We start from the raw sequence: 56,147 nt of genomic DNA, 5'->3' as shown, positions 1-56,147 counted from the left end.
TCTTCACGCCGTCGCCGCGCACCGTCGGCAGGTCGATCACCTCGACCACGACGGGTTCGGCGTCCCAGAACCACGCCTTCAGCATCTTCCCGGGAACGAACTGCTCCCAGTACTCGTCCTCGACCAGCGCCGGCGCGTGTCCCGCCGGATACGGTCCGCGCAGACCACGACCGAGCGTCGATTTCCGCCGCTTCACGATGTAGGGCCCGCGGATCCCCGTCGCATCGAGTCCCGCCATCGGCACCCGCAGCCCCGCGTCCCGCGCGAACTGCTTGAAGACCAGCTTGTCCTGCGAGATCGGCCACGCCTTCCCGCCGTAAGGGAACCAGCCGACGAAGCCCGCGACGCCCGTATCGAGCATCGGCACGAAACCGATCTGCCCCGGCACCGGCTCCACGACGAACTGCGGACGGAATCGCACCTGCTTCCCGCCCAGCGCCAGGTCCATCGACATGCTGAACGGATCGATGCCGCCACTCGCGCCGTGGCGCTCGCACCAGCGCCGCACGGCCAGCGCGTGCTGCAGGAAATTGCGCTTGAAGGCGCGGCTCATCAGTTCGCTCCGAAGGTCGTCACAGCCGGCGCCGTGCGCGGCGGCGGGGTCGGCACGCGCGAGAGCTTCTGCAGCCCATCCTTGCCCAGCTGCAGCACCTCGTCGATCTGCAGCGCCTTGGGCATCGCATGGGTGATGAACAGCATCGTCACCTTGCCCTTGAGCCCATTGACCGTCTTCGCGAATCCCTCCGCCGTGTCCTGGTCCAACGCCGACGTCGCCTCGTCGAAGATCAGCACGCGCGGCCGCTTGAGCAGCGCCCGCGCAATCGCGAGCCGCTGCTTCTGTCCGCCCGACAGGCCCACGCCGCGCTCACCGACCTCGGTCTGATACCCCTGCGGCAGACCCTCGATCACCGCGTGGATCCCGGCCATCTTGCAGGCCTGCACCGCCTGCTCCATCGACGCCGCCGGATTGCCCGCCACCAGGTTCGCGTAGATCGTCCCGCTGAACAGCATCGTCTCCTGCGGCACCACGCCGAAGTAGCTGCGCAGCTCATTCGCCGCCATGTGCCGCACGTCCACCCCGTCGACGCGGATGCTGCCCGCCGTCGGCTGGTAGAAGCCCAGCATCAGCTTGGCCAGCGTGCTCTTGCCCGTCCCCGACGCGCCCATGATCGCCACCGCCTTGCCGGGCTCAATCGTCAGCGCGAGGTTCTGGTACAGCAGCGGCCGGTCCTCCGCATAACGGAAGCCCAGCCCCTCGACCTCGATGCGGCCCTTGCCGTCGGTCATCCGCTTGGGGATCAGGCTGTACGGCTCCACCGGCGCGTTCATCAGGTCGCCGAGCCGCTTCACCGACAGGCTCGCCTGCTGGAACTGGCTCCACAGCCCGACGATGCGCAGCACCGGCTGGCTCAGCTTGCCGGCGAACATCTGGAACGCCACCAGCATGCCGATGGTGAACGAGGGCTCGTTCATCACCGTGTACGCGCCGACCATCAGCACCAGCAGCGTCTGCGCCTGGTCCATCGTGTTGGCGAAGACGTTGTAGGTGTTGCCGATCTGCTTGGTCTGGAACCCCGACTGCAGGAAGGCCGCGAGGTAGTCGGCGTAGCGCCGCTTGAGCTGCGGTTCCATCTGCAGCGCCTTCACCGTCTCGAAACCGGCGATGTGCTCCGTCACGAAAGCCTGGTTGCGCGCGCTCATCAGGAACTGCTCGTTGAGCTGCTTCTGGAAGATCGGCGCCACGACCGCGCTGACGATGCCCACCACCAGCAGCATCGCGAGCACGATCGCCGTCAGCGTCACGCTGTACCAGAACATCACGCCCAGGCAGATCAGCAGGAACGGGAAGTCCAGGATCAGCGAGACCGCCGCGCCGGAGATGAATTCGCGGATGCTTTCCACGCCGTGCATGCGCGCCGCGACGACGCCCGTCGGGCGGCTTTCGAAGTAACGCAGCGGCAGCTTGAGCAGGTGGTCCCAGACCGCGGCGCCCAGCACCGCGTCGACACGGTTGCCGGTGTGCAGCACGAGGTACTGCCGCACCCAGGTGAGCAGGCTGGTGAAGATGGTGAAGATCAGCATCGCGATGCCCACGGCGATCAGCGTGCTCTGCGTCCGGTGGACGACGACCTTGTCGATGATGGCCTGCGTGAACAGCGGCGTGGCCAGTGCGATCAGCTGCAACGCGAGCGAGGCCAGCAGCACGTCGCGCCAGACCTTGCCGTGCTTCATCAGCTCCGGCGCGAACCAGCCGAATCCGAAGCGGCGACCGGCCGCCGGCGTGTCGGGATCGTCGACGGCATCGCCCTGCGGCGCCAGCATCCAGCCGGTGCCTTCGGCCACCGCGGCGAACTCGTCGACGGTGGCAGTCCGGGGGCGTTCTGGCCTGCGGCGAAGAAGACGACCTGCCCGTCCTGCGCCGCCGTCACGATGGCCAGCAGCGGTGGCCGGGGCTGGCCCTCCTCAGGTTCGACCGACTTCAGCGCGACGACCAGCGGCAGCGCCATGCGCTCGACCTTGGCGGGCTTGACCTTGAACGGCTTGATGCGGAACGACAGCGCCCGGGCCGCGGCCACCAGCGTCTGCGTCGTGCAGGGTGGCGGGAAGTCCTTCGCCACCAGTTCAGCTGAAAACGGACGGCGGTGCAGTGCACACATCGACCCCAACGCCCACAGGATCTCCTCCTGAGGCACCTCCCAACGCCCGTCCATCACATCGACCCCGCTTGTTATGGGCGCGCAATTTACAGAATGGAAAAAATTAGTCGTCCCCTCTTTTGTGGGGTGCAACACATTCGCGACAACCCTGCACGTTGGTTGCGGTATCACCAATCAGAGGACTTGACACACGGCGAAGCAGGACGGTGTACAGAACGCCTGAAAGCCCCATGGCAAGGGCATTTCGTGAGGAAATCGTTAAGACCGAAGGAAGCCCACGCATTCCCGGGGAGTCCTGTTTCCGAGGGACACAAACCGGAGAGAATCCGCACCCAATCGAAGGGCGGGCCGGTTGCGGCAAGGGACAAGGAACACAAGATGGATTGGCGATTGAAAGTGGGCCGGCAGGCCGTCCTGGCCCGGCTGCCGTTCGGCCACGGACTGCGCCGCGCGAAGCGCAAGCTCTTCGGCTATCAGCCCGACCTGGGCAACCTCCGCAGCACCCTGGACTGCTGGGCGCAGATGCGCCAGGGGCTGGAACGCACCGGCGGCACGATCGAAGGCGCCACGGTGCTGGAGATCGGCACCGGCTGGTTCCCGACCATTCCCATCCTGCAATGCCTGCAGGGCGCCAAGCGCGTCTACATGTCCGACCTCAACGTCCACCTGGACGACGTCAGCTTCGCCGCGACGCTGGACTTCCTGCGCCAGTCCTATCCCGACGATGCACGGCTGCGCGCGATCCAGTCCCGCGCCGACCTGCCGCTGACCTACCTCGCGCCGTTCGACGTGAGCGCCCTCCCGGACGGCTCGATCGACCTGGTGACCTCGCGCACGGTGCTCGAGCACATCCCGCCGGACGTGCTGCTCGGCCTGTTCAAGGCCTTGCGCCCGAAGCTCTCGGCGCGCGGCCGCATGGTGCATCTGGTGGACCATTCGGACCACCTGGAGCATTCGGACAAGGCGATCAGCAAGATCAACTTCCTGACCTGGCCCGAGCGCAAGCACGCGTGGGTCAACCAGCTGACGCGCGAAGGCGAGAACCGCCTGCGCCACCACGAGTACCCGGACCTGTTCGCCAAGGCCGGCTATCGGGTGACGCTCGAAGAGGCCGAGGTCCACGAGCCGACGCGGCAGCTCGCGAAGTCGCTGCCGCTGCAGCCGCACTACGCGGCGATGACCGCGGAGCAGCTGGCGACGATGTCGTCGCTGTACGTGCTGGCGCCCTGAGCGCCGACGACCGCGGCGGCGTCAGGCGGCCGGCGCCGCCTTCTCCTGATGGCGCCGGCCGGCGGTGAGCCACAGCAGCACCGCGAAGACCGCGCCGCCGACGCTGGCCAGGCCGAAGAACAGCATCATCGACTCGTACCCCGCCGGGTTCTGCGCGCTCGCGCCGGCGCGGTCGTTGAGCCAGCCGGCCACGAGGTTGGCACCGGCGATGCCGGCGTTCTGCGCGACCCACATCAGGCCGAGGGCCGTGCCGAAGCGCGACGGCGACACCAGCTTGCTGGCCAGCGGCCACATCACCGCGGGCACCAGCGAGAAGCTCACGCCGATCAGCGCGGTCGAGATCCACAGGCTGGCCGAGGTCAGCGCCATCGTGGCCATCGCGACGGGCAGCAGCACCGCGCCGAAGGCCAGGAACGGCGCGTAGCGGCCGAAGCGGTCGCACAGCCAGCCGAAGGCCGGCGTCGCGAAGACGGCGGCGAGGAACACGTAGCTGTTCATCGCGCCCGCCGCGGCCAGGTCCAGGCCGTGCGCGTGCTGGAAGTACTTGATCGAGAAGGTGCTGCGGAACGCGAGGATCACCGAGTACCAGAGCACGCACAGTGTCAGCAGGTACCAGTAGGCCTTGCCGAAGTGCAGCAGGTCGCGCCACACGAAGGGCTGCGCCTGCTTCTCGATCTCGCCCTTGGCGGAGCCGGCGATGCGGCGGTCCATCGCCCAGTAGGCCAGCCCTGCGGCGAACGAGGCGGCGGCCATCGCGGCGGCGATCATCAGCGGGGGTTGCCAGCCCTGTGCATAGGCCGCGGGGAACCAGGTCGGCGACATGTCCGAGGAGAACGATCCCAGGCGGCCGATGGACAGCGCCAGACCCATCGACAGCGCGACGTTGCCGCCGACGAAGTACTGGGCCAACGCGGCCAGCGTGGCGATGCCGAAGGTCTCGGCGCCGATGCCGAACAGCAGCCGGCCCGCGGCCATGCCGGCGAAGTTGGGGCTGAGCGCGGTCAGCATCGCGCCGAGCAGGCAGATCGCGGCGGTCCACACGGTCATGCGCGCGGCGCCGAAGCGGTCGACGAGCACGCCGCCGACGAGGATCAGCACGACGTTGGGCAGGCTGTAGATCGCGTTGAGCAGGCCGATCTGCTGGTCGCTGAAGCCGCGCTGGCTCTGCAGCGCATCGGCGACCGGGCCGATGGAATCGTAGACGTAGTAGTTGCCGTACAGCGACGCGGCGATCAGGGCGCACACCAGCCACGCGACGGCGCGGCTCGGGGACTTGTCGTTCATGAAGGGAGCCTGGGAAATCCTGGGCGGTCGTGAGGACCGAAGGGGCGGATTCTGGATCAAGTCCGGCGGCGGGTCGGTCCGCCACGACTCGTCGTTTCCCCGGATCGCCCTGGGCATGGGGTCGCCGGCGTGAGGGCCACGTGAGCAATCGGTCGGGCGGGGCTGGAAGTCGGTTCCAATCGACGTTCCACGGTGACCCCGTGACGACCTCGACGACGAGCGATGCAGATGTTGAACGAACTTGAACTCACAGGCCGCGCCAGGACTCATGTGGTCCAGCACGACGCGCCCCGCTTCGCCGCCCAGCCGGAAGCGGTGGCCGCGTTTCTCGCACTGCGCGAGGCCGCGCGCCGCGACGGCATCGACCTCGTGCCCTACAGCAGCTTCCGGGACTTCCGGACGCAGCTGCGGATCTGGAACGGCAAGTTCAGCGGCAGCAAGCCGCTCTACGACGAACAGGGCCGGCCGCGCGACTTCAGCCGGCTGACGCCGCCGGAGATCGTTCGCCACATCCTGAACTGGTCGGCACTGCCGGGCGCGAGCCGACATCAGTGGGGCACGGAGATCGATGTCTTCGATGGCGCCGCGGTGCCCGTGGACTACGTGCCCAAGCTGCTCCCCGAGGAGGTGGCGCCGGGCGGCGTGTTCTTCGAGCTCCACCGGTGGCTCGACGCGCACATCGGCACCTACGGGTTCGTCCGGCCGTACCGCCGCTTCAACGGCGGCATGTTCCCGGAGCCCTGGCATCTGAGCTATCGGCCGCTCTCGACATTGGCGCTGCAGCAGGTCACCGTGGACCTGCTCGCCCGCGTGATCGCGGAGGCCGACATCCTCGGCAAGGCACTGGTGCTGGAGATGCTGCCGGAGATCCATCGGGATCACATCCTGAATGTCGACGTGGACTGACGCCGCCACAGGAGTGGAGTAAGGAGTGGAGTAACCACCCGTAAGCCGCGCGGTCACGACGCGACATTCAGCGACGCAGCCACCCATCGGTGGGGGCTGGCGCCGCCCGCATTTGGGATAAGGTCCGGCCCGTTCCTGCCCCCTTTTTTGGCTGTCGCCGCTGTTGCGCTCAGGAGATCCCCATGGCATTCGCGCGTTCCTCCGTCTCCTTCGGCCCGTCCCTGTCCCGCGTGGGCGGCGTGCTCGCCGTGGGCCTCGCCGTGGCGATGCTCGCCGGCTGCGGCAAGCAGGGCGCGACGCTGGGCGACGGCAGCTCGGAGATCACCGGTTCCGCGGGCCCCGCCGGGGCGAACAAGGCCAACCGCGAACTGATGAAGTGCGACGCGCCGGTCGCCACGCTCTCGCTGATGGAGAACCCCAACGGCTACACGATCAGCGCGCCCAACGGCCTGCCGAATTCGCCGCTGCCGCTGGTGCGCCTGCTCGCGCAGCAGAGCGGCTGCTTCCGCGTCGTCGATCGCAACTCGGGCCTGAAGGCCACGATCCGGGAGCAGGAGCTGAAGGACTCCGGCATCCTGCGCAAGGAAGGCAGCACCGTGCAGAAGGGCAAGGGCTACGAGGCCCAGTACACGCTGATCCCCAGCCTGACCTTCAGCGAGCAGGACGCCGGCCGCCAGGTCGGCGGCATCCTCGGCATGATCCCGGTGCTCAACAAGTTCGTCGGCGCGGCCGAGCACATCAAGCTCAAGGAAGCGCAGGTCGCGCTGCTGCTGACCGACAACGAGACGACCGAACAGGTCGCCGCCGCGACGGGCTCGGTGCGCGTCACCGACCTCGGCATGGGCGGCCTGGTGCTGGGCAAGCTCGGCGGCGCCGCGGGCGCGGGCTGGGCCAACAGCAATGAAGGCAAGGTCATCGCCGCGGCGTTCCTCGACGCGCACAACCAGCTCGTCGTCCAGGCCCGCATGCTGCAGGCCAAGGACCTGCCGGATCCGGTGCCGATGAAGAAGGCCGGCGACCTCGCCAAGAAGGCGGCCGCCGGCGCCTGACGCCTGACCTGATGCCTTCCCGCAGGGGACGCGGTCCCTGGCTGGGTGCGCCTGCGCACACCCGGGAGAGGTAGTTGTCCCTCGGCGCTTACGGCTGATTGCAGCTCTTGCGTCTACCCGTTGGAACCGCTTTCAAGGCGCGGGAAGAATGGCCGTCGACTCACAACGAGAGACGCGCATGCCCCCTTCTTCCCGCCCGGACTTCGGAAAGCTCCAGGCCGCGCCGACCACGATCGCGCTGGCCATCAGCCTGTTGTTGAGCGCCTGCGGCGGTGCCGACTCCCCGGACTCGACGGCCTCCCCCGCGGGCACGACGGGCACGGCAGCCTCCGATCGCGCGAGCGCCCAGGCGCTGGCCGCCGATCCGTCCCCGGTGGTGGCCGCGGGCCGCTACGTGCTGATGAACGCGCTGACCGGCAAGTGCGTCGAGGCCGTGCCCAGTGCGGCGGACGGCGGGCGCGTCCAGCAGAACGCCTGCGGTGACGGCCTGAACCAGGCCTTCGACCTGAGCGTCCAGGGGAACGGCTTCTACAAGCTGGTCAACGCCGGGACCTCGAAGGTGCTGGAACTGGCCGGGGCCTCGCGCGCCGACGGCGCGGCGATCCAGCAGGCCAGCAGCAACGACGGCGACGCGCAGCGCTTCCGCCTGTGGCGCGCCAACGGCAACCGGGTCCGCGTCGTCAACGTGTCCAGCGGCAAGTGCCTCACCCTGCCCGGCCGGTCCGCCGCCAACGGCGTGCAGATCCAGCAGGCCAGCTGCCTGACCGCGGAGGCGGTGCACCAGTTCTTCTTGTATCCGCGTGAGACGGCGCCGCGCGGTCCGGTGCCGGTGGGCCAGTACAGCGTGCGCGGCGTCCAGTCCGGCCTGTGTGTGGACATCGAGGGTTCGGGAACCGCCGACGGCACGTTGACGCTTCAGGCCGCCTGCAACAGCGCAGCGAGCCAGCGCTTCGAAGTCCGCGCCGCGGCCGACGGCAGCTACGCCTTCCTCAACGTCAACAGCGGCAAGGCGCTCGATGTCAGCGAGATCTCCACGGCGAACGGCGCGCTGATCCATCAGTGGGGCTACGTCGGCGGCGCGAACCAGCGCTTCGCCGTCACGGCCAAGGGCGATGCCTTCAACATCGCCGCCAAGCACTCTGGCAAGTGCCTGGACGTGAAGGAGTTCAGCGTCGCCGTCGGCGGCCGCCTCCAGCAATGGGACTGCGGCAACAACGACAACCAGCGCTTCCAGCTGCTGGCCACGGACGCGCAAGGCCCGGCACCGACACCGTCCCCTTCGCCCGCACCGGCCCCGTCACCGACGCCGCCACCTGCACCGGCGCCCTCTCCCACACCGCCGCCGGCTCCCGCACCGTCGCCCACGCCACCACCGCCGCCGCCTCCCCCGGCGCCACCGCCCGCTCCGGCGCCAGGGCCCGCCCCTGCCCCGGGTCCCGCACCGGCCCCGGCGCCGGTCCCCGGCCGCGGCGCCAACGTGCCGTGGGTCGAGTACCAGGCCGAAGGCGGCCAGACCAACGCGCAGATCCTCGGCCCCAGCCGCCAGAAGTGGGACGCGAACCACATCGAGGCCGAGGCCATCGGCCGCAAGGCGGTGCGCCTGAACCGGACGGGCGACTACGTGTCCTTCAAGACCACCCAGGCCGGCAACGGCGTGGTGGTGCGCTTCTCGATCCCCGACGCGCCGAACGGCGGCGGCATCGATGCCACGCTGGGCCTCTACGTCAACGGCGTGCGCGTGAAGTCGCTGCCGCTGACCTCGCGCTACAGCTGGTCCTACCAGGGCGGCCTGATCGGCGATCCGATCGTCGACAAGCCGGCCGGCCAGCCGCACACCTTCTTCGATGAAGTGCGCACGCTGCTGCCGGACGACATCCCGGCCGGCGCGACCGTCATGCTGCGCCGCGACGCGCAGGACACCGCCGCCTTCTACGTGATCGACCTCGTCGACATCGAGCCGGTGCCGAAGCCGCTGACGATGCCGGCGGGCTTCACCTCGGTGACGGCCTTCGGCATCCAGCCCAACGACGGCAAGGACCACGCGGACGACGTGCTGCGCGCCATGCGCTCGACCAGCAAGCTGTGGTTCCCGCCGGGCGACTACCTGCTGCAGAAGATCAACGGCGGCAACGTCGGCCTGGACAACCCCGGCATCGAGGTGCGCGGCGCCGGCATGTGGCACACCAACCTGCGCGGTCCGAAGTCGATGTTCTTCTGCTACGGCGCGAGCGCGCGATGCGTGTTCGGCGACTTCTCGATCCTGGGCGAGTCCAAGGCCCGCGCCGAGGAGACCGACGGCGTGCAGAAGGCCTTCGCCGGCCCGATGGGTGCCAACAGCCTGATCGAGAACGTCTGGATCGAGCACGTGGTCGGCGCGATCTGGGTCGGCAACGATCCCCCGTACCAGGCCCAGCCGACGCAGAACCTGACGATCCGCAACTGCCGCATCCGCAACACCTATGCGGACGGGATCAACCTCGACAACGGCACGTCCAACTCGCTGGTGGAGAACTGCCACGTGCGCAACACCGGCGACGACGCGCTGGTGGTGTGGTCCATCAAGTGGACCGACTGGGTGAAGGACAAGACCTTCCAGCTGGGCGACGGCTTCATCCCGCCCGCCGGGAAGAACGCGCCGGACCAGGGACAGGGCGTCAACAACGTGTTCCGCAACAACACGGTGCAGATGCCGTGGCGCGCCAACTGCTTCGCGGCCTACGGCGGCGCGGGCAACGTGTTCAAGGACAGCCTCTGCGAGGACGTGCTGACCTACCCCGGCATCCTGATCGACAACGAGTTCAGCCCCTATCCGTTCGGACCGGGGACCACGACCTTCAGCAACATCTCGCTGATCCGCGCGGGCGGGCCGATGTTCAACGAGAACACGGGCAACCCGTGGCAGCACGGCGCGCTGAAGTTCTACCTGCGCGAGGGCGACGTGAACGACATCCTGGTGGAGAACGTCGACATCATCGATCCGACCTACTCCGGCATCGAGTTCCGCGGCTTCGGCACGGCCTTCGTCTCGCCGGGCGAGAAGTTCCATCCGGACCTGCTGCGCGATGCCGACAACGCGAAGTTCCGCAACGTGAGGTTGAAGAACATCCGGATCACCAACCCCGGGCGCTATGGCATCGAGGTGCTCGACAACGGCGGTCGCGGCGCGGTCAACTTCGACGGCGTCACCGTGACCAACCCGGCGCTCGGGGGTTGAAACAGGACAACGCGCCGGCCAGCTTCTTCATTCGAGGGAGCGGCAACGCCGGCTGGTGACGTCGGTTCTCATGCCTCGTTCCGCGCACGGGGCAGGCAGGAGCACTGTCGTACTTCCACCGCCGCTGGCCCTCACCCCTGCCCTCTCCCGCAAGCGGGAGAGGGCGCGGGTCAGGCTTCGAGTCGCAGTTGCCCGAACGCGTCGGGCACATGGAAGTTGGGCTTCTCGCTGCCGGTGGGATTCCAGGCGCTGAACTGCCGCGACTCCTTGTTCCCTTCGATGCGGAACAGGTTGATCCGCCAGCCGTCGAGCGACTGCGCGTTGCGCGGCATCGGCACGACAAGCTCCGCCGTCCACATCCGGTGGTAGTCGTCCACCGACGTGCGCGCCCTGCTCTCACCGACGAAGCGCTTCCGGCCCTTCCCCTGCACCTCGAGGTCCATGACCAGCCCGTTCGGCGAGACTTCGACTTCGCGGTAGCGATCCGTCCCCGCATCCTGCGGGGCCTGCAGGAAGACCTCGACGACATCGCGCTCCCACAGCGGCCAGACATCCGTCGCGGAGGCTTCGCGCTCATAGGTCGTCAGCGCGTTGTAGCGGCTGCTGAAGCGCAGGTGCAGCGCGCCGTCCGCATGCAGCAGCTGCACGCGCGTCGACTGCGTGCCGGTCAACGGACGGCCGCGCCAGTCGTGCGCGAAGAACAGCGCCGGCGCCTCTTCCCACGCAGAGGCGAGCGCGAAGCCGTCGCGTCCGATCAGCCGTGACGGCAGCCGCGCGGCGCGCGCCAGCGGGCGCTCGATCGCGGAACTCAGCACCGCCTCGATCAGCAGGTTGTCCTTGAAGCTCACCTTCAGCGTCGGCTTCGCCGCGTCGATCGCGCCGAGGTCCACGCCGTTCACGTAATCGCGGACCTTCCAGACGCCCGGGCCGAGCCCGCGCAACGTCACCGTGCCGTCGAACGTCGGCGCGTAGAAAGCGTAGTGCATCACCCCGTTCTTCTCGACGACGTGCGTCTCCGGCTTGTCGAACGCGATGTCGTAGAGCTCGCCGCGATAGGCGCCGTCGGACAGCCCCTTCGCGTTGTGCGCCGTGATCCACTTGCGCCAGTGCGTCTCGCGCTCCGGCGTCAGCAGGAACGAGTCCTTGGGCTTCGGATCCTCGGGCCAGGTGAACTTCGTCGACACCACCGCGCCGACACCGACTGACGACGCGAAGTCCTGCCCGCCGGTCGACAGCTCGACGTGGTCGCCGGCGTACGCCGACCAGCGCCCCATCTGCGCCTTCAGCGCCTTGCCCTTGTGGCGCACCTGCCAGCTCGACAGCGGATCGGATGCCGGCGCCTGGTCGATCCACGGCATGTTGTGGAACGCATAGCTCGTGCCGCAGGGGCAGACCTCGACCACGGCTTCCGGATTCACCGCATGGCAGGCCTCGAACATCACGCGGTAGAAGTCCGCCATGTGCTCGTACGAGTCCTCGGGCTTCTTGTGCTCGTGCTTCGGGTTGAAGCACGGCGCCACGCCGTTCAGGTGCTGGCCGTCGACCTTCACGCCGTCGAAGCCCCAGTCCTTGATGATCTTGCGGAACATCGCCGCCGTGCGCTCCTGCGTGCCCTTCGCGCCGGGGCACAGGTAGAGGCAGTTCCACCACGTGATCATCTGCGGCGCGCCGTTCTGGTCGAGCAGCAGCAGATCCGAGTGTCCGTGCAGCTCGTCGCTGCCCGGCGCCACCGCCAGCGGCGCGATCCACAGCCGTGCCTTCATGCCTCGCGCATGGATGTCGGCGACCAGCGCCTTCATGTCCTCCTCGCCGCGCGGGAACTTCTTGAGATCGATGTCGAACCAGTCGCCGGTCTGGCGCTGCCAGCCGTCGTCGAGCACCGCCCACTTCAGGCCCAGTTCCTGCGCCTTCGGCAGCGTGGCGCGCACGCGCTCCAGCGAGAAATCGCGCTCGTAGCCCCACGCGCACCAGACCGCATCGTGCGCGCTGCGCGGCGGCTCCGGCGCGATCAGGCCCTGCGCGTTCATCAAGCGGCGGTAGCGGTCCAGCGGGACGAAGCAATCGCCCTCGTGCACCGCGACGAAGGCCAGCGGCAACGCCAGCGTCTCGCCCGGTGCGAGCGTGCGCGGCTCGTCACCGCGCAGCGCGATGTCGACCTGCTCGCCCACCGCCTTCACCGGCAGCGAGACCAGGCGCGGCAGCTTGTCCAGGTGGCCGACCGCGACCCCCAGGTCGCGCCGCCACACGTCCACGAGCGGCGTGCCGCCGCCGTAGTCGGACGAATCCATGCCGAGGAAATTGCGCTGCTCGAAGCCGCGCTTGACCGGCTGCATCCAGTCGCGCCGGTCCGTGTGCGTCGAGCCCGAATACGTCCACCACCCGCCCGCATGCCGCGGCGCCGCCAGCAGGCGGTGCGCCGCGACGGTCCAGCCCTGGACCATCAGCGGCTTGTCCGAGCGGTTGATGAAGGCGACCTCGATCAGCGCGACGCCAGGATGCTCGTCGAGCAGCGTCACCGTCATCGTCTTCTCGACGGCCGCGCCTTCGGCCTTGCCGGTCAGCGTCAGGCGCTGGCCCGCGCCGAACGGCGTGGCGCCGCTGCTCGGGACCGCGCCCGTCAGCGCAAAGCGCTCGAGTGTCCGGGACGTCGTCGGCGGCGGTGCGCCGGCCGATTCCGCGCCGAGTGCCGCGGCACCGGCCGCCACAGGCTTCAATTCCGCGATGACGAGCTGCTCGCCCGCGTCGAAGCCGGTCAGCGCCAGCGGCCGCGCGCCGCCCAGCCGGACGATCCGGCTGCGCATGCGCTCATCGAATTGCAGCGACAGCCGCTCGTCCTGCAGCCGCACGTGGCCGCGTCCGAGGTCAGCCGCCCGCGCCGACGCTGCACCACCGGCCGTCGCGGCCAACGCCAGCGTCGGGGTGATCGTCGCGACCGGCGCGGCACCCAGCCACTGGAGGAACGCGCGGCGCCCGGTCATTGAGCCGCCGCCTTCCAGGCGGTGGGAAAGCTCTTCTCGGCGTTGAGGTGGTACAGCTTGTCGACCACCGCCTTCGGCAGGCCCAGGCCCTTCACCGGCTTCTTGAGATCAGACACCTTGAACGTCTCCTCCGTGTTGAAGTAGCGCCAGTGCATGCGCCACACCGGCTCGACTTCCTTCAGCAGCTCGGCCCCCGATTGTTGCGGCGGTTGCGAGACGTCGGTGCCGTACATCAGACGGTCCTGATACTTGATCATGAAGGCCCGCACCTTGGCGCGGTCCAGCTGGCTCTGGTACTGCAGCTGGCCGATGCGCGCGGCCAGGTCGACCTTGGCCAGCGGGAAGCGGTCCAGGAAGGCGGCCAACTCGTCGACGTTGCGCTCCAGCGAAGCCATGTGCATGCCGATGAACTTCAGCTTCGGATGCGCCGCGACCATGCGGTCGCGCGCGGCCATCTGGTCTTCCCAGCTCGGCATCTCCGGATGCAGCGCCATGTGGTACTGCGGATGGTGCGCGAAATACTCGCGGTCGTTGATGACCGTCATCTTGTCCAGCGGCAGCCAGCAGTTGTGCGGCTCGCCCTGGTGGCCCAGCATCGTGATGCCCTGGTCCTCGAAATACGTGAACAGCGGCGTGAAGCGCGCGTCGTCGATCATGACGAGCTGGCCCTGCTTGTCGCGCAGGCTCATGCCGATGTTCTTCCACACCTTCACGCCGACCGCGCCGGCGCGCAGGCCGGCATCGACGCGCTGTTTCGTCGCGGCGAGCCAGCCTGGTTGATCCGAGGTGTCCGACGAGAAACTCACCGCCCAGGCCACGTCCGCCGGACGCGCCTTGCGCAGCTCGATCGCCGCCTGCTGCTGCTCGTCCAGCGGCGGGAAGTCCGGGTAGTCGACGTTGATCGTCAGCACCTTGAAGCCGAGCTGGCGCGCGGCGTCGATGAACGCCGGATCGGCGTTGTGCAGATGCACGTGCGAATCGATCTTCGGGACCTTCGCGAAGTCCGCCATCGTGTAGCGGGCTCCGTCGTTGTCCTTGGACTTCGGTGCCGCCAGGACGCCAGAAGAGGCGGCCATCGCGACGGCCGTCAGTGCGGCGCTCAGCAGGGCCGGCAGCGCGGCGCGGACGGGAGTTCTCGTCATGTGGGTCATTGGATCAACAACAGTGGAATCAGTGGAACCATCGGCAATGGAACCACTGAAGACAGGAGAGGAAGGTCAGTTGCAGCTGTAGCGGTAGGCGTCGTCCAGGTCCAGCGGCAGCACCAGCGTGCGGATCTTCGCGGCGGTCATCTTCGTGCAGAGCTTGTCGCGCGCGCCGTTGGTGTTCTTCTTGTACTTGGACGCGTATTCGGCGTTGAACACGGGCTTGTTCTTGCTCGTGAACACCGAGTAGCCGCCGCACTCGTCGTACTGGTTGCACTGCTCGTTGACGGCCATGTCGAAATACGGCTCCAGCTGCGCCAGCTGGTCGACGTCGTTCTTCAGCGCGATGGCCAGGCCGCGGCCGTGGGCGGCGTTGGCGAGGTACTTGTTGTAGTCGAGCTGCGTGGCCGAGGTCAGCGGGAAACCGGTCGAGTTGGTGTAGCCGTCGACGTTGTCCGGCTCGACGCCGTCACAGCCCTTGGACACCGCCAGGTCCAGGCGGCTGAGCATGACCGCGCGCACGTTGGCCGAGCGGGTGTCCAGCCACTTCTCGCCGGCCCAGCCGTCCAGCGCCTTGCCCATGTCGGCGGCGTTGAAGCTGCCGAAGTCGGCGCGCCAGTTCTCCGAGCTGCCGGCGGAGAAGTAGCAGACGACCTTGCGGCCCTGCGCCTTCAGCCCGGCGATGGTCTGCGCGGTCGTGTCGAACAGGTCGATGTCGTACACGGCCACGTTGTAGCCGGTGTTGAGCGTGCCCGTCAGCTGCCACTGCCAGGTCGTGTTCACGCCGGGCTTCCACCAGGACTGCGCTTGCGCGCCGGTCGCGGCGGTGAGGCCCAGCGCAAGGGCGGCGGCGGTGGCGAGGCCGGTGGCCATCGAACGGATCAGCGATCGTTTCATGAGTTCTCCTGGGATGCGGCCGGCAACGCGGCCTGCTTGTTGTGGAACGCCCAACGTCCTCTCAAGAACATCCCGATTCGAATACGGCGACCGGATGACGCCGGCTGGATGGCCCAGTCCGGCGTCTCCTGTCTGTCCTGCGTGCTTGTCTTGCTCGTCTGTTTTTCTTCTTCGATCAGCGCGGCATCAGAACTTGATGCTCGCGCCGAGCGTGAACGCACGGCCCCAGCGGTTGTAGCCCTGCGGCAAGGTGATGTTCCCGTCGCCCAGCGTGTACTCCTGCTTGGCGTCGGTCAGGTTGCGGCCCTCGATGGAGACGCGCAGCCACTTGTTGACGTCGTACGCGGCCTGCGCGGTCAGCCAGGTGATGGCCTTGGCGCGCTCGTTGAAACCGGGGCCGATCACGTTGATCGCCGAGACGAACTCGTCCGTGTGGTCGGCCGTGGCGCTGAGGCTCCACGGGCCCTTCTCGTACAGCAGGCCCAGCGACGAGGTCGCCGGCGCGATGCCTTCCAGCGGACGCTTCTCGCCGCCGACCCAGCTGTCGGAGCGGTTGCGCGTGTACTGCGCGCGCACGCCGAAGCCGTTGTCCCACAGGTGCTGGAAGCCGATCTCCATGCCGCGGACCTTGGCCTTGTCGCCGTTGATCGGCCGCATCACGTTGAACAGGTGGCCCGGCACGCCGATGTCGACGCCGGTGGTCCAGCTGGTGGTGATCTGGTTCTTGATGTCCTTCTGGAACACCGCGAAGGTCAGCGCCGAGTTGCGCGCGTAGTACCACTCCAGCGAGGCGTCGTACTGCTTGGCGCTGTAGGGCTTCAGGTCGGCGTTGCCGCCGAAGACCTGCGTGAAGTCGCCCCAGGAGACGCTGCCCGTCGTGCTGGTCGGCGCGAGCTGCTCGACCGACGGACGCGCCATCGTCTTCGCGGCGCCCAGGCGCAGCTGCAGCTTGTCGGTGAAGTGCCAGACGAAGTTGGCCGACGGCAGGCCGTAGGTGTACTCGGCGTCCTGGCTGACCTCGGTCGGGGCGGCGTAGTGCGGCGTGTAGTTGAAGGGGCCGTTCTCGACCAGGCCGTCGATCTTGGCATCCCAGGCCTTCGCGCTCGTCTTGGTCTTGACCAGACGCACGCCGACATCGGCGTTCCACTGGTCGCCGGACAGGTCCGCCTCGACGAAGAACGAGGTCGTCTTCTCGCGCACGCGGTAGCTCTGGAGCGGGTTCCAGACCGGCTGCGCCTTGCTGAAGTCGTAGGTGCCGCCGCCGGGACGCGGCTGGCCGTTGTAGGCCTGCAGCGCGGCGAGGTAGCTGGGCACGTCGAAGCCCAGGAAGCTGCGCGGGAAGTTGCCGCTGACGCCGCTCATGAAGTTCGGCGGGCTCAGGTGCTGGTTGAGCACGTTGCCGCCGAGCTGGCCGACGTTGATCGCGTAGTCGCCGGCGTAGTAGTCCTGGCCGCTGTTGATCGCGTTGTCGACCAGGTCGCGGTTCTTGTCGCGCCGCGTGGCCTGCACGCCGAACTGGATCTGGTCGACGTTGAAGCGGTCCACCGACCACGCGCCGTTCAGCGTCAGGCCGCGGATCTTGTCGTCGATGTTGTCGCCGCTCAGGCCCAGGAAGTGGGTGTTGAAGTCGCTGGCGCCGAACTGCCCGGCCGCGAGGCCCGAGACCAGGTCCCGGCCGTCGTTGAAGGTGGTGCTGATGTTGGGCACCTGACCGCCGGTGAGTTGCACCGTCGTCACGTTGGGCTGGTTCATGCGCAGCACCGTGTAGGTGTCCTGCCCGCCCGAATGCCGCTTCGACGTCGACTGGTAGACGTCGCCGTTGAACTTCAGCGTCTCGGTGGCCTTCCACTCGGCGTTGACGCCGTAGACGGCGCTGTCGACGACGCGGTGCGTGGTCAGGTTCAGCAGCTCGGGATTGAGCTGCTTGCTCGGATCCGCGTTGTTCATCGTGAAGCCGGTGACCACGCCGTTCTGGATCTGCATGTTGGACCAGCGGCCCGGCTCGAACAACGTGTAGTACGACTGCTGGTAACCGACCTGCGGCGAGTTCAGCCGCGTCTTGATGCCGTCGACGGTGACCTTGAGGGAGTCGCTCGGACGCCACTCGACCTTGCCGGACAGCGCGGTGCGCTTCTTCTGTTCCTGGATGGTGCCGACGCGGAACTGGCCCGGGCCGATCAGGCCTTCCTCGTCCTTGTCCAGCACGCCGTTGCCGTTCGGGTCGATGTTGCCGCCCCAGGCGTTGCCGGTCCAGTTCGCGGCCGGATCGGAGATCGGGTTGCGCGTCCAGCCGCCGTCGTTGCCGGCAGTGTCGGTGCGGACCTTGCGGTCGGCGTAGACCACGCCGAACAGCACGCCCAGTTCCTTGCCGAAGGTGTTGCTGTAGGTGGCCGAGAGCTTGCCGCCGTTGAGCTTGGACATCGTGTTGCGGTCGCCCTCGACGCGCAGGATGCCGTGCTGGCCGGGCTGGTCGAAGGGGCTGGCCGAACGCAGGTTCACCAGGCCGCCGATCGCGCCTTCCATCACCGAGGCCTGCGCGGACTTGACGACGTCGGCGCCGCTGATGATGTCCGAGGGCAGCACGTCGAACGCGAAGTCGCGGCCTTCGCCGTCGGTGGCCAGGATGCGGTTGTTGAAGGTCGTCAGCGTGTATTCGGGACCCAGGCCGCGGACGCTGACCTTCTGGCCTTCGCCGCCGGCGGTGCGCGAGATCGACACGCCGGTGATGTGGCTCAGCGAGTCGGCCACGTTGTCGTCGGGGAAGCGGCCCAGCTCGGTCGCGCTGATGCTGTCCTGAACGCCCGACGCGCTGCGCTTGAGGTTCAGCGAACGCTGCAGGCTGGCGCGGGTGCCGGTGATCTCGACGCGGTCGAGCGTCTGGTCGGCGTCCTTGGCCTTCGCGTCGGCCTTGGCTTCGGCAGGCGCCGACGCGGCGGCGGCCGGCGGCTGGACCTGCGCCTGGGCCGCACCCATGGCGGTCAGCGCGGCGATCGCGGCAGCGGCGGCGACGGGCCGCGGCGCAAAACCGGCGATCAGGAGGGAGGACAGGGGAGCTCGCATCTCAGGTTCCTTTTGTTGGCTTGTCCGCTGCCAGTCCTGGACCTCGACCGGCTTGCCGCAAGTCTAAGCAGTCTTTCGAATAATTTCGCATATCGTTTTTACCGACGTTTATTCTTTCGAATTGATGACTATCGAAAGAATTCGAGCTACATATTTTCACGAACGCGCCTCGATGGTGCCTGACGGGTCCGGGTTTTCCCGCGAAATACGCCTGTTAAGGGCTCGTCGCCATTTCTTCCGTTGTGTTTCCGGTTTCCTTGCCCTATTCTTTCGTTCGAAAGCTCTCGACAGAGATCGAGGCTCCCCCAAGAAAGAAAGCGATCCCATGCAACGACATTGGCTGACCTACGCGCTCGTCACGACCCTGTTCTGGGGCGCGTGGGGGGCGCTGACGGGCTTGTCTTCCGAACGCGGCTTCCCGGACACGCTGGTCTACGTCGTGTGGGCGCTGACGATGATCCCGCCGGCCGTGTTCGTGCTCGCCCGTGCCGGCTGGAAGCTGCAACGCGACCGCCGCGCCGTGATCCAGGGCCTGACGGTCGGACTGCTGGGCGCGGGCGGGCAGATGCTGCTGTTCCGCGCGGTCGAGTCCGGCCCCGCCTACCTGATCTTCCCGATCGTGTCGCTGTCGCCGGGGGTCACGATCGCGCTGTCCTACGGACTGCTGCGCGAGCGTACCGGCAAGCTCGGCGTCGCCGGCATCGTGCTGGCGCTCTTCGCCCTGCCGCTGTTCGACTACCAGCCCGGCCAGCAGAGCCAGGCGCTGGGACTGTGGTTCGCGCTGGCCGTCGTCGTGATGGCCGCGTGGGGCCTGCAGGCCTACTTCCTGAAGACCGCCAACAACGCCGCCAGCGCGGAGAGCGTCTTCTTCTACATGACGGTCAGTGCGCTGCTGTGCATCCCGGCCGCGCTGTGGATGACGGACTTCTCCAAGCCCATCCCCTGGGGCTGGGACGGCCCGGGCCTGGCCGCCTGCATCCAGGTGCTCAACGCGATCGGCGCGCTCACGCTGGTCTACGCCTTCCGCTACGGCAAGGCGCTGGTCGTCTCGCCGCTGGTCAACGCCGGCGCCCCGCTGCTGACGGCGCTCGCGTCGATGGCGATGAGCGGCGCCACCCCCGGCGGTTTCAAGCTGGCCGGCGTCGCGCTCGCGCTGCTCGCCGCGCTGCTGCTGGCCCTCCAACCCGAAGGCGACGCCAACAAGGCCTGACCCCAAGGTCCCGCGCCCGCCCCACCCTCATTCGACAGGAAGGATTCCCCTTGAAGCTCATGCTCGATCTCGTGCGGCGCCACAAGCAGTCGGCGCCCGGCGCCGGCGCTCCGGCCATCGGCATTCCCTCGATGTGCTCGGCCCATCCCGTCGTCATCGCCGCGACGCTGCGCGAGTGCGGCGCGCTCGGCCGCCCCGCGCTGATCGAGGCGACCTCCAACCAGGTCAACCAGGACGGCGGCTACACCGGCATGACGCCGGTCGACTTCCGCCGCTTCGTCGAGGCGATCGCCAAGGCCGAGGGCGTCGATCCCGGCCTGCTGATCCTCGGCGGCGACCACCTCGGCCCCAACGCCTGGCGCAAGCAGCCGGCCGCGCAGGCGATGGCCAAGGCGGAGGTGATGGTGGCGCAGTACGTCGCGGCCGGCTTCCGCAAGATCCACCTGGACTGCTCGATGTCCTGCGCGGACGATCCGGTGCCGCTGTCCGAGGCCGAGATCGCCGCCCGCGCGGTGCGCCTGTGCCTGGCCGCCGAAGCCGCCTGGCGCGACACGCCCGACCGCGGCGAGCCGCCGGTCTACGTCATCGGCACCGAGGTGCCGGTGCCGGGCGGCGCGCATGAGGACCTGGAAGACCTCGCCGTGACCTCGCCGGAAGCGGCCGGCGCGACGCTGTCGCTGCATCGCGACGCCTTCGCGAAGGCCGGCCTCGACGCCGCCTGGGAACGCGTGATCGCGATGGTGGTGCAGCCGGGCGTCGAGTTCGACCACCACAAGGTCATCGACTACCAGCCCGAGAAGGCGCGCGCGCTGAGTGCCTTCATCGAATCGCAGCCGGGGCTCGTCTTCGAGGCCCACTCGACCGACTACCAGACTCCCGACCGCCTGGCGCAACTGGCGCGCGACCACTTCGCGATCCTGAAGGTCGGCCCGGGCGCGACCTTCGCGCTGCGCGAGACGCTGTGGGCGCTGGCCGCCGTCGAGCGCGAATGGCTGGGCCCGCAGGCCGGCCACGACAACCTCATCGACACGGTGCTCGGCGTGATGCGCGCGGAGCCCGGCCATTGGGCGCCCTACTACCAGGACCCGGCACGCGTGCAGGTCGACCTGGCCTACAGCCTGAGCGACCGCATCCGCTACTACTGGGCGCATCCGAAGGTGCAGACCGCCTGCGCGGCGCTGCTGGACCGGCTGGAGCACTCGCCGCCGCCGCTGACGCTGCTGAGCCAGTTCCTGCCGCGCCAGTACGACGCGATCCGCGACGGCCGCCTGCGCAACCGCCCCGCGGAACTGCTCCGCGACGGCGCCGCGCAGTCGCTGCGGCCCTACCTCGCGGCCTGCGCCGCTTGAACCACAGAACGCCTGAACGTCCGGATGCCTGAACGCGTGATCCCCGGAACCGCTTCGACAGCCGGCCCTTTCCCATAAAACAAGACCTGTCACGATGAGCCTGCTCAACTTCGAAACCGCCGAACTCGCCCGCCGCGGCGCGCCGCACACCGCGCGCGAGATCGCCCAGCAACCCGAGGTCTGGCGCACGGTGCACGCGCTGGTGCAATCGCAGCGCGCGGCGATCGACGCCTTCCTGAAGCCGCTGCTCGCGCTGCCGGACCTGCGCATCGTGCTGACGGGCGCGGGCAGCTCCGCCTTCATCGGGCAATGCCTGGCCCCGGCGCTGCTGCAGCAGCTGGGCGCCAAGCCCGGGATCCGCGTCGAGGCGATCGCCACCACTGACATCGTCTCCAACCCCGCGCAATGCCTGCAGCCGGGCGTGCCGACGCTGCTGGTGTCGTTCGCCCGCTCGGGCAACAGCCCGGAGAGCCTGGCGGCGGTGGAGCTCGCCGACGCGACCGTCCGCGACTGCCACCACCTCGCGGTGACCTGCGCGGCGGAAGGCACGCTGGCGCGCCGGCTGGGCGACCGCGAGCGCGCCCACGTGCTGCTGCTGCCCGACGAGACGCATGACCGCGCCTTCGCGATGACCTCGAGCTTCACCGGCATGCTGCTGGCCGCGGCCTGGGCCTTCGACATGGCGCTGCCGTCGCCGCAAGCGCTCGGCGACGCCGCGCGCCAGCTGCTCGCCACCGAGGCCGCGCGCCTGGACGCACTGAACGCGCAGCCGTTCGAGCGGGTCGTCGTGCTCGGCAGCAACGGCCTGCAAGGCCTGGCCAAGGAAGCCGCGCTGAAGGTGCTGGAGCTGAGCGACGGCCGCCTGGTCGCGCTGGCCGATTCGCCGCTGGGCTTCCGCCATGGTCCGAAGACGGTGCTGAACGACCGCACGCTGGTGCTCATCGTGCTGTCCAACGACAGCTACACCCGCCGCTACGACCTGGACCTGCTGCGCGAACTGCGCCGCCAGGGCCGCGGCCGGGTCGTCGCGCTCAGCACCTCCGCGCTGAACGCCGAGGACGCGCTGGCCGAAGACGACGTGCTGCTCGACCTGCCGGTCAACGCGCCCGACCTGGCGCTGGCGCCGGTGGCGCTGGTCTTCGCGCAGTGCCTGGCGCTGCTGGCCTCGCTCAAGCTCGGCATCACGCCGGACAATCCCAGTGCCTCGGGCACCGTGACGCGCGTCGTCAGCGGCGTCATCATCCATCCGCTGGCCGCTCCGGCACCCTGACCCGCAGCCACCGACCTTGCTCATGACCCTCGGCACCCACAGCATCCGCGACAGCGGCGACCGCCCGATCTTCCTCGGCATCGACGGCGGCGGCACCAAGACCTCCTTCCTGCTGCTGGACGGCGACGGCCGGCTGCTGGCCCGCCACGCCACGACCACCAGCTACTACCTGGAGATCGGTTTCGGCGCGCTGCGCGCGCTGCTGCGCGACGGCGTCGCCGAGACCCTGAAGCTGGCCGGCGTGGCGCCGACCCAGGTCACGTCCGCCTTCGCGGGCCTGCCGGCCCACGGCGAGGACAGCGCGTTGTCCGCCGACTTCGACAGCCTGCTCGCCGGCGCCCTGCCGCGTGCCGTCATCGGCAACGACATGGTCTGCAGCTGGGCCGGCTCGCTCGGCGGCGACGACGGCATCAGCCTGGTCGCGGGCACCGGCTCCATCGCCTACGGCGAATGGCAGGGCCGCGGCGCGCGCTCCGGCGGCTGGGGCGAAGTCTTCGGCGACGAGGGCTCGGCCTACTGGCTCGCGCGCGAAGGCCTCGCCCTGTTCTCGCGCATGGCCGACGGCCGTGCCGCGCCGGGCCCGCTGCTCGGACTCGTGCGGGAGCATTTCAAGCTGGCGCACGACCTGGACCTCTGTGCGGCCATCAACGGCGACGCGGCGCGCAGCCGGCTCGCCCAGTTCGCGCGGCTCGTGTCCGCGGCGGCCGCCGATGGCGACGCACAGGCGACCGCCCTCCTCGGCCGGGCCGGCGACGAACTCGCGGCGCTCGCGGGCGCCATCGCCCGCCAGCTCGCGCTGCCGGCGGACGCGCAAGTGCTGGTCTCGTACACCGGCGGCGTCTTCGAAGCCGGCGCCACGGTCACCGACGCACTGCGCCGCGCGCTCGCCCGAGACGTGCCGGGCGCGACGCTGATCGCGCCGCGCTTCGGTCCGGAGCTCGGTGCGGCGATGTACGCCGCGCGACTGGCGGGTTTTCGCCTACGCCCCGCTACCTGATTCGGGGCCTTCCGAACGCGTCCGCCTCGATATCATTCGAAAGTTCTCGACTTCCGGATCGTCATGACCACCTCTACCCCCACCATCGCTGAAAAGCCTGACGCTGCGCTGCTGATCGACGAGCGCCGGCGGCTGATCCGCGAGCAGGTGCAGGCGCAGGGCAAGGTGACGGTGGAGGAACTGGCGGAGCGCTTCGGCATCTCGGTGGTGACCATCCGCAGCGACCTCAACGCGCTGGCCTCGACCGGTGCGCTGCTGCGCACGCACGGCGGCGCGCTGGCGCATCGCGACACCGAGGAGGTGCCGATCAGCGTCAAGCAGAAGCTGCACCACGAGCAGAAGGTGCGCATCGCCGTCGAGGCGGCGAAGCTGATCCGCGATGGCGACACCATCCTGCTGGATTCCGGCTCGACGACCGAGGAGATCGCCAAGCAGATCCGCGGCCTGCGGCTGCAGTCGCTGAACGTGATCACCAACGCGCTGAACATCGCGGTGCTGCTGGCCACGGTGCCGGGCGTCAACGTCATCATGCCGGGCGGCCTGCTGCGGCAGAACTCGTACTCGCTGTCCGGTCCGCAGGCGGTCACGGCGCTGCAGAGCCTCTACGCGGACCGCCTGTTCCTCGGCGTCGACAGCCTGGACCCGGAGATCGGCCTGATGACGCCGCACCTGCTCGAGGCACAGCTCAACGCGCAGATGATGAAGATCGCGCGCCAGATCGTCGCGGTCGCGGACGCGTCCAAGCTGATGAAGCGCAACCTCTCGGTGATCGCGCCGGTCGAGCAGATCGACATGCTGATCACGGACAAGGAGGCGGACGAAAGCATCGTCGGCGAACTGCGACGCCGGGGTGTCGAGGTCGTGCTGGCATAGCGCCAGCTTCCCTCAGCCCCTCTCCATCCCCTGCTCCGCAGTCCTCGGTCGCAAAACCGTGAGAGGACGACAATGATGGGGGACGGCATGGCTTGGGGTTCAGCCGCTTGCCGGCTGCGGCCCCATGCCATGGCGGCCAACGCCCGGACCTTGGCAGGTGGGCGGTCTCAACGGCGCGTCACTTCTTGAACTGCGCGCAGGGATCCTCGCGCGACGGCGCGGGCGCGCGCTCCACGCGGTCGTAGCCGCCGGCGGTCGCCGCACTGCCCGGTTCCAGATAAGCGATCGCGTCGATGTCCGACGCCGGCACGCCGGCCGCCTGCAAGTAGACGGGCACCGCAACATCGCGCCGCACGTGGCCGTTCCCTGCGATCAGCACGACGCGCTTCGCGCCCGATTTCTTCGCGTCGAGCATCGCCTGCGCCATCGCCGCGTCTCGCGCGCGCTGCGCCTGGACCATGCCGGGCAGCATCGCCTCGGGCATGGCGCCGCAATGGCCGTCCTGGATGTCCTTGCTGAGCACGTCCTGCTGCGTGCCGTTCCACGCGGTGCGATCGCGCAGCGCCAGCAGATCGGCGGGCCAGGCGGCGTCGCCCTCGCGGACGATCTTGCGGACCTGGTCCCGATCGATGTTGCCGCCGCGAACCTCCGCGCCCGACTGCAACGCGGCATCGAACAGCGGCTGATGCAGCGGCCAGCGCCAGCCCTTGCGATCGAACTTCGCCGCGTCGATGACCGCGTTCACATCGCCAGGCGCCGTCTTGCGCGCCTGCGCCACGGCCGCGTCCTCGCTGCGCGAGAACTGCTCGAACACGACCACCGTTGTCGGCTCCTGCGCGATCAGGCGTCGCAGCTGCTCCGCGCGGGCGCGGTGGTGATCGGGGTTGTCGTGCAGCTCGCCGAGCAGGACGAACTCGGGTTCCACCTTGGAGGACGGCAGCGTCGTGCTTGTCTTGTCCGTCGCGTCCGTCGCCTCAGTGGGAGGCGAGGCGCAGGCCGCGAGCAGCATCGGAAGGAGCGCCAGCGCGGCGCCACGGAAGGCAGTGTTCATGGGTTCAGTCCTGGGGAGAACGGGAAACGGAACAGGCCTACCGAGCGATGGCTGGGTCGGGCGGAAGGATCAGCGGTCGATTGTCGTCGCTGATCCGTCGCGGGGAACGACGCTCAGCGGATCGACATCGTCGATCTCATCGCCTTCACGGCGCCCTCGCCCATCGCCGCGCCGAAGCGCTTGGCGATGCGTTCGGCGACGTTGTCGCGCGGCGTGTAGTCGACGACGTCCTCGGCCTTCACGACCTCGCGCGCGACGTAGTCCAGGTTGCCGGTGCCGTCGGCCAGACCGAGCTGGATCGCCTGCTCGCCGTTCCAGAACAGGCCCGAGAACATCTCCGGCGTCTCCTTCAGCCGCGTGCCGCGGCCCTCGCGCACGACCGCGATGAACTGCTGGTGGATCTGGTCCAGCATCGCCTGCGCATAGGCCTGCTGCTTCGGCGTGACCGGCGAGAAGGGATCCAGCATCCCCTTGTTCTCGCCCGCCGTCATCAGGCGGCGCTCGACGCCGACCTTCTTCATCACCTCGGTGAAGCCGAAGCCGTCCATCAGCACGCCGATCGAGCCCACCACCGACGCCTTGTCGACGTAGATCTCGTCCGCGCCCGCGGCGATGTAGTAAGCGCCGGACGCGCAGATCTCCTCGACCACCGCGTAGACCTTCTTCTTGTGCAGCGCCTTCAGGCGCTTGAGCTCGTCGTTGACGATGCCCGACTGCACCGGGCTGCCGCCCGGCGAGTTGATGCGCAGCACCACCGCCTGCGAGCCCGGATCCTCGAACGCGGCCTTCAGCGCGGCGTTGATCAGCTCGGCGCTGGCCTCGGTGTCGGGCGCGATCTCGCCGCGCACCTCGACGAGCGCCGTGTGCGGCCCCGTCGTCGCGCCGCCGTGGTGCTTCGCCGAGAACATCGACCAGATGAACAGCAGCAGCACCGATATCCAGATCAGGCGGAAGAAGGTCTTCCAGCGGCGGTCGCTGCGGCGGTCGCGCAGGTAGTCATGGGCGAACTGCTCGATCACGTGTTCGTAGCGGCCGGGCACGCCCGCTGCGGCGGGCGCGGCGGGAGCTGCCTGGGCCGGCGCGGCAGGTGCCGTGGCCTTCAGGATGTCCTCCGGACGCGCTGTCGCGTCGGGGATGGGGCGCGGCAGGTCGCTGCCGGCGCCGGAGTCGTCGTTGGGGTTCATTCAATCCTCGAAAACGGGTCGCGTGTCGCGCGAGGGATACCAGAAGACCTGGCCGTCCTGCTCGCGCACGTCGAGCTTGGTCAGGCCGAAACGGCCGCACATGCCGGTCACGCAGCGTCCGTCCCGCGGGTGGTACACGGCGCCGTGGATGCTGCAGATGATGTATTCCTTCTTGCTGTCCAGGAACTCGCCTTCCTGCCAGTCCATCTCGGTCGGCACATGCGCGCAACGGTTGAGATAACCGACGACCTCGCCGTCGAAGCGCAGCACGAAGGCCGAGGCCGGCTGCCGGAACTGCAGCACGTCGAAGGTGTGCGCACGCCCGCGTTCCTCCAGCTCGGAGGAGGCGCACAGCGGCACCGGGGGCAGGTCTTGCTCGGACGTCATTGGCAGGGGATCCAGGAAACCATCACGCGTTGGCCAGCAGCCACTCGCGCAGCGTAGTCACGTCGTGAGCGACCAGCAGCGGCTCGAAGCCGCGCAGCGATTCGTGTTCGTGCGCGCCGTAGGTGACCGCCACCGCCGGGCAGCCGGCATTGCGCGCCAGCTGCAGGTCGTGCGTCGTGTCGCCGATCATCAGCGTGCGCTCCGGCTCGGCGCCGAACTCGCGCATCAGCTCCAGCAGCATCTGCGGGTTGGGCTTGCCGGCGGTCTCGTCCGCGGTGCGGGTGCCGTCGAACAGCGTCTTCATGTCGACGGCGGCCAGCGCCTCGTCCAGGCCGCGCCGGCTCTTGCCGGTCGCCACCGCCAGCCAGTGGTGCCGCGCCTTCAGGTCACGCAGCAGGTCCGGCACGCCGTCGAACAGCGTGACCTCGTGCGCCGACGCGAAGTAGTGATGGCGGTAGCGCTGGCCGAGTTCCGGGTACCGCGACGGGTCCAGGCCCGGCAGCGCGTACTGCAGCGCCTCGATCAGGCCCATGCCGATGACGTAGGCGGCGCGATCGCGCGACGGCGGCTCCAGTCCGAGGTCCTCGGCCGCGTGCTGCATGCAGCGCACGATCAGGGCGGTGGAATCGAACAGGGTGCCGTCCCAGTCGAACACGATCAGGTCGAAGCGTTGAGGCATGGCGGTCCGGAAAAGGTCGTCAGGGCGGGTCGTCAGGGCGCCGGGCGGCGCAGCGCGGCCAGGAGTTTCTCGCACTCCGGCGGCAAGGGCGCCTCCAGGGTCAAGGTCTCGCCGGTGGCCGGGTGCACCACGCGCAACAAGCGCGCATGCAGGAACATGCGGTCGAAACGCAGCGCCCCGCGCGCGATCAGGCGATTGGCCTCGAAGTCGCCGTACTTCGGGTCCCCGACGATCGCGTGCCCTTCGTGGGCCAGATGGACCCGGATCTGGTGGGTGCGACCCGTCTTGATGGTGACGTCGAGGAGGCTGAAGCCCGCCGGGTCGCCCGCCTTGCCGCCCTTGGCCCCACTGTCGCCTGAATAGGCTTCGACCACCTTCACCAGGCTGATCGACCGCTTGGCGTGTTCCGCCTGCGGGTCCTTGGGGTCGGGCACCGCCCTCACCCAGCGCTCGCCGTCGCTGCCGACGAACTTCAGCAGCGGGACGTCGACGACCTTCTTGCCCTTCGCCCACGCGCCGCTCACCAGCGCCGCGTAGGTCTTGCCGGTCTCGCGGTCGCGCAACTGGTCCTGCAGGTGCGTCAGCGCGCTACGCTTCTTGGCGATCATCAGCAGGCCGGACGTCTCCTTGTCCAGCCGGTGCACCAGCTCCAGGAACTTCGCCTGCGGACGCGCGCGCCGCAGCTGCTCGATCACGCCGAAGCTCACGCCCGAACCGCCATGCACCGCCACGCCGGCGGGCTTGTCGACGACGATCAGGTGCTCGTCCTCGAAGACGATGGGGAATTCGCGGGCGGGAACGGCGGCGGCCTGGTCGTCGGACTTCTCCGCCAGACGGATCGGCGGCACGCGCACGACATCGCCGACCTCCAGTCGCGAGTCGGCGCTGCAGCGGCCCTTGTTGATGCGCACCTCGCCGGACCGGATGATCCGGTAGACCAGCGTCTTGGGCGCGCCCTTCAGTTCACGGATCAGGAAGTTGTCCAGCCGCTGTCCTGCGGAGCCTTCGTCGACGGTCAACTGGCGCACCTGGGCCGGCGCGGCTGGTTCAACCGGCGCCGCCGGCTTGACCGAAGCCGGTGTCGATGCTGGTTCAGATCTCGGCTTCAGTCCCTGCTGGGGGAGCGGCCTGGGGCCGGGTGTTGACCCCGGTTTCGGAGACGCAGCCTTCCTCGCGGCACTGCGGGCAGTCCCTGGGGCGGCCTTGCGGGCTTTAGCCCCTATAATGCTGCTTGCCACGTTTCCGTTCTAAGTATTTGATTTTTCTCATTTTACTCGGACGCGCGCGTCCGGGGTCGGCGAGAACGTGGCAGTGAGCAGCGATTGTGAGTAGGCTGCTCATCACTTTTGGTGATGCAACGTCAGGTCATCGATGTCGGGCCCGCTTCCCAAAGCGAGCGGGCAGGTACCGAGGCCGGACGGCAGAGCAACATCGTCAGAACCATGCCCACGCGGCCGGTCGCATTCCAGGATGTCGGCAGACGGCGCGGGCAGTACAACAAGGTTTCACGACGTCAGAAGACGGGCCGCAAGGCCCAGACGCTGACGTCAGCACCCAGGCTCCGTTTCCGGATGTTTTCTTCGGTCCATTCCACCCCCGCCGCCTGCGAGCGCGTGTTGGCTTCGTCCACACGCCAGGCTCCGGCCGTGGTCGGGTCGCGCCTCAGTCGGCGCGCTTGAGGACCCAAACAGCCGATCCGGGGCCTGCGGCGCACGCGCCAACGCTGCATCGCTGAACGGTCGAACGAGCCGTTCAATTTGCAGTCCAGGGCGATCCTTTCATTGGTTCTTTCGTGTTTCTCGTGCATCGGTCGAATCGCCCGCCGGTGACCCACCGGCGGCGGTTCTGAAGCACGCGCGTCAGCGGCAAGGCCCTGGCGCGGAGGAGAACTGATGAAACGCATGCTGATCAACGCGACGCAGCAGGAAGAGCGTCGCCTGGCCATCGTCGATGGACAGAAGCTGTTGGACTTCGAGACCGAGATCGAAGGCCGCGAACAGCGCAAGGGCAACATCTACAAGGCGGTCGTGACGCGCGTCGAGCCGTCGCTGGAGGCCTGCTTCGTCGATTACGGCGAGGACCGCCACGGCTTCCTGCCGTTCAAGGAGATCTCGCGCCAGTACTTCCGCGAAGGCGCCGACGTGCGCTCCGCCAAGATCCAGGACGTGATCAAGGAAGGCCAGGAACTGCTGGTCCAGGTCGAGAAGGAAGAGCGCGGCAACAAGGGCGCGGCCCTGACGACCTTCGTGTCGCTGGCCGGCCGCTACCTGGTGCTGATGCCCAACAACCCGCGCGGCGGCGGCGTCTCGCGCCGCATCGAGGGCGAGGACCGGGAAGAGCTGAAGGACGCGCTCGACCAGCTCGAGTACCCCAAGGGCATGTCGCTGATCGCCCGCACCGCCGGCATCGGCCGTTCCGCCGCCGAGCTGCAGTGGGACCTGAACTACATGCTCAAGCTCTGGACCGCCATCGACGAAGCGTCGGGCGGCAAGGGCGCCTTCCTGATCTATCAGGAGTCGTCGCTGGTGATCCGCGCGATCCGCGACTACTTCACCGCCGACATCGGCGAGATCCTGATCGACACGGACGACATCTTCGAACAGGCCCACCAGTTCATGTCGCACGTGATGCCGGAGACGGCACACAAGGTCAAGCGCTACCGCGATGACGCGCCGCTGTTCAGCCGCTTCCAGATCGAGCACCAGATCGAGACGGCCTTCAGCCGCACGGTGAACCTGCCGTCGGGCGGCGCCATCGTGATCGACCACACCGAGGCGCTGGTCTCGGTCGACGTCAACTCGGCGCGCGCCACCCGTGGCGGCGACATCGAGGAAACCGCCACCCGCACCAACCTGGAAGCCGCCGACGAGATCGCGCGCCAGATGCGTCTGCGGGATCTGGGCGGCCTGATCGTCGTGGACTTCATCGACATGGAGGAGTCCAAGAACCGCCGCGAGGTCGAACAGCGCCTGCGCGACGCGCTGCGCCAGGACCGGGCCCGCGTGCAGTTCAGCTCGATCAGCAAGTTCGGCCTGCTGGAACTGAGCCGCCAGCGCCTGCGCCCGGCGCTGAGCGAAGGCAGCCACATCACCTGCCCGCGCTGCAACGGCACCGGCCACATCCGCGACACGGAGTCCTCCGCGCTGCAGATCCTGCGCATGGTCCAGGAAGAGTCCATGAAGGACAACACCGCCGCCGTGCACGTGCAGGTGCCGGTGGAAGTGACCTCGTTCCTGCTGAACGAGAAGCGCACCGAGATCACCAAGATCGAACTGAAGCAGCGCGTGACCGTGCTGCTGGTGCCCAACCGTCACCTCGACACGCCGAACTACAAGCTCGAGCGCCTGCGCCACGACGATCCCCGCCTGGAGAACCTGCAGGCGAGCTACACGATGATCGAGGAGCAGCAGGAAGAGGAAAGCATCACCCGCCGCGGCGCCGAGAAGAAGAACAAGCAGGAGCCGCTGATCAAGGGCATCCTGCCGGAGCAGCCGGCCCCGATGCCGGTCGCTGCCGCGCCCAAGGCCGTCGAGCCGGTGGCCGCGGCCCCGGTGGCGGCACCTGCCGCGCCGGCCGCGCCCGTGGCCGCCGGGGGTGGCTTCTTCGGCTGGATCAAGAACCTGTTCGGTGGAGAACCGGCGCCCGCGCCGGCACCGGCCCCGGCCCCCGCGGCCAAGTCGGCCGAGCCCGCCAAGAAGGAACGTGGCGAGCGCGGTGAACGTGCCGGTGAGCGCGGCGAACGGAGTGGCGATCGTGGCCGTGGCGGCGATCGCAACCGCCGTGGCGAACGCGGTGAGCGTGGTGAACGCGCCGGCGGTGAACGCGGCGAGCGCGGTGAACAGAAGGCCCGCGACGGCAAGCCGCGCGGCGAAGGCAAGCCGCAGCAGGAAGGTCGCGGCGAGCGTCCGGACCGCGGCGATCGCGCCGAGCGCGGCGACCGTGCCGAACGCGGTGACCGCGGCGGCGAACGGGGTGGTGAACGTGGCGAGCGTGGCGGTGACCGTCCGCGTCGCAACGAGCGCGCCGACAAGCCGGAACAGGCCGTCGACGGCGCGCCGCGTCAGGAACGCACCGAGCGCGGTGACCGTCCGGAACGTGGCGAGCGTGGCGAACGCGGTGAAGGCCGCCGTCGTCGCGAGGAACGTCCGGCTGATGGTTCGCAAGAGCAACTGAGCGCACCGGCCGGCACCGAAGCCGCCAACGTCGAATCGCCGATCGCGTTCGCCGACACGCAGCCGCTGGAGACGCCGCTGGGCGACGCTGGCGACGAGCGTCAAGGCCGCCGTCGCCGTCGTCGCGGCAACCGCGATCGCGGTGAAGGCGTCGAGGGTGCGGAGCAGGTCGAAGGCACGCTGGTCGAAGGCCAGGCCCCAGCCGGCGAGACCTCGTTCACTGAAGGCGCCGGTTCCGCCGCCGCCGCGGTGGTCGACGGTGAAGCCCCGGCCGGCGAAGAAGGCTCGGATGGCCAAGGCCGCCGTCGTGGCCGTGGTCGCGACCGCTATCGCCGTGACCGCCGTGATGGCGAAGGCGCACCGGCCGACGGCGTGACCGCCGAAGGCGAGGTCGCCGCCACGCCGGCCGTCGCCGCGCTGGACGGCATCGTGCTGGACGCCGGCGCTGCCCCGCGTCAGCTGGAACTGGGCGACGAGCCGAAGCAGGCCCCGGTGGCTGCTGCTCCGACGCCGGCTCCGGTCCAGGCCCCTGCCCCGGCTCCCGTGGCCGCCGCTGCGGCGCCTGTGGCTGCTCCGGCCCCCGTGGCTGCTCCGGTGGCGCCGGTCGCCCGCTTCGAGCTGCCGATGACCGAGCTCAGCGCTGTCGCCGAAGGCGCCGGCCTGGTCTGGGTCAACAGCGACGCCGACAAGATTGCCGCCGCCAAGGCCGCGATCGCTGCCGAGCCGGCCGCCGCGCCGCTGGGCCGCGAACCCGCGCCGGTGGTGGTGGTCGACGAAGGCCCGCTGGTGCTGGTCGAGACCCGCAAGGATCTGAACCAGATCAAGCTCCCCTTCGAAGCCTGACGACCGCAACCCCGCTTTGGGCGCCCCGCGTCGTTGCAAATCCTCGCCATAGCGCTGCTATGGCTCCGGTTTGCGCCTAGCGGTGCATCCCAAATCGGGGTCGCGGAAGCGGGTGGGAGTCTTGAAGGCTTCCCAAGATCGCGGCGGACACCTACCGGTGTTCGCCGCCAAGCCGCCGAGGCCTTGAGCCCGGCGGCTTTCCTTTGGGGCGTCACGAGCGCCCCGCGACATGACGGAGACAGACACGTGAACACGTCCACCATCGCCGCCCGGCCGGGCGACGCGGCCGGCGCCAAGGCCGCGCCGAAGATGCCGCCGCAGATCCCGTACATCATCGCCAACGAGGGCTGCGAGCGCTTCAGCTTCTACGGGATGCGCAACATCCTGACCGTGTTCCTGATGACCAGCCTGCTGCTGGCCATTCCCGAGGAACACCGCAAGGGCGAGGCCAAGGAGGTGTTCCACACCTTCGTCATCGGCGTCTATTTCTTCCCGCTGCTGGGCGGCTGGCTGTCGGACCGCTTCTTCGGCAAGTACAACACCATCTTCTGGCTGAGCCTGGTGTACTGCGCGGGGCATGCGTGCCTGGCGATCTTCGAGAACAACCTGCGCGGCTTCTACTTCGGGCTGTTCCTGATCGCGCTGGGCTCGGGCGGCATCAAGCCGCTGGTGAGTTCCTTCATCGGCGACCAGTTCGACAAGAGCAACCGCACGCTGGCGCAGAAGGTCTTCGACGCCTTCTACTGGATCATCAACTTCGGCTCGTTCTTCGCGTCGCTGCTGATGCCGATCTTCCTGGACAAGCTCGGCGCGAGCATCGCCTTCGGCATCCCGGGCGCGCTGATGTTCCTGGCGACGGTGATCTTCTGGAGCGGCCGCCGCAAGTACACGCACGTGCCGGCCGGCACGTCGCACCGCGATCCGCACGGCTTCCTGAAGGTGGTGCGCACGGCGCTGCTGTCGCAGGCCCCCGGTCAGGGCCGCGGCGGGTTGATGGTCGCGGGCCTGGGCGTGGTGCTGGCCATCGGTGCGCTGGCGCTGACGCCCAACCTCGGCTTCGTGATCGCCTTCTGCTCGGCGCTGGTGCTCGTGATGGGCTTCGGTGGCGTCGGCGCCTGGATGCAGCTGGAACGCGCCCGCGCGGTGCATCCGGATGAAGCCGTCGAAGGCGTGCGCACGGTGCTGCGTCTGCTGGTGCTGTTCGCGCTGGTCACGCCGTTCTGGTCCCTGTTCGACCAGAAGGCCTCGACCTGGGTGCTGCAGGCCGACCAGATGGCCAAGCCCGAGTGGTTCAAGTCCTCGATGATGCAGGCGCTGAATCCGGCGCTGGTCATGATCCTGATCCCGTTCAACAACCTGGTGCTGTACCCGCTGCTGTCGAAGATGGGCCTGAAGGTCACCGCGCTGCGCCGCATGGGCGCGGGCATCGCGTTCGCGGGCATCGCCTGGATCGTGGTCGGCGGACTGCAGCTATGGATCGACGGCGGCCACGCGGTCGACATCACCTGGCAGGTGCTGCCCTACGCGCTGCTGACCCTGGGCGAGGTGCTGGTGTCGGCGACCGGCCTCGAGTTCGCCTACAGTCAGGCGCCGCTGGCGATGAAGGGCGTGATCACGAGCTTCTGGAACCTGTCGGTGACGATCGGCAACCTGTGGGTGCTGCTGGCCAACTCCAGCGTCAAGGGCGCGGCGGTGACGGCCTACATCCAATCGACGGGCACCAGCGTCACGGCCTTCCAGATGTTCTTCTTCGCCGGCTTCGCGCTGCTCGCGGCGCTGCTCTTCGCGCTGTATGCGCGCGGATACCGGATGCAGGACAACTACCGGAGCTGACGGCCCGCCAGCCGATTCAATCGATTTCCGTCGATTCCAGCCGATTCACACAGAGACCACGGAGACATCCACATGGCCCGATTCCTCTCACTCGTCGCCGCGCTGGCGGTGCAGGCCGCGGTGGCGGTGCCCGCCGCCATGGCGCAGGACAGCGTCAAGCTCAACATGGTGCCGCTGCCGTCGACGCGGCAGCAGATCGACCTTGCGATGGACATGAAGATGAACATGTCCATGCAGCTGCCGCCCAGCCCGACCGAGCAGCAGCGCGCGCAGGCGGCGCAGCTGCAGGCCTCGATGCCGCTCAAGATGACGGCCAGCATGCGCCAGGCCCTGTCGACGACGGCGAAGGCGGCGGACGGCGCCTACACGCTCGACGCCGAGGTCACGACGCTCAAGAGCGAGATGCGCGACGGCACGGGCCAGACGCGGCCCTTGCCGCCGCAGGGACCAATCCGCTTCAGCGCGCGGCTCAAGGACGACCAGTTCGAGAAGATCGATCTGCAGCTGCCCAATGCCGCCCAGGCGCAGGCGCTGAGCAAGGAGATGCAGGACCAGATCTTCAACCAGAGCTTCGACTGGATGCGCAAGTTCAACGGCAAGACGCTGAAGGTCGGCGAGACGCTGGAGATGCCGATCGAGATGAACCTGCCGATGGCCGGGGCGAAGCCCGGCAAGGTGCTGGGCCGGTACACGCTGACGTCGGTGAACAAGGGCATCGCGTCCTTCGACGTGGACGTGCGCATGGACATGAGCTTCTCCACGCCGGCGACGGCAGCGTCCGGAGCGTCGGCACCGGCGGCGGCCGCCTCGGCGGCGGGACCGGTCGAGGGCGCGATGACGGGCTCGGGCCGCGGCAAGATGGACCTGCGGATGGCGGACCGGCTGATGGTGCGCAGCACGATGGCGATGACCATGGGCGTGGACATCGCGGCGCCGCAGGGCAACAAGATGCGCATGGACATGGCGATGTCCATGACCGCGAACGGCAAGACGCTGCCCCCGGCGGCGAAGAAGCCGGCCGCGCCGGCCAAGCCCGCGCCCAAGGGCTGAATGTGGCGTTGGCCATCGCTCACGCCTTTGGGTAGAAGCCCTGACGGCACCATGAAGAAGACCGCCCGAGGGCGGTCTTTTTCTTCGGCGGGCCATCGACGTCACTCCCATATCAACCGACGAACTTCAATACCGTCACCAGCACACTCAGCAGCCCGACGCCGCTGCACATCACGACCACCGTGGACTTGTGGATGTCCGACAGGCGCTGGAAAAAGTCTGCCCTCAGATCGGAGATGCTCGACTCCAGCTTCCGGATGTCGGCCTTGCACTCCACGATGCTGGACTCCAGGGTCCTGATATCGGCGGTCGTGGCGACCCCCTTCTGTGCCTCACGGACTTCTTCAGCGACACCGCTGCGGATGGCAGTGGCTGCATGGCGCGCGTCCGAATCGGGCACGCCCGCGCTCTTCAATGCCAGAAAGACCTCGATTTCCATTCATCACCTCGCTCTCGGAAAGTGGATGCGAAGGCAGAAATCTACGCGTCGCGGCAAGTCCTGGCACTGACTGGTTCTGGTGTTCTTTGTCGTGATTCGGGACCAATGAGCCGTCCTGATCCTCATCCTTCAGAGGTGGGCATCACGTCTTGGCGCGGCGGCGCACCTCGCGCATTCCCCGCATCGTCGGAATGACCTCGCGCATCACCTGCTGGAACGCGCGCAGACGCGCGGGCTGGAGTCGGCGCGACGGATAGACGAGTGAAATCGGCAACGGTGTTGCGCACCATTCGGGCAGGACCCGCACGAGGCGTCCTTCGGCCATGTCGTCGAAGACGGCCCATTGCGACACCAGCGCGAGACCCAGACCCCGGCGCGCCGACTCGATCAGCGCGAAGAGGCTGTCCGTCCCCAGGCGTGGACGGAAAGCAATGTGCATGCGCGCTTCGCCGTCCGCGGCGCGCAGGTCCACACCATCGCGATAGAACGCCAGCAATGCCAGCCACGGCTGCGCACCGAGCAATTCCGAGATCTCCTCCGGCGGCCGCTTGCCCAGGCCCTTCGGCAGCTTCTTCGCGAGTTGCGGCGTCGCCACCAGCACGCGGGGGATCTCGGCCAGCTGCGTCGCGATCAGGTTGGGCTGGCTGATCTCGCCGACCAGCAGCGAGCAGTCGACGTTCTCGCGGCTGAAGTCCGGCAACTGGTCCTGCAGCATCCACTCCACCGACACCCGGGGATGACGGGTGAGGAAGGCCGCGAGCGGCTCGATCAGCTGGCTCTGCCCGAAAGCATGCGGGACGCGCAGTCGCAGCGTGCCGGACAGCTCTTCGCCGCCCTCGAGCTCCTCGGCCAGCGACTGCCAGCCGTCGATCAGGTCCTGCGCCTGCGCGGCGCAGCGCTCGCCCTCCTCCGTCAACCGGAGTCCGCGCGTGGAGCGCTCGACCAGGCGCGCGCCGAGCAGCGACTCCAGCATCTGCACACGCCGGCTGACGGTCGGCTGCGTGGTCGCGAGCTGCAGCGCGGCGGCGGAGAAGCTGCCCGCTTCCGCCACGCGGAGGAAGGTCTGCAGCAGTGCGAGGCGGTCCTGGCCGCTGTCCCGGTTGGCGTCGTTCATGGCTCGCTTTATACGCCGTGCGTATGGGCGCTGTGCGAGCCGGCCCGGTTCCCCGCTGGGCCCCGAATCCGAAGAATGCGGGTCATCCGGTCCTCACCCGACCTTCCGCACTTCTTCTTCACGCCCTCTTGAATCATCCTCCGGGAGTTGCCGTGTCCAGCCTTCCCATGCCGTCGACTGCCGCCGCCGCGCCGCGCGATCCCGCCACCCCGTCCGCACCGCTGATCGTGCTGCTGGCGGCGTCCGCCGGCCTCGGCGCCGCGTCGCTGTATTACAGCCAGCCGATCCTGGCGCCGCTCGCCGAAGACCTGCACGCCTCGACCGCCGGCATCGGCGCGGTGCCGATGCTGACGCAGCTCGGCTATGCCGCCGGCATCCTGTTGCTGACGCCGCTGGGCGACCGCTTCGATCGCCGCAAGGTCATCCTCACCAAGTTCGTGCTGCTGATCGCCACGCTGCTGCTGTGTGCGTTCGCGCCGGGTTTCGCGCCCTTCCTCGTGGCCAGCGCGGTGCTGGGCCTGACGGCCACGCTGGCGCAGGACGTCGTGCCGATGGCCGCGACCTTGAGCCCGATGGCGCATCGCGGTCGCATCGTCGGACAGGTGATGACGGGACTGCTGCTCGGCATCCTGCTGTCGCGCGTGATGAGCGGCGTGATCGCGCAGGCGTTCGGCTGGCGCTGGGTCTACGGACTGGCGGCGACGGCGCTGGCGGTCACGGGGCTGGCCAGCTGGCGCTGGCTGCCGTCGTCGCCGCCGGCGATGCGCACGACGTATGGCGCGCTGCTGCGCTCGCTCGGCGGGCTGTGGCGGACGCTCCCGACCCTGCGCCGTGCCGCGATCGCCCAGGCGTTGCTCGCGGTGGCCTTCAGCGCGTTCTGGTCGACGCTGGCCGTGATGCTGCACGAGCGTTTCGGTCTGGGCAGCGCGGTGTCCGGCGCGTTCGGCCTGGCGGGCGCGGCGGGCGCGCTGGCTGCGCCGCTGGCGGGACGCTTCGCCGACAAGCGCGGTCCCGGCGTGGTCACGAAGCTGGGCTCGCTGCTGGTGGCGCTGTCCTTCGCGGTGATGTCGGTGACGGCATGGCTGGATCGCGGCGCGGCCATCGTCGTGCTGGTCGTGCTCGCCATCGTGTTCGACTTCGGCGTGCAGGCCGCGCTGGTCGCGCACCAGACGATCGTCTACAGCCTCGATCCGGCCGCGCGCAGCCGCCTCAACGCGCTGCTGTTCACGGGGATGTTCATCGGCATGGCGACCGGCGCCGCGCTGGGCAGCGTGCTGCTGACCCACTGGGGCTGGGTCGGCGTGACGGGCCTGGCGACGGTGGCGAGCGCCGGCGCGTTGCTGGTGCGGCTCACTGCGGACGAGTGAGGCCGCCGTGGACGGATGGGCGGAGGTCGTCGACGGAACGGCCCTGCGGCATCACCGCCGTGTCCCTCAGGCGGGCCGGCGCGCGATCGCCACGTCGGTCAGGATCGGATGATCCGCGCAGACCCGCTCCCAGAGATCCTGGTAGGCGAGCACCTCGGGCACGACCAGCGCACGGAGCGACTCGGGCACGTTCTGCACCTCGAAGTACTGCTCGCTGCCGTCCGGCATCGTGCGGAACACTTCCTCGTAGTCTTCCGAGTCGAGGTCCTGCCGGGCATCGAAGCGCACCAGGGCCTCGAGCTTGCCGGCGCTCATCATGTGCTCGTCCTGGAGCCACAGGGTCGTGCGGACGCGGCCCTTGAGCCACAACTCGCCGTGGTTGTAGCAGCTGACGACCGCCTCGGCGATGTCGGCGTCGCCATGGGCCGTGATGGTCGCGCCGCCGCTGGCGATCGCGCGCGCGGTCAGGTTCCCGGTCACGACAAGGAACGGCCCACCTTCCTTGTTGATGTTGAGCACCGAACCGCCGAGTCGCAGGTCGCCGATCACGGCGATGCCGGCGATGTCGAACGCCTGCGCGTCCTCGTGGAGGCCGAAGCCGGCCAGCCACGCCGCGTCACCCCAGCCCGGCCAGTCGAGGACCAGCGAGCCGTCGAGGTGCCAGTCGCCCTCATGGACGAGCACGTGATGGCTGGACAGATCGCGCAGGTAGTTCATCGACGACGAGGACAGACCGAATCGCTCGGCCGCCTCGGCGCAGGTCATCACGGAAAACTGAGGCATCGCTTTCAACATCGAAATGAGAATGGGGAGATGCTAGCGAGCGCGCCACCGATCCTGAGGCCGACGGCTCGGCTGAAAGTCACTTCGCGCGCGACGGGGTCATACTCGGCCTGCCATGAAACTCCTTCGTCGCCTCATCCGTGCGCTCACCAACGCCGCCGACACGAAGACGTCGTCCCGCTCTTCGCAAGATGCGCCAATGACCTGGAAGCTCATGGTCGGAGAAACCCAGCTGGGCGAGTTCGTCTACGTGTCCTACGAGACTCCCTGGACGACGGCCAACTTCCACCCCACTCAACACTTCGCGCAATGGGTGCCCTACTTCGAGTGGTGCAAAGCCGATGACGCGGCGCTGGACTTCGAAGATGACAACGACCTAGGGCAAGAGCGGGCAGCGCCATCGTGTGAATTGCTCGCGCTGATCCAGCGAGCAAACAGCAATCCTCCCAGCCTGAGCGAGCGCGGGATGGCGACACCTCAGGTGGCAACGATTCACTTCGACGACACGTACTCGTCAGCCCACTTCCGGTATTGAGCAGGCCCGGCTGGGCGCCGTTCAGATCCTTCGGAACAGCCTCGGATAGTCGATCACGATGCCGTCCTCATCGACCGGCAGATCGGCTGTGAAGCCGGAGCCGTTCAGCGACTCGAAGCGGTAGAGTCGATCGTCAAGCCGCGTATAGGCCTGCGCCTGCGCGCGCACGGTCAGTGCGGTGCCGTCGACCCAGGCCATGCGGAACCCGCGTCGTTCACCGACGGCCAGCGGGACACGCCGGATCGGAAAGCTGTTGGTGAACGGCGTGGGCCAGATGTCGATATCGAGACATCCGTCGAGATCGGCGAGAGCCCGCCCTGCGCCATCCTGCCAGTGGCCGTCGCCATCGGTCTTCAGATGCATCGATCGAAGTGAGGCGCCCTCGCCGTCGATGAGCGACAACCTCGCCTCGTGCAGTCGCCAACGCTCATCCCAGTCGAGCCGATAGGCGAGTCGAAACGGTCCGCCTTCTTCGTCGACGGCGATCACGACGCCGTCGGCATGGCCGTCGGAAAGCCGCAGATGCTCGATACCCACGCCGGGTTGCGCGGCACGCCACAGGGGGATCCAGCAGACGGTGCGAGGCAGAGGCATGGCGGGCTGCTTGATCGCTATTTCGCCCACGCCGGCTTGCGCGTCGTCGCGCAGAAGCGTTTCGCCTCGTCCCGGCCCATGGGCTCCACGTGCTCGTCCAGCGACTGGAGTGCCTTCATCACCGCGGGATCACCGCGATATTTCTTCTTCAGGGTGGCCAGACGCGCATCGATGCCGGGGCAGCTCTGACACATGCCCCACTCGATGTCCCGCTGACGCTCCGCGTCGCCTTCCCCGGCTCGCCGAGCCAATGCGTGCAGGCCCCATGCCGTTCGACGAGCGCCGTCACTTCCGCGGGAAGTGTCGCGGGAGCCGCCGACGCCGACAGCGACCACACCGCGGCCAGGCCCGCCATCGCGCCCGGGGCGAAGAGCCACTGGAACGACGATTCGCCGGAGGCCCTCACGCGCCCTCCGTCGTCGACGGCTCCGCGTCATGGCACACCACGCACAGCTTGTTCCCGTCCGGATCGCGGAAGTAGGCGCCGTAGTAGTTCGGGTGGTAATGCGGGCGCGGGCCGGGCTCGCCTTCGCAAGTCCCGCCATGGGCGAGCGCCGCGGCATGGACCTCGTCGACCATCGCTCGCGATGCCGCCATGAAGGCGGTCATCTGCCCGTTGCCGAAGCAGGCCTCGCCCTCGAGCGGCCGGCCGATCAGGAACAGCGGTCGCACGGTCTGGGCGGACTGCCAACCGGCGCGCTGAGACGTCGGATCGGTGAACCGGTGCGGCTGCTTCAGCGCCGCCATCACCGGCGTGTAGAACGCCAGCGCGCGATCGAAGTCGGTGATGCCGACGAACAGATGAGAGAACACGCTTTCCTCCATGCCGGGACGCCGGCGATTGCGTCGACATTAGCAGCCGGGCCCGCGCCTGCCGAAAGCCAGGACGCCGCTCTTTCGAGGGATTGCCGCGGCGCGGGTGTCCTATTGGGTGCGGCCGCGCCAGCCGATCAGGCTGACACCCAGCGCGACGAAGCACGCGCCGAAGGTCCGGTTCATCAGCTTCACCCGCGTCGGCGAGGCCAGGCCGCGCCGGAGCGCCCGCGCCAGCAGCACGTAGAACGCGTGCGCCAGGACCGCGCAGGACGAGAAGGTCAGCGTCAGCACGAGGAAGTCGCGCATCGCCGACTCCGGGTGGTTCATGAACTGCGGGAACAGCGCGGAGAAGAAGAGGATCGCCTTCGGATTCGTGAGCGCGACCATCACGCCGCGCGAGAACAGGGCCCGGCGCGTCAGCCCCGCCGCTTCCGCCGCGGCGGCGTCGCCGGAGGCCATGGACATCCGCGCGCCCTGGCGCCATTGCTTGATGCCCAGCCAGATCAGGTAGCAGGCGCCCAGCAGTTTCACGACGAGGAAGGCCATCGATGAAGTGCTCAGCAACACGCCCAGGCCGACCGCCGTCGCCGCGGACACGGCCAGCAGGCCCGTCGCATTGCCCAGCGATCCCACCATCGCCCGTCGCGGTCCGACACTGAGCGAATTCGAGATCGCCATCAGGACGCCGGGGCCCGGCGTGAACGTGACGAACAGCGCCACACTGACAAAGCCCAACCAGCTGGTCACATCCACCGCGATCTCCCTAGCGCACGACACAGAGAACACCGATGTTAGCGGCGACGGCTTCGAGGCTAGGATCATCCGATCGATCACCCCAGCCCGGGAGCCCCCATGCGATCCGTGTTCCACCTGGCTTATCACGTGCGAGACCTGGACGATGCCCGCGCCTTCTACGGCGGCGTGCTCGGCTGCGAGGAGGGCCGCAGCACCGACACCTGGGTCGACTTCGACTTCTTCGGCCAACAGATCTCGCTGCACCTCGGCGAGCCGTTCAAGACCGGCAACACCGGCAAGGTCGGCGACCACCTGGTCCCGATGCCGCACCTCGGCGTGATCCTGGCGATGCCGGACTGGCGCGCGCTCGCCGACCGGCTGGAGTCGCGCGGCACCGAGTTCGTGCTCAAGCCCAGCATCCGCTTCGCCGGCCAGCCCGGCGAGCAGGCGACGATGTTCTTCCTCGACCCGTCGGGCAATCCGATCGAGGTCAAGGGCTTCGCCTCCACGGACGGGATCTTCGCGACCTGATCAGGCGGCGATGACCGTCCACGCGTCCGTCCGTGCCCCCGACCACCACCCCGCCCAGCCGCGATGAACGAGGCCGTCGCCCTCGGTCCCCTGGTGCTGCCGTGGGCCTTCCTGCATCTATGCGTCGCGATCGCCGCGTCGCTCGCCGTCGCCGCGCTGCTCACGCGCCGGCACAAGCCGGACGCGGGCCCGCTGCTGTGGCGCAGTCTCTGGATCGCGCTCGTGTTCGCGCGGCTCGGTTTCCTCTACCAGTACAAGGAGCTCTACGCGGAGCACCCGCTCAGCGTCCTCAACCTGCGTGACGGCGGCTGGTCGCCCGAGGTCGGCATCATCGCGATGTGGATGTATGCGACCCTCCAACTGAGGAACGTGCCGGCGATGCGACTCGCGGTGGCCATGCCGCTGGCGGTGGGGACCGCGATCGTGATCGCCGGGCAGATCCAGCTCGTCATGCGGCCCGCGGCCGAACCGCTGCCGGCATTGCGCTTCGAGCAGTTGAACGGCGAGGCGATCGACCTCGCCGCGCTGCGCGGGAAGCCGGTGCTGATCAACCTGTGGGCGACCTGGTGCGGGCCCTGCATCCGAGAGATGCCGATGCTCGAGCAGGCCCAGCGCGACCGGCCGGATGTGCGCTTCGTCTTCATCAACCAGGGCGAGGATGCCGCCCATGTCGCGAAGTGGCTCGGGCAGCAGCGTCTGACGCTGGGCAACGTCGCCATCGATGAACGCCGCCAGGCCAGCGCGGTGTTCAAGCAGGCGGGGTATCCCACGACGCTGCTCTTCGATGCTTCGGGGAAGCTCGTCGGCAAGCGCACCGGCGAGCTGTCGCAGCCGGCGCTGGAGGCGATGTTGACGCGGCTACGTTGAGGCCGGCAGCCTCACGAAGAGCCGGTCGGACGCATCGATCCCAAAGCTCCGGGAGAGGTCGGCATCGGCACCGGTGAAACCGAGCCGCGCCAGCAAGGCGATCGAACGTGTGTTGCCGGCATCCACCGATGCCAGCCATCGTCGAACGTCGTGCGCGCTGCGGAGGTAGTCGATCATCGCGGCCACCGCCCGCGTCGCATGGCCCTGCCCTCGCCCTTCGGGCGCGAGCACGTAGGCGATCCAGCAGGTCTCCGGCGACTCGATCGTCGCCTGCGCATAACCGATCAAGCGACCGTCCGCCCGACGGATCATCCAGTTGAACCATTGCTCGCTGCCATCCGGCGAGCGCCCCTTCGCTCGCCGCGCATAGGCCTCGCGCAGCCATTCGAGCGTCGGCGGACCTTCCTCATCGATGAACTCGTAGATCGACGGATCGGCGAGCACCGCATGCATCTCATCGGCATGCTCGACGGAAACGGGTTCGAGGCGCAGCGGCGGCGCGTCCAGTGGTGGGAATGCTGGCATGGCACCAGTGTCCATCAAGTGCTGACCGCCTAACATTGCTCATTCCCTGACGCCGATCAGCCATGCAGCTTCGCACCCTCTCCCTCGACGACACCGCCGCCATCGACCTCGTCGCGACACGAATGCGCGAGACCCTGATCGAGGTCGAAGGCGAAGCCGTCGGCGGGGCCATGTATTCGATGGACTGGCTGCGCGACCGCGTGCACTGGCACCTGGACGGCCGTGCTGCCGAGGTCGTCGTCGCCGACGATGCGACGGGTGCCATGGTCGGCCACACGATCTACCGCATCGAGTCCGGTGGCGCCGCGCTCAGTGCCGCGCCTTTCGGTCTGATCTCGACGACCTACGTCGCGCCGGAGGCCCGCCGGCTCGGCGTCGCGCAAGGTCTCCTCGCACACGCCGAGGAATGGTTCCGCAAGCGCCACCTGCTGCTGTCCTGCACCTGGACTTCGGAGACCAACCGGCCACTCATCGCGCTGTACGCCCGCAACGGCTACGTCGAAGCCGAACGCGGTCCCAATCAACTGACGCAGACGATGATGGTCCGGCTGACCAAGGCGCTGACCCCATGAGCACCGTCACCACTGCCGCCTTCGACGATCCCAAGCCGGGTCTGGCCGCGCTGGTCGACGCCGGTCTCGACCAGCACAACGAGGCCTTCGGCGATCACGGCGCCTTCGACGGGCAGCGCGGGCTGTCGAGCGCGGCGTACGACGCCGGCGGTCGCGTCATCGGCGGCGCGGTCGGCCGCACGCTGGGGCGCTGCTGCGAGCTCAAGCAGCTCTGGGTCGATGCCGCCCATCGCCACGCCGGTGTTGGCAGCGCCGTCGTCCGCGCCTTCGAGCAGCGCGCGATCGAGCGCGGCTGCGACACCTTCTACCTCAGCACCTTCAGCTTCCAGGCCCGCCCGTTCTACGAGCGGCTCGGCTATGCGGTCCAGCTGGAGATCCCCGGCCACGGCGCGGCAGGCTCGAAGTTCTTCATGGTGAAGAAGATCGTTCCCTGAACACCACGACGACGCCCCCGGCGGGCACGCACCTTGCCGCCATCCCGGCATGAATACCCCCACCCGCACCGTCCACCTCTACCTCTTCGAGGGCTTCGCCGACTGGGAGGCCGCCTACGCGGTCGCGGGCATCAACACGCCCGAATTCCAGAAGACGCCCGGCGACTGGCAGGTGAAAACCGTCGCCGCCGCCGGCGCGAACCTGACGCGCTCGATGGGCGGCCTGTCGGTGATGCCCGACATCCGCCTGTCGACGCTGTTCCCCGACGACAGCGAGCTGCTGATCCTTCCCGGCGGCGCCGGCTGGGACAAGGGCGAGCACATGGAAGCCGCGAAGAAGGCCAAGGAGTTCCTCGACGCCGGCAAGCGCGTCGCGGCGATCTGCGGCGCGACGGCGGGTCTGGCGCGGCTCGGCGTGCTCGACGACCGGCAGCACACGAGCAACGCGTTGTCCTACCTGAAGGGCGTCGGCGAGTACGCAGGCAGCGACCGATACGTCGACGAGCCCGTCGTGATCGACCGCGGCCTGCTGACCGCGGGCGGCATGTCGGCGCTGGACTTCGCGCGAGCGATCTTCGACACGCTCGACATCTACGAGCCCGAGACCCTCGAGGCCTGGTACCAGCTCAACAAGACCGGCCAGTCGGCGTACTTCGCGAAGATGGCGCAGGCGGCCGAAAGGCGCTGAGGTCGATTCAGGCGCCCTTGCTCGACGTCACGATGCCCTGTCCGGCCGCCCACGCGCCGACGTCGTCGCGCCGGATCGCCGCGGCCATCAGGCCCGGGAAGGCGTCGGGCGTGCACGCGAACGACGGCACGCCGAGCGCCGCCAGCTTGGCCGCCAACGCACGGTCGTAGGCCGGCGCGCCCTCGTCGCTCAGCGCCAGCAGGGCCACGCACTGCAAACCGCTCTCGACCAGGGACGCCGCGCGCCGCAGCAGCTGCGGCTCGACGCCGCCCTCGTACAGATCGGAGATCAGCACGAAGATCGTGTTGCGCGGCTCCCGGATCAACGACTGGCAATAGGCCACCGCGCCGTTGATGTCGGTGCCGCCGCCCAGTTGGACGCCGAACAGCAGATCGACGGGATCGTCGAGCTGCTCGGTCATGTCGACCACCGCCGTGTCGAAGACGACCAGCTTGGTGCTCACTGCCGGCAACGAGGCCAGCACCGCGCCGAAGATGCTCGAGTACACGACCGAGTTCGCCATCGACCCGCTCTGGTCGATGCAGAGCACCACCTCGCGCTGCGGACGCCGCGCCTTGCGGCCGTAGCCGTGCAGCGTCTCCGGCACCACGGTGCGCAGCTCCGGCTGCCAGTGACGCAGGTTGGCGCGGATCGTCCGGTGCCAGTCGATCTCCGCCAGCCGCGGACGGCGGTTGCGCTGGCTGCGGTCCAGCGCGCCGGTCACGGCCGCGCGCATCGGTTCCTCGAGCCGCTTCATCAACTCGTCGACGACCTGGCGCACGACCCGGCGCGCCGTGTCCTTCGTCCCCGCCGGGATCACCCGCGACAAGGCCATGAGGTTGGCGACCAGATGCACGTCGGGCTGAACGCCCTGCAGCATCTCGGGCTGCAGCAGCATGTCGCGCAGATTCAAGCGCTCCAGCGCATCCTTCTGCATCACCTGGACGACGGAACTCGGGAAGTACTTGCGGATGTCGCCGAGCCAGCGCGCCACGCGTGGCGCCGAGTTGCCGCGTCCGCCACGGCGGTCGTCGCCCAATCCGGCGCCATCGCCGTACAGCGCGCTCAAGGCCTGGTCCATCTCCATCGCGTCGCCGCGCAGGCCGCCGCAGCTGTCCTCGGCCTCGCCGCCGAGCACCAGGCGCCAGCGGCGCAGGCGATCGGCGTCGGTCGCCGCGGGGCCGGTCGCGGTCGCCGCCGCGATCGCGTCGGCACCTGCGCCGACATCAGCACCGGGATCCGCCATCGGATCCGTCACGTCGTCAGGCGCGCTCATGCCGTCACTCCCAACATCAGTCGCAGCAGCGGCAACGGGAGCACCGCGCGTGCGTCGTCCCATTCCGCCGCCGCCGTCACGGCGCCGGCACCGCTGCCCTTGCGCGCCGCGCGTTGCCCGAGGTCGCGTCGCTCGCCCGCGTCGAAGTGCGCGAAGGTGCGTCGCACCAGCGGCAGCACGCGGACGAAGTGTTCCTCGTCGAGTCCGCTCAGCCACGCGTCGACCAGCGGCCAGACGCCGTCGTGATGCAGCAGCACGACGGCGTTGCGGTTCAGGAAGCCGTCCAGCCACGCGGCCGCCTTGCCCGGCTCCGCCGCGCGCGACAGCTGCAGCGACATCGCCGTGCCCGCGTCGTCCGCCGTGATCAGGCCGTCGTCCAGCAGCAGCCGCGTGCAGAGGCCGCGCAGCAACGCATGCGCGCCCTCGCGCGCCGCCAGCTGCGCGATCGCGGCACGCCATTGCATCGAGGGTTCGGACTGACGGCCCGGATCGCGCAGCCGCACCGCCGCCTGCGCGCCGAGCACGCGATCGCGCACCTGTTCCGCCGCGGCCTCGTCCAACGAATCACCCATCAGCGGCAGGCTGATCGCCGCGCGCGTCACGAGACCATCGAAGACATGGCCCACCATCGCCGCGTCGGTCTGCCGCACGTTGCCGTAGCGGAAGACATTGGCCAGCGGCGGCAAGGCGCCCAGCAACTGGTCGGCATCGCCGGTGACGGCGGCATGGTCCTGCAGCGCCCGCGACGCGACCGTCACGGCCTCCGGCAGATCGGCCAGCAGCACACGATCGACGAGCTCGGCCAAGGCCGCCAGATTCGTCGACCGTCCGCAGCGTTCGGCCACGGCGGTCGTCGCCGCCTGCGCGACGGACGCCCCCCAGCGGCTCGCCTCGATCACGCGCAGCGCGAACTCCGGCTGCCATTGCAGCGTCCAGATCTCGTGGAAGGTGCCGCGCGAGGACTTGCCCGTGCGCGCGATCTCGCCCCAGGGCAGATCGATCAGCCGCAGGCGGTGCAGCAGATGGCTGCGCGCCAGATCGTTGGGCTGGCGCAGGTCGAGGTCCAGCGTCTTCTGCGTCGCCTCGGGCTTCATGCGCAGCGACTTCTGGAGCTGCTCCAGGTTGCGCTGCAGCGGCACCGTGGGCACGTCGGCCGGCACGCCGCCCAGACGATCGCCGATGACCAGTTCGTCGCGGATGAAACCGAGCACCGCCTCGTCACCCAGCGTCATGACCGTGCGCGTGGCTTCGTGCAGTTCGTCCAGGCCCGGCGCGGGCCGCTGACGCAGCGCAGCCAGCGTGTCGGCAAGCCGGGCCGCCTCGATCAGGTGGGCGGAGGAGCAGTCGAGGTCGCGCTCCCGCATCAGCCGCGCCACGCGCGCCAGCCAGCCGATCGCGCGGGGACGGCGCTCGCCGTCCTGGCCGCTCAGCCACAGGTGCTCGTACCAGCCGGGCGAGTGGATGCCCGCGCCGTAGCCGCTGTCGCGGGCGAGGTGCCGGTAGGTCCACGGCACCCAGGTGCTGGTGACCTTGAGCTTGGGAACGCCCTTGAGCAGCGCCTGGTCCGCCTTGGCGGTGACGTCGGCCCGCAGTCCGCCCAGGTGCCACGCACCGCAGACGACCGCGATGCGCTCGTAGCCCTCCTTGCGCGCCGCGCGGATGCCCTGGCGCATGTGGGCCTCGCGCAGCACCTCGCGATGGGCGCGCGGCGTCCGGGGATCGAGGGTCTCGTCGTCGCCGGACTCCGCCCGCAGCGTGGTCATCGCCTCCGAGATGGCGGCGAACAGGTCCTCGCCGTCGCCGCGCTCCTCGACCATGTGGTTCCACCAGGCCTCGCCGTCGGCGTAACCCGCTGCGCGGGCGAGCCAGTCCAGCGGATCACCGCGACGCGTCGAGCGTTCATCGGCGGGCTCGGCAGGCTCGGCATCGGATGTCTCCGCCGAGCCAGGCTCCGAGGTTTCAGCGCCTGCGGGCGGGGACTCCGCCGCCTGTCCGGCCACCTCCTCCCTCGCCTCCTCCCTTGCCTTCTCCAGCGCGAGCGACACGCCGACCGGCAGATCGATGAACCGCACCGGCACGCCGGCAAGCCCGGCCCAGCGCAAGGCCTGCCATTCCGGCGAGAAGCTCGCGAACGGGTGATAGACCGCGCGGCCCGATTCCTCGATGCCATGCGTCAGCAACGCCACCGGCGGCGTCATCGCGGGGTCGAGCACGGCGGCGACGAGGCCGTCCGCCTCGGGCGGCCCCTCGATCAGCACGCAGTCGGGCTTCAGCGCCTCGAACGCGGCGAGCAGGCTGCGCGCGCAGCCGGGGCCGTGGTGCCGCACGCCGAAGTAGTGGACCGGATCGCTCATGACCGCTCTGGAAGGCTCTGGAAGGCGCAAGGTGGCTCGATGGATCCGAGGACTCAGGACTGCTCGCGGCAGGCGCGGTACAGGTCCTTCCACTCGGTGCGCTCCTTGACGACCGTCTCGAGGTACTCGTTCCAGACGACCTGGTCCTGCACCGGATCCTTGACGATCGCGCCGAGCAGGCCCGACGCCACATCGCGCGGACGCAGCACGCCGTCGCCGAAGTGACCGGCCAGCGCCATGCCGCTGTTGATCACCGAGATCGCCTCCGCCGTCGACAGCGTGCCGCTGGGCGACTTCAGCTGCGTCTTGCCGTCCTCGGTGCGGCCGTTGCGCAGCTCGCGGAAGATCTGCACGATGCGCCGCACTTCCTTGAGCGCCGGCGGCTCGGCGGGCAGCTGCAGCGCGACGCCCAGCTCGGCCACGCGCTTGACGACGATGGACACCTCGGCGTCCTCGCTCGCCGGCACCGGCAGCACCACGGTGTTGAAGCGGCGCTTCAGCGCGGCGGACAGCTCGTTGACGCCCTTGTCGCGGTTGTTGGCGGTGGCGATCACGCTGAACCCGCGCGTGGCCTGCACCTCGGCGCCGAGCTCGGGCACCGGCAACGTCTTCTCGGACAGCACCGTGATCAGGCAGTCCTGCACGTCGGCGGGGATGCGCGTCAGCTCCTCGATGCGCGCGATCTTGCCGTCGCGCATCGCCTTCATCATCGGGCTGGGCACCAGCGCCGCCTCGCTCGGCCCGTTGGCCAGCAGCTGCGCGTAGTTCCAGCCGTAGCGCAGCTGTTCCTCGCCGGTGCCGGCGGTGCCCTGGATCAGCAGCGTCGAATCGCCGCTGACCGCCGCCGCCAGGTGTTCCGACACCCACGACTTCGCCGTGCCCGGCACGCCGTAGAGCAGCAGCGCGCGATCGGTCGCGAGCGTGGCGACGGCGATCTCCATCAGCCGCTCGTCGCCGATGTACTTGGCGCTGACCTCGAAGCCGTTCTCCAGCGTGCCGCCCATCAGATAGCGCAGCACGGCCCAGGGCGACATCGCCCAGTTCTCCGGGCGCGTCCGCGTGTCCTGGCGCTTCAGCTCGGCGAGCTCCTCGGCGAACTGGTGCTCCGCATGGCGGCGCAGCACGTGCGAGGCGTTGGTCTCGGTGGAAGTCGTCATGAGGTCCTCGGGATCGGATCAGGGGGAGGGTTGGGCCCGGCGCCCGCCCCGGCCTGTGCCGGAGGGCGAGCAGGGCGCGGCGCAACGCGGCCGTCTGCGCGACGGCCTGCAGTTGCTCCGCATGGGCGGTGGTCTCGTCGGCGGCGCGGATATCGGCCAGCGACGCATACGCCGACAGGCTGTCGGCATGCACGACCGCGCCGAAGTCGACCAGCATCGCCCGCACGGCATAGTCGTCCTTCAGCGTGCCGGCGCGGGCACGGGTGAGCAATTGATCGGTGAGCGCCGCCGAGAGCGCCGCGCCGAGGGTCTCGCCGCCACTCGCCGCCGCGATCAGCGCCGACAGGGGCAAGGCGCCCTGCTGCAGATGTCGCAGCCAGTGACGCTCGCGCCGGGCTTGGGGCAGCCAGTTGAGCGCCTGCGCGGTCTGGTGCATCTGCAGCGGCACGTTCGCCTGCGCCGGGTCGGTGCCGGCCGTCTGCGGGACGTCGAGGAAGGCTTCGCACCATTCGATGTCGCGCGTCGCGGCGAGGGCGTCGAACCAGCCACGCTTCAGCGCGTCGGCCCAATCGGTCCTCGCAGCCCAACCGAGCAGCTCGGCGGGCGTCATCGCGGTCGTCGTGGTCCACCAGCCCAGCGGGACCTGGCGCACCAGTTGGTGGAGCCACCAGGCGCGCTCGCCGAGCTTCTCGCTGGTCGGACGGGCGGCGACGATCTGGTCAGCGGCCCAGTCCGACGCCGCGGCCTCCGGCGCGTCGATGAGCCAGTGCTGGCGCAGCAGCTGGCGCTCCTGCCTCAGCAGCGGCGCGAGCCGTTCGATCGCGCGGCGCGGATGCGCGGCCTCCGGCAAGCGCAGCAGCAGGTCGAGCGCGACGTCGCGCACCTCGCGGCTGCGGTCCGCACGCAGGCGGTCGAGCAAGGGCTCATCGTCCATGCCGAGTCCGACCGCGAGCTGCGCCGCCAGATCGGCGCGCTCCTTGGCGGCAAGCTCCGTCAACGCCGACTCGAAGCGGCGCCGGCCGGCCGAGGCATCGGCCGCGCGCTCGCGGGCCAGGAAGGCGCGGCGCTGCTCCATCGTGCCGTCGGTCCACTGCGTCTCGCCGGGCGCGTCGCTGCCCGCGCCGGCGGCGTAGTGCCAGTCCTCGCGCTGCCGGGCCAGCCACAGTCCGCGCTCGCCGAGCACCGGCAGCAACGGGCCGCGCAGCGCGACGGAACGTCGCCCGACATCGAGTGCCATCGGCAGCAGCATCTCCGGCAATCGCAGACCCGCATCGGCCAGATCCACGAACACCTGCTGCTGCAGGCGCCCGGGCGCGTCCGTGAGGGCCCAGCGCAGAAGCCCGTGCAGCGAGCCCGGGCCGGGCGCACCGTCGAGGCGTTCGGGCACGACGGGCCATCGATCGTCAGTGGCGGCTTGCGGCGGCGACGCGGACCAGGCGCGGTCCTGCGTGCCGGCGGCTTCGCACGGCGCGATGACCGCCATCGTGCGCAAGACCTGACCCGTGGGGCTGTCATCAGCCTCCGCGGCCTGCGCGGCGCGAGCCACGAGCGCACCGATCTCGCCGGGCCATTCGGGCAAGGGCCCCGGCTGTCGATCCGTGCCCACCATCGCGATGGGCAGCAGCGGTGTCCAGGCGCTCATGCGGCGCTCCTCGTCCAGGCGGGCGCTGCCGTCCCCGACCGCCAGGCGGTCAACGGGTGCAGCGCGCGGCCGTCCCATTCGCCCATCACGGCGAGCGGATGCCCGCCGGCGACGGCCATCAGCGACCACCAGTCGGCATCGCCGACCCGCAGCGGCACGGCACGGCCATCGGCGGTCAGATGCGGGCCGGCCTCGGAGGCGACCGGCGTCGCGTTGGCGAGCACGACGGGATGCAGCAATGCAAAGGGATGAGCGGCCACGCGTTCAGCGACGCGTTGCCATTCGTCCGACCAGGCGTCGGAACCGATGACACGCGCAATGCCGAACGCGCCCTCGGGTTCGGACTCGGGTCGCACTTCGGATCCAGGACCGGATTCGGGCGTGAGCAGCGGCGCGGCATCGACAGCCAGCGCGCGCAGGGACGCATTGCCGGGATAGAAGGCGAGCGTCACGTCGGCGGCGATGCCGGGCAGCCAGAGACCGTCGAAGCCGCGGCCGCCGTGCGTGTGATCGAGCAGCCACGCCCGCCGGCCCGAGCGCGCGCCATGCAGCCAGACGCGGCGTTCGTTGAGACGCCCCTCTCGCTCCTCGACGATCACGCCGAGCACCGCCCAGCGATCGGTGACGCGTTCTCCGGTGGCGAGCACCTCGGCCTGGTCGAGCGGCCAGCCGCAGACGGTGCGCAGATCCGCTTGAACGGGCTCCGGCAGCGTCCCGCGACGGGCGAGGCCCTCGCAGGCGAGTTGCAGCAGACCGAGGCGGGCGAGCGTGCGTTCCGGCCAGTCGGCGCCGACGCGCCAGCCGTCCGCGGCGGCGACGATGCGCTGACCGAGGCCGGGCGCCTGGGCGTCCACCATCCGCGCGGCCATCGTGCGCCAGCCGCGGATCGCGGCGTCGTCGAGCGCGCCGAGCCCGCGACCGATCTGGTCGCCGAGCCAACGCTGCAGTTCGGCGGAGGCGTCCTCGATGCGGCGCCACCGCTGCGACTCGCGCCTGAGCGCGTTGTCGGGATCGGCGAGCGCCGATGCGGCCTGCGCGGGATCGACGCCGTCGGCGATCTGCGCGGCGCGCTCGGTCGCGCGTTCGACGGCTTTCTGGTCGCGCTCGTCCTTCTTCTGCGCCCGCTCGCCGCGCGAGGCGATCCATTCGGCGACCCAGGCGGGCGGCTCGGCGGCGGTGAAGCGGGCGGCGTCCTGCGCCCTGAGCATCAGCAGCGCGAGCCCGTGCTTGCAGGGGAACTTGCGGCTCGGGCAGGAGCAGCGGAAGGCAGGACCGTTGAGGTCGACCTGTGTCTGATACGGTTTGGCGCCGCTGCCCTGGCATTCGCCCCAGACGGCGGCGTCATCGGCGCCGAGCAACGGCCATTTGGCCGGCGAGGTCAGTCCCCGCGCGGCCTTCGCCGATGCCTCGTCCGGCGCCAGCGCCAGCACGCCCTCCATGGTCAGCGACATGCTGGCCCGCTCCCTGGTCGAATCGTTGTGGGGAAATTTCGGTGGCGAGTCTAGCCGGAGTGGATGACGGCCTCGGGCACCGACACGGCACTGCGCCGTGCGGCACCGCTGCGGTGACTCAAGGCTGCGTCTTGAACGCCTCGAGCTGCCTGACGCGCCACTGCGCGTGATCGCGCATGCAGGCGAGGTACTGCACGTTGCGGATCGATCCGTCGGACCATAGGTCGAGGACGGCCTTGCAGTCGGCCTCGCGGAACTTGACCCACAGGCGCTGCGCGGCGACCAGACTGTCCTTCGGCTTCGCCGGCTTGACGCCGCCGACCTTGGCCGGCGTTTCCGCCAGCACGCGGCGATAGACGTCGTTGAGCTGCTTCTCGACCTGCTGCTGCTCCTGCTTGGCACAGTCATTCATGTCGACGGTGCTCACGGCGTTGGCGCAGTCCAGCGCGTGTGCGGAGGCCGCCGAGGACAGCACGACCGCGACGAGCGCGAGTCGTCTCGCGATGGCGCGGTCGAGGTTGAAACCAGTGCGCTTCATGGATGTTCCTTGTGGCATGGGCCGATCGGGGTTCCCGACTGGCATTGAAGTGGCCTTCGATTCTGCGACCAATGAATGAGCGCCATTCGGAACTCATTTCCTGTGTCCTCCCGGCAGTACTTCGTGATTGTTTCCGCCTGTGAATCGGTGATTGAAGACAACGTTGTCTGGAACCCTGGTGACGGCCGGTTTCCAGATCTGTTCGAGCACCGACGCCCCGCCGCCGCCGATTACGGTTCCTGACGTAACCGCCCCCGCTGAAGCGGCGTCGCGACGACGATCGCCGCCGGCTTTCGAGCCGTGATCAACAGCGGAGGACAACATGTTCAAGATGAAATCCCTGGCCGCCTGCCTGGGCCTGGCCGGACTGTTCGTGAGCGCGGCTCACGCGGCGCTGCCCGCCACGTTCAAGGTGGTCGTCAACAACCGGTGGAACGGCGGCTATTGCGCGTCGGTGATCGTCACCAATCCCAACGCCACGGCGCTGACCTGGAACGGCAGCGTCACCGTGCAGGGGCGCGTCAACAACGTCTGGAATGCCGAGTGGAAGCAGTCCGGCAGCACGATGACCCTCACGGGCATCGGCTGGAACCGCACGCTGGCGCCGAAGGCAGTGAACGCCTCCGTCGGCTTCTGCGCGACCGGCGCCGCACCCGCACCCGCACCGGCCCCAGCACCGACGCCCGCGCCGAGTCCGGCGCCCGCACCGGCGCCCACGCCCGCTCCGGCCCCAGCGCCGACACCGGCTCCCGCGCCCACTCCGGCACCTGCGCCCGCCGCCGTCGACCCGGGCACCACGCTGACCGACTGGTACACCGGCACGCCGACGCCGCCGGCGGTCACGCCCGGCGCCTGGCGCGCGGGCGGTCCCAACCCCGAGCAAGCCAATTTCCGCCTGGTGCGGGAATCGGCGCACTTCGCCTTCTATTCCGACGAGGCACTGTCCGAGGCCGACCTCACGCTGGCCGTCAACACGCTGGAGAACACGGTCTGGAACTCGCTGTTCGGCGCGACGCTGGCGATGCCCGAGCCGTTCTTCAACAAGGCCGACAAGATCAAGCCCGCCATCCACATCCATTCCGGCTGGGGACTGACGGGCGGCGCCTGGACGGACGCCCAGCGCAATCTGCACATGGGCATGTGGATCGCGCCGGCCGCGCTGCGCGACCACTGGGGCCTGACGCACGAGTTCACGCACGGCTGGCAGTCGTGGGCCAACTTCAATGGCGGCATGGCCTGCAACCAGTCCAACACCTGCGGCTGGATCCACGAGAGCCACGCCAACTTCACGCCGCACCAGCTGCCGGAGTACAGGAGCAACGTGCATTGCTCGGAGATGCTGCCCAACGCGCCGCACCTCTACCTGGGCTCCACGCGCGACCGCTACTGCAACTGGCAGTTCATGGAGTACCTGAAGGACCGCCACGGTCCCGAAGCGGTGACGCAGATCTGGACCACCGCCGGCGCCGATCCGTTCACCAACATCCAGAAGTCGCGCGGCTGGACGGTCGCGCAACTGAACGACTTCATCGGCGAATGGGCCATGCACAACGTGACCTGGGACTACAAGGCCACGCCGGACGCGTTCCGCAACACCTACGGCAACATCACGCTGACCGACAAGGCCGAGCGCATGCGACGCCTGATGCCGCTGGAGTCGCTGGACGGCAACTGGGCGAGCAACCGCCGCTTCGTCTCGCCTTACCACGGCTCGCCGCAGCGTTTCGGCTACAACGTCGTCCGCCTCTATCCGGAGGCCGGTGCCACCACGGTGACGGTGAAGTTCCGCGGCGTCGACACGTCCGGCGCGAACGCCGATTTCCGCTGGGGGCTGGTCGCGACCAACTCGCAATTCACCTCGGCGCGCTACAGCGGTCTGCAGAAGGGCCTGGACGGCGAACTCACCTACCGCGTCTCAGCCGGTGAGCCCCTGTTCCTGGTCGTGAGCGCGACGCCGACGGTGTTCAAGACCATCGTCTGGGACCAGGCCTACGGCTCGATCAACCGCTACCGCTACATGGTGGAACTGGCCGGCGCCTGGCCGCAGGGATTCCAGGGTGGACAGCGCGAGCTGTGCCCGACCGGCACCCTGCGCCACGCCAACGGCGGCGGCTGCGCGCCGACCGGCACGCCGGCGTCGGTGTACGTCGGCCCGTACGCGAAGATCCTGACCGGCGGTCGCGCCAGCGGCAACGCCCGCATCGAGGACCAGGCCATCATCGCCAACGGGTCCGTGTCGGACAACGCGGTGGTCGGCGGACTGAGCGTCGTCGGCGTGACGGGCAGCCCGTGGGGCAACAACACGTTCAACGTGTCGGGGTCGGCGCAGGTGCGGACCACCTTCTATCCGCTGGGTTTCTTCGAGGCCAACCAGGGCGCGTCCGGCACGCTCAACCTGCACGGCGACGTGG

General features: G+C 69.1%; 48 protein-coding genes and 1 pseudogene (2 of these 49 running past the window's edge). 20 read left to right on the top strand and 29 right to left on the bottom strand.

Features of this window, described 5'->3' with window-relative positions:
• The 3 genes in view from ACQ859_RS07910 to ACQ859_RS07900 are tightly spaced (each overlapping or abutting the next) and all read right to left on the bottom strand, a layout consistent with a single transcriptional unit that may run on beyond the window.
• Positions 1-553, bottom strand: partial view of a hypothetical protein gene (locus ACQ859_RS07910; protein ID WP_431265320.1) — the 5' portion only. It extends 422 nt beyond the left edge of the window; 553 of the gene's 975 nt are visible here — the first part of the coding sequence; the start codon lies at positions 551-553; its stop codon lies off the left edge, out of view.
• Positions 553-2,343: a peptidase domain-containing ABC transporter gene (locus ACQ859_RS07905; protein ID WP_431265319.1), complete on the bottom strand. Its 1,791-nt coding sequence runs from the start codon at positions 2,341-2,343 to the stop codon at positions 553-555. The genes ACQ859_RS07910 and ACQ859_RS07905 overlap by 1 nt, the downstream gene beginning before the upstream one ends.
• Entirely contained in the window at positions 2,232-2,711 is a 480-nt protein-coding gene (locus tag ACQ859_RS07900; RefSeq protein WP_431265318.1) for a hypothetical protein, read from the bottom strand. The genes ACQ859_RS07905 and ACQ859_RS07900 overlap by 112 nt, the downstream gene beginning before the upstream one ends.
• 324 nt (positions 2,712-3,035) lie before the next feature.
• On the opposite strand from ACQ859_RS07900, the gene ACQ859_RS07895 reads away from it, so the two are divergent.
• The gene (locus tag ACQ859_RS07895) at positions 3,036-3,887 is read left to right on the top strand and encodes a class I SAM-dependent methyltransferase (RefSeq protein ID WP_431265317.1); all 852 of its coding nucleotides are present in this window, start codon (positions 3,036-3,038) and stop codon (positions 3,885-3,887) included.
• Between the two features lie 21 nt (positions 3,888-3,908).
• Here the strand turns inward: ACQ859_RS07895 and ACQ859_RS07890 are convergent, their stop codons facing one another.
• On the bottom strand, positions 3,909-5,171 hold the full coding sequence (locus ACQ859_RS07890) for an MFS transporter (protein WP_431265316.1): 1,263 nt from the start codon (positions 5,169-5,171) through the stop codon (positions 3,909-3,911).
• 228 nt (positions 5,172-5,399) lie between these two features.
• Between ACQ859_RS07890 and ACQ859_RS07885 the strand changes: the two genes are divergently transcribed.
• From ACQ859_RS07885 to ACQ859_RS07875, 3 genes are all read left to right on the top strand, one after another.
• Complete coding sequence (locus ACQ859_RS07885) at positions 5,400-6,077, top strand: M15 family metallopeptidase (protein WP_431265315.1); 678 nt, start codon at positions 5,400-5,402, stop codon at positions 6,075-6,077.
• Between the two features lie 182 nt (positions 6,078-6,259).
• Entirely contained in the window at positions 6,260-7,126 is an 867-nt protein-coding gene (locus ACQ859_RS07880; protein WP_431259033.1) for a CsgG/HfaB family protein, read from the top strand.
• A gap of 178 nt (positions 7,127-7,304) precedes the next feature.
• Positions 7,305-10,340 carry an RICIN domain-containing protein gene (locus tag ACQ859_RS07875; RefSeq protein WP_431265314.1) on the top strand — a complete coding sequence of 1,012 codons (3,036 nt, stop codon included), beginning with the start codon at positions 7,305-7,307 and terminating at the stop codon, positions 10,338-10,340.
• A gap of 170 nt (positions 10,341-10,510) precedes the next feature.
• On the opposite strand, the gene ACQ859_RS07870 is transcribed toward ACQ859_RS07875, so the two are convergent.
• The 4 genes from ACQ859_RS07870 to ACQ859_RS07855 form a co-directional block, all read right to left on the bottom strand.
• Positions 10,511-13,318 carry an alpha-galactosidase gene (locus tag ACQ859_RS07870; protein WP_431265313.1) on the bottom strand — a complete coding sequence of 936 codons (2,808 nt, stop codon included), beginning with the start codon at positions 13,316-13,318 and terminating at the stop codon, positions 10,511-10,513.
• The gene (locus tag ACQ859_RS07865) at positions 13,315-14,460 is read right to left on the bottom strand and encodes an amidohydrolase family protein (protein WP_431265312.1); all 1,146 of its coding nucleotides are present in this window, start codon (positions 14,458-14,460) and stop codon (positions 13,315-13,317) included. Before ACQ859_RS07865 ends, ACQ859_RS07870 begins: the two co-directional genes overlap by 4 nt.
• Before the next feature lie 75 nt (positions 14,461-14,535).
• Positions 14,536-15,360 carry an endo alpha-1,4 polygalactosaminidase gene (locus ACQ859_RS07860; protein ID WP_431265311.1) on the bottom strand — a complete coding sequence of 275 codons (825 nt, stop codon included), beginning with the start codon at positions 15,358-15,360 and terminating at the stop codon, positions 14,536-14,538.
• Positions 15,361-15,546: 186 nt separating this feature from the next.
• A complete protein-coding gene (locus ACQ859_RS07855; protein ID WP_431259038.1) occupies positions 15,547-18,420 on the bottom strand; it encodes a TonB-dependent receptor in 2,874 nt (957 codons plus the stop codon).
• 325 nt (positions 18,421-18,745) lie between these two features.
• On the opposite strand from ACQ859_RS07855, the gene ACQ859_RS07850 reads away from it, so the two are divergent.
• The 5 genes from ACQ859_RS07850 to ACQ859_RS07830 all read left to right on the top strand — a co-directional run bounded on the left by ACQ859_RS07850 (position 18,746) and on the right by ACQ859_RS07830 (position 24,119).
• Positions 18,746-19,630 (top strand): EamA family transporter, encoded by an 885-nt coding sequence (locus ACQ859_RS07850; RefSeq protein ID WP_431265310.1) that lies wholly within the window; start codon positions 18,746-18,748, stop codon positions 19,628-19,630.
• A gap of 59 nt (positions 19,631-19,689) precedes the next feature.
• Complete coding sequence (locus ACQ859_RS07845; protein ID WP_431266490.1) at positions 19,690-20,979, top strand: D-tagatose-bisphosphate aldolase, class II, non-catalytic subunit; 1,290 nt, start codon at positions 19,690-19,692, stop codon at positions 20,977-20,979.
• 94 nt (positions 20,980-21,073) lie between these two features.
• Positions 21,074-22,249, top strand: coding sequence for an SIS domain-containing protein (locus ACQ859_RS07840; protein WP_431265309.1), 1,176 nt, complete (start codon positions 21,074-21,076; stop codon positions 22,247-22,249).
• Between the two features lie 22 nt (positions 22,250-22,271).
• Positions 22,272-23,246 carry an N-acetylglucosamine kinase gene (locus ACQ859_RS07835; RefSeq protein WP_431265308.1) on the top strand — a complete coding sequence of 325 codons (975 nt, stop codon included), beginning with the start codon at positions 22,272-22,274 and terminating at the stop codon, positions 23,244-23,246.
• A 63-nt stretch (positions 23,247-23,309) separates the two neighbouring features.
• A complete protein-coding gene (locus tag ACQ859_RS07830) occupies positions 23,310-24,119 on the top strand; it encodes a DeoR/GlpR family DNA-binding transcription regulator (protein ID WP_431265307.1) in 810 nt (269 codons plus the stop codon).
• A 178-nt stretch (positions 24,120-24,297) separates the two neighbouring features.
• On the opposite strand, the gene ACQ859_RS07825 is transcribed toward ACQ859_RS07830, so the two are convergent.
• From ACQ859_RS07825 to ACQ859_RS07800, 6 genes are all read right to left on the bottom strand, one after another.
• On the bottom strand, positions 24,298-25,170 hold the full coding sequence (locus ACQ859_RS07825; RefSeq protein WP_431265306.1) for a ChaN family lipoprotein: 873 nt from the start codon (positions 25,168-25,170) through the stop codon (positions 24,298-24,300).
• A 113-nt stretch (positions 25,171-25,283) separates the two neighbouring features.
• Positions 25,284-26,354, bottom strand: coding sequence for a S49 family peptidase (locus tag ACQ859_RS07820; RefSeq protein WP_431265305.1), 1,071 nt, complete (start codon positions 26,352-26,354; stop codon positions 25,284-25,286).
• Positions 26,355-26,741, bottom strand: coding sequence for a Rieske (2Fe-2S) protein (locus tag ACQ859_RS07815; RefSeq protein ID WP_431265304.1), 387 nt, complete (start codon positions 26,739-26,741; stop codon positions 26,355-26,357). It abuts the gene before it with no gap.
• A 22-nt stretch (positions 26,742-26,763) separates the two neighbouring features.
• Positions 26,764-27,420 (bottom strand): HAD family hydrolase, encoded by a 657-nt coding sequence (locus tag ACQ859_RS07810; protein ID WP_431265303.1) that lies wholly within the window; start codon positions 27,418-27,420, stop codon positions 26,764-26,766.
• A gap of 32 nt (positions 27,421-27,452) precedes the next feature.
• Positions 27,453-28,448, bottom strand: a complete 996-nt coding sequence (locus ACQ859_RS07805; RefSeq protein ID WP_431265302.1) for an RluA family pseudouridine synthase — start codon at positions 28,446-28,448, stop codon at positions 27,453-27,455.
• Positions 28,449-28,933: 485 nt separating this feature from the next.
• A complete protein-coding gene (locus tag ACQ859_RS07800; protein WP_431265301.1) occupies positions 28,934-29,227 on the bottom strand; it encodes a hypothetical protein in 294 nt (97 codons plus the stop codon).
• An 85-nt stretch (positions 29,228-29,312) separates the two neighbouring features.
• Between ACQ859_RS07800 and ACQ859_RS07795 the strand changes: the two genes are divergently transcribed.
• The 3 genes from ACQ859_RS07795 to ACQ859_RS07785 all read left to right on the top strand — a co-directional run bounded on the left by ACQ859_RS07795 (position 29,313) and on the right by ACQ859_RS07785 (position 35,318).
• Entirely contained in the window at positions 29,313-32,435 is a 3,123-nt protein-coding gene (locus tag ACQ859_RS07795) for an Rne/Rng family ribonuclease (RefSeq protein ID WP_431265300.1), read from the top strand.
• Between the two features lie 309 nt (positions 32,436-32,744).
• The gene (locus ACQ859_RS07790; RefSeq protein ID WP_431266489.1) at positions 32,745-34,268 is read left to right on the top strand and encodes an oligopeptide:H+ symporter; all 1,524 of its coding nucleotides are present in this window, start codon (positions 32,745-32,747) and stop codon (positions 34,266-34,268) included.
• A gap of 72 nt (positions 34,269-34,340) precedes the next feature.
• A complete protein-coding gene (locus ACQ859_RS07785) occupies positions 34,341-35,318 on the top strand; it encodes a hypothetical protein (RefSeq protein WP_431265299.1) in 978 nt (325 codons plus the stop codon).
• Positions 35,319-35,430: 112 nt separating this feature from the next.
• On the opposite strand, the gene ACQ859_RS07780 is transcribed toward ACQ859_RS07785, so the two are convergent.
• Both ACQ859_RS07780 and ACQ859_RS07775 read right to left on the bottom strand, forming a co-directional pair.
• On the bottom strand, positions 35,431-35,757 hold the full coding sequence (locus ACQ859_RS07780; RefSeq protein ID WP_431265298.1) for a hypothetical protein: 327 nt from the start codon (positions 35,755-35,757) through the stop codon (positions 35,431-35,433).
• A 142-nt stretch (positions 35,758-35,899) separates the two neighbouring features.
• A complete protein-coding gene (locus tag ACQ859_RS07775; protein ID WP_431265297.1) occupies positions 35,900-36,871 on the bottom strand; it encodes a LysR family transcriptional regulator in 972 nt (323 codons plus the stop codon).
• A 152-nt stretch (positions 36,872-37,023) separates the two neighbouring features.
• On the opposite strand from ACQ859_RS07775, the gene ACQ859_RS07770 reads away from it, so the two are divergent.
• Positions 37,024-38,238, top strand: a complete 1,215-nt coding sequence (locus tag ACQ859_RS07770; RefSeq protein ID WP_431265296.1) for an MFS transporter — start codon at positions 37,024-37,026, stop codon at positions 38,236-38,238.
• Between the two features lie 66 nt (positions 38,239-38,304).
• On the opposite strand, the gene ACQ859_RS07765 is transcribed toward ACQ859_RS07770, so the two are convergent.
• Complete coding sequence (locus ACQ859_RS07765) at positions 38,305-39,021, bottom strand: hypothetical protein (RefSeq protein ID WP_431265295.1); 717 nt, start codon at positions 39,019-39,021, stop codon at positions 38,305-38,307.
• 115 nt (positions 39,022-39,136) lie between these two features.
• Here ACQ859_RS07765 and ACQ859_RS07760 point away from each other — a divergent pair, with 115 nt between their 5' ends.
• Positions 39,137-39,556, top strand: a complete 420-nt coding sequence (locus ACQ859_RS07760; RefSeq protein ID WP_431265294.1) for a hypothetical protein — start codon at positions 39,137-39,139, stop codon at positions 39,554-39,556.
• A 21-nt stretch (positions 39,557-39,577) separates the two neighbouring features.
• Here ACQ859_RS07760 and ACQ859_RS07755 read toward each other — a convergent pair whose 3' ends face one another.
• From ACQ859_RS07755 to ACQ859_RS07740, 4 genes are all read right to left on the bottom strand, one after another.
• The gene (locus ACQ859_RS07755; protein WP_431265293.1) at positions 39,578-40,150 is read right to left on the bottom strand and encodes a putative glycolipid-binding domain-containing protein; all 573 of its coding nucleotides are present in this window, start codon (positions 40,148-40,150) and stop codon (positions 39,578-39,580) included.
• 17 nt (positions 40,151-40,167) lie between these two features.
• Complete coding sequence (locus tag ACQ859_RS07750; protein ID WP_431265292.1) at positions 40,168-40,344, bottom strand: hypothetical protein; 177 nt, start codon at positions 40,342-40,344, stop codon at positions 40,168-40,170.
• Positions 40,345-40,552: 208 nt separating this feature from the next.
• Entirely contained in the window at positions 40,553-40,963 is a 411-nt protein-coding gene (locus ACQ859_RS07745; RefSeq protein ID WP_431265291.1) for a VOC family protein, read from the bottom strand.
• Positions 40,964-41,074: 111 nt separating this feature from the next.
• Positions 41,075-41,719: a LysE family translocator gene (locus ACQ859_RS07740; protein WP_431265290.1), complete on the bottom strand. Its 645-nt coding sequence runs from the start codon at positions 41,717-41,719 to the stop codon at positions 41,075-41,077.
• A 99-nt stretch (positions 41,720-41,818) separates the two neighbouring features.
• Between ACQ859_RS07740 and ACQ859_RS07735 the strand changes: the two genes are divergently transcribed.
• Both ACQ859_RS07735 and ACQ859_RS07730 read left to right on the top strand, forming a co-directional pair.
• On the top strand, positions 41,819-42,232 hold the full coding sequence (locus ACQ859_RS07735; RefSeq protein WP_431265289.1) for a VOC family protein: 414 nt from the start codon (positions 41,819-41,821) through the stop codon (positions 42,230-42,232).
• 63 nt (positions 42,233-42,295) lie between these two features.
• Complete coding sequence (locus tag ACQ859_RS07730; RefSeq protein WP_431265288.1) at positions 42,296-43,099, top strand: redoxin family protein; 804 nt, start codon at positions 42,296-42,298, stop codon at positions 43,097-43,099.
• On the opposite strand, the gene ACQ859_RS07725 is transcribed toward ACQ859_RS07730, so the two are convergent.
• A complete protein-coding gene (locus ACQ859_RS07725; RefSeq protein WP_431265287.1) occupies positions 43,091-43,624 on the bottom strand; it encodes a GNAT family N-acetyltransferase in 534 nt (177 codons plus the stop codon). The two genes, ACQ859_RS07730 and ACQ859_RS07725, sit on opposite strands and share 9 nt — an antisense overlap.
• Positions 43,625-43,686: 62 nt before the next feature.
• On the opposite strand from ACQ859_RS07725, the gene ACQ859_RS07720 reads away from it, so the two are divergent.
• Genes ACQ859_RS07720 through ACQ859_RS07710 form a run of 3 tightly spaced genes read left to right on the top strand, consistent with a single transcriptional unit; the run spans position 43,687 to position 45,318 of the window.
• Positions 43,687-44,196 carry a GNAT family N-acetyltransferase gene (locus ACQ859_RS07720; RefSeq protein ID WP_431265286.1) on the top strand — a complete coding sequence of 170 codons (510 nt, stop codon included), beginning with the start codon at positions 43,687-43,689 and terminating at the stop codon, positions 44,194-44,196.
• On the top strand, positions 44,193-44,630 hold the full coding sequence (locus ACQ859_RS07715) for a GNAT family N-acetyltransferase (protein WP_431265285.1): 438 nt from the start codon (positions 44,193-44,195) through the stop codon (positions 44,628-44,630). The genes ACQ859_RS07720 and ACQ859_RS07715 overlap by 4 nt, the downstream gene beginning before the upstream one ends.
• Before the next feature lie 49 nt (positions 44,631-44,679).
• Positions 44,680-45,318, top strand: coding sequence for a DJ-1/PfpI family protein (locus tag ACQ859_RS07710; protein ID WP_431265284.1), 639 nt, complete (start codon positions 44,680-44,682; stop codon positions 45,316-45,318).
• A gap of 7 nt (positions 45,319-45,325) precedes the next feature.
• On the opposite strand, the gene ACQ859_RS07705 is transcribed toward ACQ859_RS07710, so the two are convergent.
• The 7 genes and pseudogenes from ACQ859_RS07705 to ACQ859_RS07675 all read right to left on the bottom strand — a co-directional run bounded on the left by ACQ859_RS07705 (position 45,326) and on the right by ACQ859_RS07675 (position 54,066).
• The gene (locus ACQ859_RS07705; RefSeq protein ID WP_431265283.1) at positions 45,326-46,594 is read right to left on the bottom strand and encodes a VWA domain-containing protein; all 1,269 of its coding nucleotides are present in this window, start codon (positions 46,592-46,594) and stop codon (positions 45,326-45,328) included.
• A complete protein-coding gene (locus ACQ859_RS07700) occupies positions 46,591-48,948 on the bottom strand; it encodes a DUF5682 family protein (RefSeq protein ID WP_431266488.1) in 2,358 nt (785 codons plus the stop codon). Before ACQ859_RS07700 ends, ACQ859_RS07705 begins: the two co-directional genes overlap by 4 nt.
• A gap of 53 nt (positions 48,949-49,001) precedes the next feature.
• Positions 49,002-50,105: an ATP-binding protein gene (locus ACQ859_RS07695; protein WP_431266487.1), complete on the bottom strand. Its 1,104-nt coding sequence runs from the start codon at positions 50,103-50,105 to the stop codon at positions 49,002-49,004.
• Between the two features lie 685 nt (positions 50,106-50,790).
• Positions 50,791-51,342, bottom strand: a pseudogene (locus ACQ859_RS07690) (DUF5691 domain-containing protein); the annotation flags it as partial.
• 401 nt (positions 51,343-51,743) lie between these two features.
• On the bottom strand, positions 51,744-53,198 hold the full coding sequence (locus ACQ859_RS07685; protein ID WP_431265282.1) for an SWIM zinc finger family protein: 1,455 nt from the start codon (positions 53,196-53,198) through the stop codon (positions 51,744-51,746).
• A 118-nt stretch (positions 53,199-53,316) separates the two neighbouring features.
• On the bottom strand, positions 53,317-53,736 hold the full coding sequence (locus tag ACQ859_RS07680; RefSeq protein WP_431265281.1) for a lysozyme inhibitor LprI family protein: 420 nt from the start codon (positions 53,734-53,736) through the stop codon (positions 53,317-53,319).
• A 93-nt stretch (positions 53,737-53,829) separates the two neighbouring features.
• Entirely contained in the window at positions 53,830-54,066 is a 237-nt protein-coding gene (locus tag ACQ859_RS07675) for a hypothetical protein (RefSeq protein WP_431265280.1), read from the bottom strand.
• On the opposite strand from ACQ859_RS07675, the gene ACQ859_RS07670 reads away from it, so the two are divergent.
• Positions 54,059-56,147, top strand: partial view of a DUF6055 domain-containing protein gene (locus ACQ859_RS07670; protein WP_431265279.1) — the 5' portion only. It continues 122 nt past the right edge of the window; the window shows 2,089 of its 2,211 coding nt (coding positions 1-2,089); its start codon is at positions 54,059-54,061; its stop codon lies beyond the right edge, outside the window. The genes ACQ859_RS07675 and ACQ859_RS07670 overlap by 8 nt on opposite strands.

The sequence above is a fragment of the Roseateles chitinivorans genome, assembly GCF_050632235.1.
GTDB classification, from domain to species: Bacteria; Pseudomonadota; Gammaproteobacteria; order Burkholderiales; family Burkholderiaceae_C; genus Roseateles; species Roseateles chitinivorans_A.
The sequence above is the reverse complement of the archived record's forward strand: the minus strand, read 5'-3'. Positions and strand labels throughout refer to the sequence as shown.

Excerpts from the sequence above, each read along its gene's own strand:
- ACQ859_RS07725 (WP_431265287.1), bottom strand. The coding sequence starts at position 43,624 with ATGCCAGCATTCCCACCACTGGACGCGCCGCCGCTGCGCCTCGAACCC.
- ACQ859_RS07760 (WP_431265294.1), top strand. The coding sequence starts at position 39,137 with ATGAAACTCCTTCGTCGCCTCATCCGTGCGCTCACCAACGCCGCCGAC.
- ACQ859_RS07880 (WP_431259033.1), top strand. The coding sequence starts at position 6,260 with ATGGCATTCGCGCGTTCCTCCGTCTCCTTCGGCCCGTCCCTGTCCCGC.
- ACQ859_RS07705 (WP_431265283.1), bottom strand. The coding sequence starts at position 46,594 with ATGAGCGCGCCTGACGACGTGACGGATCCGATGGCGGATCCCGGTGCT.
- ACQ859_RS07765 (WP_431265295.1), bottom strand. The coding sequence starts at position 39,021 with ATGCCTCAGTTTTCCGTGATGACCTGCGCCGAGGCGGCCGAGCGATTC.
- ACQ859_RS07820 (WP_431265305.1), bottom strand. The coding sequence starts at position 26,354 with ATGAACCCCAACGACGACTCCGGCGCCGGCAGCGACCTGCCGCGCCCC.
- ACQ859_RS07870 (WP_431265313.1), bottom strand. The coding sequence starts at position 13,318 with ATGACCGGGCGCCGCGCGTTCCTCCAGTGGCTGGGTGCCGCGCCGGTC.
- ACQ859_RS07885 (WP_431265315.1), top strand. The coding sequence starts at position 5,400 with ATGTTGAACGAACTTGAACTCACAGGCCGCGCCAGGACTCATGTGGTC.
- ACQ859_RS07840 (WP_431265309.1), top strand. The coding sequence starts at position 21,074 with ATGAGCCTGCTCAACTTCGAAACCGCCGAACTCGCCCGCCGCGGCGCG.
- ACQ859_RS07850 (WP_431265310.1), top strand. The coding sequence starts at position 18,746 with ATGCAACGACATTGGCTGACCTACGCGCTCGTCACGACCCTGTTCTGG.
- ACQ859_RS07790 (WP_431266489.1), top strand. The coding sequence starts at position 32,745 with ATGCCGCCGCAGATCCCGTACATCATCGCCAACGAGGGCTGCGAGCGC.
- ACQ859_RS07785 (WP_431265299.1), top strand. The coding sequence starts at position 34,341 with ATGGCCCGATTCCTCTCACTCGTCGCCGCGCTGGCGGTGCAGGCCGCG.
- ACQ859_RS07895 (WP_431265317.1), top strand. The coding sequence starts at position 3,036 with ATGGATTGGCGATTGAAAGTGGGCCGGCAGGCCGTCCTGGCCCGGCTG.
- ACQ859_RS07700 (WP_431266488.1), bottom strand. The coding sequence starts at position 48,948 with ATGAGCGATCCGGTCCACTACTTCGGCGTGCGGCACCACGGCCCCGGC.
- ACQ859_RS07730 (WP_431265288.1), top strand. The coding sequence starts at position 42,296 with ATGAACGAGGCCGTCGCCCTCGGTCCCCTGGTGCTGCCGTGGGCCTTC.
- ACQ859_RS07750 (WP_431265292.1), bottom strand. The coding sequence starts at position 40,344 with ATGTGTCAGAGCTGCCCCGGCATCGATGCGCGTCTGGCCACCCTGAAG.
- ACQ859_RS07865 (WP_431265312.1), bottom strand. The coding sequence starts at position 14,460 with ATGACGAGAACTCCCGTCCGCGCCGCGCTGCCGGCCCTGCTGAGCGCC.
- ACQ859_RS07890 (WP_431265316.1), bottom strand. The coding sequence starts at position 5,171 with ATGAACGACAAGTCCCCGAGCCGCGCCGTCGCGTGGCTGGTGTGCGCC.
- ACQ859_RS07800 (WP_431265301.1), bottom strand. The coding sequence starts at position 29,227 with ATGCACGAGAAACACGAAAGAACCAATGAAAGGATCGCCCTGGACTGC.
- ACQ859_RS07720 (WP_431265286.1), top strand. The coding sequence starts at position 43,687 with ATGCAGCTTCGCACCCTCTCCCTCGACGACACCGCCGCCATCGACCTC.
- ACQ859_RS07825 (WP_431265306.1), bottom strand. The coding sequence starts at position 25,170 with ATGAACACTGCCTTCCGTGGCGCCGCGCTGGCGCTCCTTCCGATGCTG.
- ACQ859_RS07875 (WP_431265314.1), top strand. The coding sequence starts at position 7,305 with ATGCCCCCTTCTTCCCGCCCGGACTTCGGAAAGCTCCAGGCCGCGCCG.
- ACQ859_RS07710 (WP_431265284.1), top strand. The coding sequence starts at position 44,680 with ATGAATACCCCCACCCGCACCGTCCACCTCTACCTCTTCGAGGGCTTC.
- ACQ859_RS07815 (WP_431265304.1), bottom strand. The coding sequence starts at position 26,741 with ATGACGTCCGAGCAAGACCTGCCCCCGGTGCCGCTGTGCGCCTCCTCC.
- ACQ859_RS07835 (WP_431265308.1), top strand. The coding sequence starts at position 22,272 with ATGACCCTCGGCACCCACAGCATCCGCGACAGCGGCGACCGCCCGATC.
- ACQ859_RS07860 (WP_431265311.1), bottom strand. The coding sequence starts at position 15,360 with ATGAAACGATCGCTGATCCGTTCGATGGCCACCGGCCTCGCCACCGCC.
- ACQ859_RS07695 (WP_431266487.1), bottom strand. The coding sequence starts at position 50,105 with ATGACGACTTCCACCGAGACCAACGCCTCGCACGTGCTGCGCCGCCAT.
- ACQ859_RS07780 (WP_431265298.1), bottom strand. The coding sequence starts at position 35,757 with ATGGAAATCGAGGTCTTTCTGGCATTGAAGAGCGCGGGCGTGCCCGAT.
- ACQ859_RS07810 (WP_431265303.1), bottom strand. The coding sequence starts at position 27,420 with ATGCCTCAACGCTTCGACCTGATCGTGTTCGACTGGGACGGCACCCTG.
- ACQ859_RS07755 (WP_431265293.1), bottom strand. The coding sequence starts at position 40,150 with ATGCCTCTGCCTCGCACCGTCTGCTGGATCCCCCTGTGGCGTGCCGCG.
- ACQ859_RS07845 (WP_431266490.1), top strand. The coding sequence starts at position 19,690 with ATGCTCGATCTCGTGCGGCGCCACAAGCAGTCGGCGCCCGGCGCCGGC.
- ACQ859_RS07735 (WP_431265289.1), top strand. The coding sequence starts at position 41,819 with ATGCGATCCGTGTTCCACCTGGCTTATCACGTGCGAGACCTGGACGAT.
- ACQ859_RS07830 (WP_431265307.1), top strand. The coding sequence starts at position 23,310 with ATGACCACCTCTACCCCCACCATCGCTGAAAAGCCTGACGCTGCGCTG.
- ACQ859_RS07775 (WP_431265297.1), bottom strand. The coding sequence starts at position 36,871 with ATGAACGACGCCAACCGGGACAGCGGCCAGGACCGCCTCGCACTGCTG.
- ACQ859_RS07680 (WP_431265281.1), bottom strand. The coding sequence starts at position 53,736 with ATGAAGCGCACTGGTTTCAACCTCGACCGCGCCATCGCGAGACGACTC.
- ACQ859_RS07855 (WP_431259038.1), bottom strand. The coding sequence starts at position 18,420 with ATGCGAGCTCCCCTGTCCTCCCTCCTGATCGCCGGTTTTGCGCCGCGG.
- ACQ859_RS07900 (WP_431265318.1), bottom strand. The coding sequence starts at position 2,711 with ATGGACGGGCGTTGGGAGGTGCCTCAGGAGGAGATCCTGTGGGCGTTG.
- ACQ859_RS07685 (WP_431265282.1), bottom strand. The coding sequence starts at position 53,198 with ATGTCGCTGACCATGGAGGGCGTGCTGGCGCTGGCGCCGGACGAGGCA.
- ACQ859_RS07795 (WP_431265300.1), top strand. The coding sequence starts at position 29,313 with ATGAAACGCATGCTGATCAACGCGACGCAGCAGGAAGAGCGTCGCCTG.
- ACQ859_RS07715 (WP_431265285.1), top strand. The coding sequence starts at position 44,193 with ATGAGCACCGTCACCACTGCCGCCTTCGACGATCCCAAGCCGGGTCTG.